The sequence below is a fragment of the Kitasatospora sp. NPDC096204 genome (assembly GCF_044763205.1).
Classification (GTDB): domain Bacteria; phylum Actinomycetota; class Actinomycetes; order Streptomycetales; family Streptomycetaceae; genus Kitasatospora.
Genome location: NZ_JBIWFT010000048.1, coordinates 1 through 57148, shown reverse-complemented (window position 1 = coordinate 57148; position 57148 = coordinate 1). Strand labels below are relative to the sequence as shown.

The window sequence follows — 57148 nt, the reverse complement described above, 5'->3', positions numbered from 1 at the left end:
GGAGGTCGGCCGCTCCGGGTCGGCGCCGCGCCCGGCGCGTGAAGAGCCGCGGATCCTGGGCTACCGGCGGCCCTCGCCCTCACGGCGACTGCGCCGGATGCACCCGCAGGCCACCCAGAACGGGCAGGGGGCGACCGCACGGGAGACGGCCGCGTCCGGCCCGACCGAGACGGGCCTGCCGGGCGCCGCCAGCCGGGCGGGCGAACGTGCCGGTGCGGCGGAACTCGCGGCGCAGGGGCCGTCGTTCGGGGCCGGCCAGGAGGTCCTCGGCTTCACCGCGGTCGATGCCGTCACCGCCACCGGCCCTGCCGCCGGGACCTCGTGGACCGACCCTCCGCTCGGCATCCTGATCGGTGGCAGCCCCGGACCGGCCGAGGCCCTCGGCCGCCCGGAGGAACGCGCGCCGGTGCGGGTGGCGGCCCGGCCCATCCGGGTCGGCCGCGGCACCTGTCTGGTGGTGCTGCCCTCCTGGCGGCCCGCCATCGCCGTCTCGGTGCCGACCGAACAGCTGCTGTCCGCGACCGGGCTCGGCTCCGAGCAGCTGGTCGGCGCCCGGCTGACGGTGCTGATGAACCCCGCCGCGCTGCACGACCGGGAGCTGGAACTGCACGGGTGGGAACCCGCTCCGGCCGGCCCGGCCGGGCGGACCCGACGCGGCGGGCGCGCGTAGCCGCTCCGCCGGGCGCCGTTCGGGGCCGGGGCCGGGGCCGGCGCCGGGGCCGGCGGACCGATGGGCCCAGCGGGCCGACGGTCTCATGGTGCGGCGGTTCAGCGGGCCTGACCGGTGGCCGGAGCGTTCGGGACGTACCCGAGGTCGACGGGCACCGGCGGCCGCCCGTCCACGGCCCAGCCCGTACGGACAGCGTCCAGCAGTTCCGGCAGCGCGGGCGGCCAGAGCGCGTCGGCGTTCTCGTCGGCGAGGTCCGCCGGGGTCCACCAGCGCCAGTCCAGGATCCGGTCGACGGCGTGCACCTCGCTGACGTCGCCGACCGGGCCGCGGTGCGGTCCGCCGGTGAGGTAGATGTGCTCGTGCTGGCGGACCGGAGTGCCGTGCCAGGTGAAGTCGTGCTCCCAGGTGCAGAGCAGCGGGCCGGGTTCGAGATCGCTCCAGCCCGTCTCCTCCCACAACTCGCGCCGGGCGCCCTCCCACGGCGTCTCGCCCGGCTCCAGTCCACCGCCCGGCATGGTCCAGTGCACGCCGACCTCGTCGTTGTCCGAACGGAGCAGGAAGACCGAGCCGTTCCCGTCCAGTACCACCGTGCGGGCGGCCTGCCTCGGCCTGCGTTTGCGGGATCGCAGCAGATTTCGCATCGGGTCACTCTCGCAGCGGCCGCACCGGGGCGTCGAGGGGATTCGGCACTCCGGTCGGGGTGCTCGGGCCGTCCGGTCCGTCGTGGCGGGCGCGGGATCAGCCCGCCGGCCGTACCCTGACGGCCATGCCCGTACCCGCGATCATCTTCCCCGCCGATCCGCTCAACCCGCGCCGGCCCGACCCGCACTTCGCCTGGGAGGCCAGGATGCTGCGGGAGTTGGGCGGCGAGCACCACCTGGTCGACCACGACGGGCTGCTCGCCGGGCGGGCCGACGAGGCCGTCCGGCAGGTGCCGCGGGACAGTGGACCGCTCTGGTACCGGGGTTGGATGCTGCCCTCCGCCCGGTACGCCGACTTCGCCGCCGCGCTCACCACCCGCGGCGGCAACCTGCTGACCAGCGCGCCCGGGTACGCGGCCGCCCACGAACTGCCCGGCTGGTACGGCGTGTTCGAGGGCGCGACGCCGGCCAGCGCGTGGATCCCGTCCGACGGAGCGGTGCCGCCCGGGCCGGCGGAGCTGGCGGAGGCCGCGGCCCGGCTCGGCGGGCACGGACCGGCGATCGTCAAGGACTACGTGAAGTCGCGCAAGCACGAGTGGCTCGAGGCCTGCTACGTGCCCGAGTTGGCCGACCTGACGGCGGTCGGCCGGGTGGTGGGGCGGTTCGTCGAGCTGCAGGGCGAGTTCCTGGCGGGCGGCGTGGTGCTGCGACGGTACGAGGAGTTCGAGGGCGCCGGCGTCCCGGTGGAGGGACCGGCCGGTACGGCCGACGCGGCCGCGAGGTGCGGGGTGGCCGACGCGGCCGACACCGTCGGCCCCACCGGACCGGAGCACGCGGACGGCGGCCCGCCGGAGAGCGGCGGGCGCGCCGTGGAGGCCCGGGTGTGGTGGCTGGACGGCCGGCCCGTCCTGGTCGGGCCGCACCCGGACGCCCCGCGCCGGGCCGTCGAACCCGATCTCACCGACGTCCCGGCGCTGGTCCGCAGACTCGGCTGCCGCTTCGTCACCACCGACCTCGCCAGCCGGGCGGACGGCTCCGGCTGGCGCGTGGTCGAGGTCGGGGACGGGCAGGTGAGCGAACTGCCGCGCGGGATCGATGTCTCGGGGCTGCTGGCCTCGCTGATCGCCGCCTGACGGACCTCGTGTGAAGGCCCGCCAGGCGGCGTGCGGGTAGGGCGGCGCGGCCCCGGTGCGGGCGGCCCCGGGTGCGGAACGGGACCCGGGGGCACTGCGGCCCCCGGAGCGCAGCGGCCCCGGTCCCGGGAGCGCAGCGCTCCCGGGGCGCAGTGGCCCTACCTGACGGCGACGGTCTCGACCACCGGGTGGCCGTCGGCGATGAACGCCTGCCAGAGCCGGGAGTAGGTGCCGCCCCGGGCGAGCAGTTCGGTGTGCGTGCCGTCCTCGACCACCCGGCCGTGGTCCAGCACGACCACCCGGTCGGCGCGCTCGGCGGTGGTCAAACGGTGGGCGATGACCAGGGTGGTCCGGCCGCCGCTGAGCCGGTCGGCGGCCTGGTTGACCGCCGCCTCGGTGGCCAGGTCGAGCGCCGCGGTGGCCTCGTCGAGCAGCAGGATGTCCGGGTCGACCAGCTCGGCCCGGGCCAGCGCGATCAGCTGGCGCTGGCCCGCCGAGAGGTTCCGCCCGCGACCGGCCACCTCGTGGTCGTAGCCGCCCGAGAGCCGGACGATCATGTCGTGGGCACCGACCGCCCGGGCCGCCGCCTCCACCTCGGCCGCCGAGGCGTCCGGCCGGCCGTAGGCGATGGCCTCGCGGACCGTGCCCGCGAACAGGTACGCCTCCTGCGGCACCACGCCCAGGCGGTGGCGGTACTGCGCCAGGTCGTAGCGGGTGAGGTCGACCCCGTCCACCCGGACGGTGCCCTCCGTCGCGTCGTAGAACCGGGCGACCAGCTTCACCAGCGTCGACTTGCCGGCGCCGGTCTCACCGACCAGCGCCACCGTCTGCCCGGCCGGGATGTGCAGGTCCACCCCGCTCAGCACGGTCGGGGCGCGGTCCGCGCCGCCGTTGTAGGCGAAGCCGACGCCCTCGAAGGAGATCTCGCCGCGCAGGCCCTTGGTCACCGGGACCGGGTCGGCCGCCTCGGCGGTGGCGGTCGGGGTGCGCAGCAGCTCGCGGATGCGGCCGAGGCCCACCGAGGCCTGCTGGTACCCGTCGAACACCTGGGACAGCTGGTTGACCGGCGCGAAGAACAGGTCGATGTAGAGCAGGTACGCGACCAGCGCACCGACCGTCAGGGTCCCCGCGTCGACCCGGGCCGCGCCGACGATCAGCACCAGCGCGGCGGCCACGCTGGAGAGGAACTGGACGAACGGGAAGTACAGCGAGATGTAGAGCTGGGCCCGGACCCGGGCCTCGCGGTAGGCGATGCCTCGGGCCACGAAGCGGTCGGTGTTGGTGTCCAGGCGGCGGAAGGCCTGGACGATCCGCATGCCGGCCACGTTCTCCTGGAGGTCGGCGTTGACCGTGCTGATCAGGTCGCGGGACCGCTCGTACTGGTCCTTGGACTTCTTGCGGAACACCAGGGTGGCGATCACCAGCAGCGGCAGGACGGCGAAGACCACCAGAGCCAGGCCGGCGTCGATGATCAACAGGGCGGCGAAGATCCCGGCGAAGGTCAGCAGGCTGACCACGGCGGTGACCATGCCGGTCTGGAGGAAGGAGGTCAGCGAGTCCAGGTCGGTGGTCATCCGGGTCATGATCCGGCCGGTCAGCTCGCGCTCGTAGTAGTCCAGGCCGAGCCGGTTGAGGTGGGCGAAGATCTTGAGCCGGAGTGTGTAGAGGACGCGCTCGCCGGTGCGGCCACTGACCCGGTTCTCGGCGCCCTGCACCACCCAGTCCAGGAGGACCACGACGAGTGCGGCGAGCGCGGCCACCGCGACGCCGGACATCAGGCCCTTGCGGACGCCCTCGTCGATGCCGTGCCGGATCAGCACCGGCAGCACCAGTCCGGCCGCCGCGTCCAGGGCGACCAGCAGCAGGGCGATGAGCAGCGGGACGCGGAAGGGGCGCAGCAGGCGGCGCAGGGTGAAGTCGGGATCCCCGGCCTCGGCCTCGGCGCGGGGGACGGCCGGGGTGTCGGAGGCGGGCGGGAGGGCGGCGACCTTCTCCAGCAGGTCGGGGTCGGCGGTCCGGGCGGCCTTGGCCAGGGCCGGGGTGGGGAGCGCCGGGGTGAGGCGGGCGGGGGTCTCGGGAGCGGGGGTCGCGGAGGTGGGCCGAGGCCCGGTTCCGGAGGCGCCACCAGTGGGAGCGCCGTCGGTGGCCGGCTGACCGGCCGACTGACCGGCCGGCTGCCCCGGGGCTTCGTCGGGCGCCCGATCGGGTGTCTGCTCGGGTTCCTGTTCGAGGGTGGAATCGGAGGTGGAATCGGGCGTGGACTCGGGCATGGACTCGGGCATGGACTCGGGCATGGACCGCCGGGTGTCGCGACCGGCCTCGGGGTCGGTGATCAGGGCCCGGTACTGGGGACATCGGGCCTCGAGTTCCTCGTGCGTTCCGAGGTCCAGCAGCCGGCCGCGTTCCAGCACGGCGATCCGGTCCGCGAGCTGGAGGGTCGAACGGCGGTGGGCGATCAGCAGCGTGGTGCGGCCGGTCATCACCGAGCGCAGCGCGTCGTGGATCTCCGCCTCGATCTGCGGGTCCACCGCCGAGGTGGCGTCGTCCAGCAGCAGGATCCGGGGGTCGGTGAGGATCGCCCGGGCCAGTGCGATGCGCTGGCGCTGGCCGCCGGAGAGGGTCAGCCCCTGCTCGCCGACCTTGGTGTCGTAGCCGTCCGGCAGCGCGCGGACGAACTCGTCGGCCTGGGCGGCGCGGGCGGCGGCGACCACCTGCTCGTCCGTGGCGTCCGGGCGGCCGTAGGCGATGTTCGTGCGGACCGACTCGGAGAAGAGGAAGCTCTCCTCGGGGACGATGCCGACCGTCGCGCGGACCGAGTCCAGGGTGAGGTCGCGCAGGTCGTGGCCGTACAGGCGGACGGTGCCGGCGGCCGGGTCGTAGAAGCGGGGCACCAGTTGGGCCACCGTCGACTTGCCGGAACCGGAGGCGCCGACCAGCGCGAGGGTCTCGCCGGGGGCCAGCTTCAGGCTGAGGCCGTGCAGGACGGGAGAGGGGTGATCGGGGTCGTAGCGGAACTCGACCTGGTCGAACTCCAGGGCGACGTCGGGGGTCCGCGCACCGACGGTGGGGGTGCCGGAGGTGGCTCCGGCGGCGGTGCCGTGCGGGATCTCGCCGTGCGCGAGGTCCAGGGTGCGGGCGTCCGGGCGCTCCTGGACCAGCGGGCGCTCGTCGATCAGCTGCAGGACACGCTCGACACCGGCCCGGGCCTGCTGGCCGACGGTGATGACCATGGTCAGCATCCGCACCGGACCGGTCATCTGGGCGACATAGGTGGAGAAGGCGACGAAGGTGCCGAGCGTGACGCTCCCGTTCACGGCCAGCCAGCCGCCGAAGGCCAGGACGCCGACCTGGGCGAGCGCCGGGATCGCCTGCATCGCCGGGTTGTAGCGGGCGTTCAGCCGGATCGAACGGAGCCGGGCCGCGAAGAGGTTGCGGGAGGCCGCCTCCAGCTTGTCGAGCTCCTGCGCCTCCTGGCCGAAGCCCTTGACCACGCGGACGCCGCCGATCGCGCCGTCCACCACACCGGCGACGGCGGCCGCCTCCTGCTGGGCGGCCCAGGTGGAGGGGAAGAGGCGCTTGCGACTGAGTACCGAGACCCACCACAGTGCCGGGCCCATGACCAGGGCGATCAGGGTGAGCGGCGGGGACAGCCAGAGCATCACGGCCAGCGACATGACGAACATCAGCAGGTAGCCGGTCATCATCGGCAGCATCGAGAGCAGGCCGTTGACCAGTTGGAGGTCCGAGGTCGCGCGCCCGACCACCTGGCCGGTGTCCAACCGGTCCTGGCGGTGGCCGTCGAGCCGGCCGAGCGAGCGGAACAGGTCGCTGCGCAGGTCGTGCTGGACGTCGACCGCGAGCTGGCCGCCGTAGTAGCGGCGGACCTGGGTGCAGCCGAAGACCACGAGGGCGGCGAGCAGCAGCACCACCGCCCAGGGAGCCAGCGATCTGGTGTGGGCGACTATGACGTCGTCGATGATCAGCTTGGTGACCAGCGGCACCAGCGCGGTGACGGCCATGCCGAGGAGCGAGGCGCCGAAGGCGAGCAGCAGGCTGCGGCGGGAGCGCCAGCTGTAGCCGATCAGACGGCGCAGCCAGCCTGCCGACTCGGCGCCCTCGGCGGGCGTGGTGCTCCCGGCGGGCGCGGCGTTCTCGGTGCGCTCGGTCTTCTCGGTGCGCTCGGTGTTCTCGGTGTTCTCGGTGGACCCGGTGTTCTCGGCGCCGGCCTGCGGGCCGTCGACGGGGACCTCCGGGGTCGAGCCGGGGGCTGGGGGGCCGCTCGGGGATTGCTCCGCCGTGGATCCGTGAGTCTCAGGCATATTTAGAGATGCTAACCATTTCGTCGGGTGGCCGCCATGACGTTTCCGGCCCGGATGGGTTCGCGGCGGGCCGGGGCAGCCCGGATCGTCCGGTCCGGCGGACTGGCCAACAGCCCGCGGCCTGCGGTGATTCCCGATCGAACACCCGCCCGGCCCGCTCTCTCCCGGCCGCCTCCAGCATCGCCGACGTCCTTCGCGGCGCCCAGCGGCCAGGGGTGGGTGGACGCCGTCCTTTGGGACTAGGCCTCGGGACGGGCAGCCGTCGAGGCCCTCGCCGGCGAAACCTCTACTCCCCGACCATTCTCCGCCGAACCCTTCACCGCCCGGCCGTCCCCCTCCTGGCCGCCACCCGAAGGGCGCGGAGGCGCGGGCACGGAGGCGCGGGCACGACCGGGCGGGGCGCAGCCGGACCGGGGGCGGCCCGGGCGGGGGTGTTCCCTGGGGCGCGGGGCTCAGGTCCCCGCGGGCCCTGCAGCCTCCGTGGTCGCCGTGGCTGTCGCGGCGGCGGCCGACCCGTCAGCGGTGACGGCGGCCGACTCCGCCGCCGCCGCGAACGCGCCGTGGGCGAGGGTGTGGAGCAGGGCCGCCATGCCGTCGCGCTGGAGGGCGGTGCGCTCGCCCTGGTCGGGGTTGGAGCCGAGGCTGTGCGGGGTCGAGTTGATCAGGCCGAAGACGGCGTGCACGGCGGCCCGCGCCACCGGCTCGGCGACAGGGTCGGCCAGCGGCGGGTACGCCTGCCGGACCACCTCCACCCACAGCTCGACGTAGCCGCGCTGGAGCCGGCGGACGGTACGCCGGTCCTCCTCCTTGAGGTTCAGCAGCTCGCGGTCGTGGAGGGTGATCAGGTCGCGGTCGTCCAGGGCGAAGTCGACGTGGCCGCCGATCAGCGCGTCCAGCGTGGCGGCCGGGCCTTCGCCGCGGCCGGCCCGCCGGCGCCCCTCGTCCAGCAGGCGCTCGCTGATGCCGATCAGCAGGTCCGCGAGCATCGCGTCCTTGCCGGCGAAGTGGCGGTAGAGCCCGGGGCCGCTGATTCCGACCGCCTTGCCGATCTCGTCCACGCCCACGCCGAGGAAGCCCCGCGCGGCGAACAGCCTCGCGGCCTCCCGGCGGATCTGGTCACGGCGGCTGAGCGCGGAGGCGGCGGGGACGTTCGGCATACCGCCCATCGTAGACAGTCGGGTTATCGGCCGTTAACCTGGCTGCGCAAGTTAACGTTAATTAACGTGGCGATCACAGGCGGACCGCACCCGGCTGCCCACCTGGTGCCGAGGGCAAGGGAGCTCTTGGGAATGGTCATCTCAACCGCCGGCACAACCGCCGGCGTCCGGCTCAGCGCAGCGACCGGCACGGCGGCGACACCCGGTGCCGCGCCATCCGCGGCTGCCGCACCGGCGCCCCGGCTCGGCAGCTCCGCCGACCCGGGTTCCGAGGCCTACCGCGCCAACACCGAGGCGCACCGGGCCCTGGTCGCCGAGCTGCGCGCGAAGCTCGACGCGGCCGCCCTGGGCGGCGGTGCCAAGGCCCGCGCCCGGCACACCGCCCGCGGCAAGCTGCTGCCCCGCGACCGGGTGGACACCCTGCTCGACCCGGCCTCCCCCTTCCTGGAGCTGGCCCCGCTGGCCGCCGACGGGATGTACGACGGCGCGGCGCCCGCAGCCGGCGTGATCGCCGGCATCGGCCGGGTGGCCGGGCGCGAGGTGGTGGTGGTCGCCAACGACGCCACCGTCAAGGGCGGCACCTACTACCCGATGACGGTGAAGAAGCACCTGCGCGCCCAGGAGGTCGCGCTGGAGAACCGGCTGCCCTGCGTCTACCTGGTGGACTCCGGCGGCGCCTTCCTCCCGATGCAGGACGAGGTCTTCCCGGACCGCGACCACTTCGGCCGGATCTTCTACAACCAGGCCAGGCTCTCCGCCGCGGGCATCCCGCAGATCGCCGCCGTGCTCGGCTCGTGCACGGCCGGCGGCGCGTACGTCCCGGCGATGAGCGACCAGGCCGTGATCGTCCGCAACCAAGGCACGATCTTCCTGGGCGGCCCGCCGCTGGTGAAGGCCGCCACCGGCGAGGTGGTCACCGCCGAGGAACTGGGCGGTGGTGAGCTGCACTCCCGCACCTCGGGCGTGACGGACCACCTGGCCGAGGACGACGCCCATGCCCTCTCCATCGTCCGCACGATCGTCGCCGGGCTCGGCCCGCGCGAGGCCAAGCCGTGGCCGCTGACCCCGGTCGAGCCGCCGGCCGTCGACCCGGCGGGCCTGTACGGGGCCGTGCCGGTCGACCCGCGCACGCCCTACGACGTGCGCGAGGTGATCGCCCGTCTGGTGGACGGCAGCCGGTTCGCCGAGTTCAAGGCCGAGTACGGCTCGACCCTGGTCACCGGCTTCGCCCGGATCCACGGCCACCCGGTCGGCATCGTCGCCAACAACGGCGTGCTGTTCTCCGAGTCGGCCCTCAAGGGCGCCCACTTCATCGAGTTGTGCGACCAGCGCGGCATCCCCCTCCTCTTCCTCCAGAACATCACCGGGTTCATGGTCGGCCGGCAGTACGAGGCGGGTGGCATCGCCAAGCACGGCGCCAAGATGGTCAACGCCGTCGCCTGCACCCGTGTCCCGAAGCTGACCGTGGTGATCGGCGGCTCGTACGGAGCCGGCAACTACTCGATGTGCGGCCGGGCCTACTCACCTCGCTTCCTGTGGATGTGGCCGGGCGCCAAGATCTCCGTGATGGGCGGCGAGCAGGCGGCCTCCGTCCTCGCCACCGTCCGCCGCGACCAGCTGGAGGCGCACGGCGAGCAGTGGCCGACCGAGGCGGAGGAGGAGTTCAAGCGGCCCGTCCGCGAGCAGTACGAGCGCCAGGGCAACGCCTACTACGCCACCGCCCGGCTCTGGGACGACGGTGTGATCGACCCGATGGACACCCGCACCGTCGTCGGACTCGCGCTCACCGCCTGCGCCAACGCCCCGCTGGCGCCGCCCGCTCCGTACGGCGTCTTCCGCATGTGATCCGTCCTCGTGTCACCCCTGCGTCCGTGACGCCTCCCTTGCGGGTGTGACTCCCCGCGGCGCCGGCCCACCCGGGCCGGCGCCCCGACCACCCGACCGCCACCTCCTTCGTACGGCTCCCCTCGACCCGGAGGAACGCCTCCCATGTTCGACACAGTTCTGGTCGCCAACCGCGGCGAGATCGCCCTCCGGGTGATCCGCACCCTGCGGCGGCTCGGCGTCCGCTCGGTCGCCGTGTTCAGCGACGCGGACGCCGACGCGCCGCACGTCCGCGAGGCCGACGTCGCGGTCCGGCTCGGCCCGGCCGACCGCAGCGACAGCTCGGCGACCGAGACCTACCTGCGGACCGACCAGATCCTCGCCGCCGCCCGCCGCACCGGCGCCCAGGCCGTCCACCCCGGCTACGGCTTCCTCGCCGAGAACCCCGGCTTCGCCCGCGCCTGCGCCGACGCGGGCCTTGTCTTCATCGGACCACCTCCCGGCGCGGTCGAGCTGATGGGCGACAAGATCAACGCCAAGGAGGCCGTCCGGGCCGCCGGCGTACCGGTGGTCCCCGGCAGCCAGGCCACCGCGCCCACCGACGGGGAACTCGTCGCCGCCGCCGACGAGATCGGCTACCCGGTGCTGCTCAAGCCGTCCGCAGGCGGTGGCGGCAAGGGCATGCGCCTGGTGCGGGACAGCGCCGACCTGCCCACCGAGATCGCCGCTGCCCGCCGGGTCGCCCGCACCGCCTTCGGCGACGACACCCTGCTACTGGAGCGCTGGGTCGACCGGCCGCGCCACATCGAGGTGCAGGTGCTCGCCGACGCCCACGGCACCACCGTCCACCTCGGCGAGCGCGAGTGCAGCCTCCAGCGCCGCCACCAGAAACTGATCGAAGAGGCTCCCTCCGTTCTCCTCAATGCCGAGACCCGTGCCGCGATGGGCGCCGCGGCCGTCCGCGCCGCGGAGTCCTGCGGCTACACCGGCGCCGGCACCGTGGAGTTCATCGTCCCCGGCATCGACCCGGACGCCCCCGCCTCCGCCGCCGAGGGGGTGCGGGACTTCTTCTTCATGGAGATGAACACCCGTCTCCAGGTGGAACACCCCGTCACCGAGCTCGCCGTCGCGGTCGGCGCGGACGCCGACCGGCTCGACCTGGTCGAGTGGCAGGTGCGCGTCGCCGCCGGCGAAGCACTCACCTTCACCCAGTCCGACATCTCCTTCCTGGGCCACGCCATCGAGGCCCGCATCTGCGCCGAGGACCCGGAACGGGACTTCCTGCCCACCGGCGGCCGCATCCTCACCCTGGACGAGCCCCGGGGCGAGGGCATCCGCGTCGACTCCGGGGTGGCCCCCGGAACCGTCGTCACCAGCGCCTACGACCCCATGCTCGCCAAGGTCATCGCGTACGGGCCCGACCGCCCGACCGCGCTGCGCCGGCTCCGCGCGGCACTGGCCGACACCCGCATCCTGGGCGTCACCACCAACACCGGCTTCCTGCGCCGACTGCTCGCACACCCCGAGGTCGCCGCCGGCCGGCTGGACACCGGCCTGGTGGAGCGGACGGCCCAGGAGCAGCCGGCCCTGCTCACCGCGCCGTACTCCCCCGCGAACGCGGCCACCCCGGACGCGCCCGCGGCGGACGAACCGCCGTCGCCCGCTCACCTCCTCTACTACGCGGCCGCGCTGGCACGGCACCTGGAACTCACTCCGCCCGCCGATCCCGACGGCTGGACCGACCCGTTCTCCCTTCCCTCCGGCTGGCGCCTGGGCGGCACCCCCGCCTGGACCACCCACCGACTCCGTACCCCCGGCCAGGATCCGGTGTCGGTGCGCATCCGTTCGATCACTGCGGGCAACGTAGCCGATGCCACTGACAATTCCGGTGGGTCCGCCCGCGAACTGGAGCTCCGGCTCGACGAGGGCCCCACGCACCGCGCCCGCGCGGCCCTGGCCGGCGACCGGCTGCACCTGACCGTCGACGGCCTCCGGACCACGTTCTCGCTGGCCACCGACGCCACCCTCGGGCTCGCCGCCGGACCGGTGACCTGGCTCGGCGTCGAGGGCGACGCCTGGCCGCTGCACGCCTACGACCCGGTCGTCGAGAGCGCCGCCGGGGCCGGCGCGCACCACGGCGCCCTGACCGCCCCGATGCCCGGCACCGTCACCGTCGTCAAGACCACGATGGGCGAGACGGTCCGCAAGGGACAGCCCCTGCTCGTGCTGGAGGCCATGAAGATGGAACACGTGATCGCCGCACCGCACGACGGCGTGGTGGCCGAACTGCGGGCTTCCGCCGGCGCCACCGTCGCGATGGAGGACCTGCTGGTCGTGGTCACCCCGGCCGAGGACGCGGTCGGCGAGGACGGCCCCGCCGTACCGGCCGCCGCGCCCGCCGAGCCCGTGGAGGTCCGGTCGTGACGACCCCCGCCCGCGAGCCCGACGCCCTCGACCTGGGCCTGCCCGACCCGGTCCGCGCCCCCGGCCTGCCCGAGGAGGTCCGGATCCACGAGGTCGGGCCGCGCGACGGCCTGCAGAACGAGAAGTCCCTGGTGCCGGTCGAGGTCAAGGCCGAGTTCATCGCCCGGCTCGCGGCCGCCGGGCTGCGGACCGTCGAGGCCACCAGCTTCGTTCACCCGAAATGGGTGCCGCAGCTGGCCGACGCCGAGGAGCTGGTCCCCCTGCTCGCCGGCCTGCCGGAGCGTCACCCCGGCCTGCGGCTGCCGGTGCTGGTGCCCAACGAGCGCGGTCTGGACCGCGCGCTCGCCCACCACACCACCGACGTCGCGGTGTTCGCCAGCGCCACCGAGACCTTCGCCCGCCGCAACCTCAACCGCTCGGCGGACGAGGCCATGGAGATGTTCCGCCCGGTCGTGGCCCGGGCCACCGAGGCCGGGGTCACGGTCCGCGGCTACCTCTCGATGTGCTTCGGCGACCCGTGGGAGGGCCCCGTCCCGGTCGAGCAGGTGGTCCGCTACGGCGTGCAGCTGCTGGAGCTGGGCTGCGCGGAGCTGAGCCTCGGCGACACCATCGGGGTGGCCACCCCGGGCCAGGTCACCGCCCTGCTGGCGGGCTTCGCGCGGGCCGGAGTCCCGGTCGAGCGGCTCGCCGTGCACTTCCACGACACCTACGGCCAGGCACTCAGCAACACCCTGGCGGCGCTGCGCGAGGGCGTCACCACGGTGGACGCCTCGGCGGGCGGCCTGGGCGGCTGCCCGTACGCGAAGAGCGCCACCGGCAACCTGGCCACCGAGGACCTGGTCTGGATGCTGCACGGGCTCGGCGTCCGGACCGGCGTCGACCTGCGCTCCCTCGTCGCGACCAGCGGCTGGATGGCCGAGCGCCTCGGCCGCCCGAGCCCGTCCCGCACCGTCCAGGCGCTGCTCGGCTCCTCCGGGGGCTGACCCGCCCGCTCCCTCCCCGGCGCCGGCCGGCCGCCCGCACCGTCCGGCCGGCGCCGCGCACCACCCCGCACCGCTTGAGACCAACACCTCAGTCACACCGTGCTTCCGTCATACCGTCCGACGGACGCCGGTCATCCCGCTCACGTCCGCGGCCGACCCGGCCGGGCGCCAGGAGGATCACCATGCTCGACCACAGGCTCAGCAGCGAGTACGAGGAACTGCGGCGCACCGTCGCCGAGTTCGCCCAGGACGTGGTGGCGCCGAAGATCGGCGGGTTCTACGAGCGGGAGGAGTTCCCGTACGAGATCGTCCGCGAGATGGGGCGGATGGGGCTCTTCGGCCTGCCCTTCCCGGAGGAGTACGGCGGCATGGGCGGCGACTACTTCGCCCTCGGCCTCGCCCTGGAGGAACTCGCCCGCGTCGACTCCTCGGTGGCGATCACCCTGGAGGCCGCCGTCTCGCTCGGCGCGATGCCGATCTACCGGTTCGGCACCGAGGAGCAGAAGCGCGAGTGGCTGCCCCGGCTGACCTCGGGCGAACTCCTCGGCGCCTTCGGCCTCACCGAGCCGGAGGGCGGTTCGGACGCGGGGGCCACCCGGACCACGGCGCGGTACGACGAGGCCACCGACGAGTGGGTCATCAACGGGACCAAGTGCTTCATCACCAACTCCGGCACCGACATCACCGGCCTCGTCACCGTCACCGCGCTCACCGAACCGATCGCTCGTTCGAGTGAAGAAGGCGAATTCCGCTCGCCTGTGCGGGAGATCTCCTCCATCATCGTGCCCACCGGGACCCCCGGCTTCCAGGTCTCGAAGAAGTACTCGAAGGTCGGGTGGAACGCATCCGACACCCGCGAACTGTCCTTTACCGACTGCCGCGTTCCCGCGGCCAACCTGCTGGGCGAGCGTGGCCGAGGCTACGCCCAGTTCCTGCGGATCCTCGACGAGGGCCGCATCGCGATCGCGGCCCTGGCCACCGGCCTGGCCCAGGGCTGCGTCGACGAGTCCGTGAAGTACGCCGGCGAGCGCCGGGCCTTCGGCCGGCCGATCGGCGCCAACCAGGCCATCCAGTTCAAGCTTGCCGACATGGAGCTGCGCGCCCACACCTCCCGCCTGGCCTGGCGGGACGCCGCTTCCCGGCTGCTGCACGGCGAACCGTTCAAGAAGGAGGCCGCGATCGCGAAGCTGTACTCGTCCGAGGCCGCCGTCGACAACGCCCGTGAGGCGACCCAGATCCACGGCGGGTACGGCTTCATGAACGAATTCCCGGTCGCCCGGTTCTGGCGCGACTGCAAGATCCTGGAGATCGGGGAGGGCACGTCCGAAGTCCAGCGCATGCTCATCGCCCGGGAGCTCGGCATCGGTTCGTGACGACCACGTCCTGATGGTCGCCTCCTGAGCCGCGCCGCGTCACACCCACCGGGCCGGCACACCAGTCAACGCGCTGCTCCCCGATGAGAGTTGGGGACCAGCGAGACCAGGAGGCATCAGGAGGAGACCTCACGGAGGCTTCGGGAGAAGCCATGGGCACAAGGCCTCAGGGGATCACGATCACCGGACGGTTGGCCCGCCGCGCCAGCCGCCCGGAGACCGAGCCGAAGATCTTGCCGAGCAGGCCGTGCGTCGTGCCGACGACGATCGCGTCGGCGGCGTACTCACGGCCGACCTCCTCGATCTCGTGGCAGATGTCCCCTCCGCGCTCGACCAGGATCCACGGCACGCCGGTGAGGAAGTCCGCGCAGGCGAGCTCCAGACCCAGGACCTCCGTCCGGTGGTCGGGGAGGTCGACGAAGACGGGCGGCTCGCAGCCTGCCCAGACCGTGGCGGGCAGGCGGTTGGCGACGTGCACGATCACCAGGCCGCACTGCGAGCGGCGCGCCATGCCGACGGCGTAGGCGAGGGCGCGTTCGCTCGACAGCGAGCCGTCGAAACCGACCACCACGCCGTGCTGGAACACCGGGTCGAGGGACGGCGCCGGGGCGTCCTGCCCGGTCGGCTCGGCGTGCCCGCCCAGCGGGCCGGTCGCGCCGGAGGCCGTTTCCGGGCGCTCGGCGCCCGGGCCCAGGCGGCCCGTCACCGGAGCCCCCGCGGGGTCGGCCGGGTGCTCGCCACGCCGCTGGCGGGGCCCTGGGCGGTCGCGCCGGGCCAGGCTGCCCCGACGGGCGAGGCCGCGCAGAGCGCGAGCGAAGCCCGGAGCGCCGTCGCGGCCGTCGCGGCCAGGGTCGGGGCCAGGGTCGGGGCCGGAGCCGGGCTCTCCTGGCGCCGCAGACTGTGCCGCGTCGGCCGCCCGGGCCACGCGGGCCGTTCCGGCTGCCTCGGCGCCTTCGGCGGCGTCGGGCCGCTCGCATGCCGTCCGTACGCCCGGGACACTCTCCAAAGCCTCTGCACGGGCCTCGGCCCGCCCGCCGGCATCGCTGTCGGCAGTGCCGTCGGCGTGGTCGCTCCGGTCGCTGCGATCGCTGTCGTCACCGCGGTCGCCGCCGGGGCCTTCACCACGGTGCTCGCGCCGGTGTTCACGGTGGTCGTCACTGCACCGGCCGGCAGGAACCTCGGCCCGCCCGTCGGAGCGATCGGAACGATCGGAGGCAGGACCGCCTTCCGGGCCCGCACTGCGGGACGTGTCCGGTTCAACCGGTCGGGGAGGCTCAAAACCAGCCATGGCTCACGGCTCTTCGATGGAGAGGGGCCGACAGGAGAGGAGAACAACGCTGCCCGGGCAGCAGGCCCGCCCACGGGATGACGTCGGTCTGCGCCGCGCAGCACCGTATGTGACCTGTTCCTTTCAGAGTACGACGGGCCTGGGGCCCCGCCCAGCGAGGAAGCCACCGAGCGACGTTGTTCCCGCGAAAGGGGGATGCGCCCGCCCTGGCGGTGCGCCCCGTCCACGGGCGATCGCGCCCCCTCCGGAAAGGAGGTTCCCAGGAGCTTGACGGACCGGACCGGACGGCGCAACAGCCCCACGGGACACCGTGACCGGACTGTCATGGATCGGCGACGATCCGTTGCCACCGGTCGCGAACCGTGACGTCCGACCTGCCCCAACAGGCCCACCCGCCATGTGCGCCACCGCCCGCCACGGAGGTGCGGAGGCCGTTTCAGCCACTCCGTACGGCTTCGGGACGCCGTCTGGCATTTGCCACGTGCATAGGCACGGCCGCTGGCACCATGCTTGGCATGCCCCTGCTCCTGTTCGACCTCGACAACACCCTGCTGCCTCGGGACGCCGCCTACCGGGCCTGGGCAGAGGACTTCCTGTCCGAACACGGCCTCCCCCCGGGCGACCTCGACTGGTTCGTCACCCTCGACGGGGGCGGTTACGTTCCGCGCAGCACCGTACTGTCGGCGGTTCGGCGCCGCTACGGGCTGGACGTCACCGCCGACTTCCTGATTGCCCACTATCGACGCGGCATCAACTCCCACATCCACTGCCCACCCCGGCACATCGAGGCACTGCGGGCCGCCCGGGCGGCCGGGTGGACGCTCGGGATCGTCAGCAACGGCGGCACCCGGCCGCAGTTGGAGAAGATCCGGCGGACCGGGCTGGGCCCGCTGGTCGACGGCTGGGTCATCTCGGAGGAGGCCGACTGCGTCAAACCGGACCCGCTGATCTTCGAGATGGCCGCCCAGCGGTGCGGCATCGCCCCCACCGGTGACTGGGCCGAGCACACCTGGATGATCGGGGACCACGCGCCCGCCGACATCGCCGGCGCCGAACTGACCGGGCTGCGCAGCGTCTGGCTGCACCACGGTCGGCCGTGGGCGGAGAGCGGCTACCGGCCGACGCTGAAGGCGGCCGGCCTGCCGGAGGCCGTCGGCCAGGTCCTCGCCGCACGGAACGCGCCCTCGCCCCGGCCGGACGTCCACTCCGACCGGCGGCTCCGGAAGGCCGCGGCGGGAGTGCCGGTGCGCGCGACGGCGTCGGTCGGCGCGCGGTCCGGCGCACGTTCCCCGCTGGCCGCCCCGGAGGGCCCGAGCACATCCGTTCCCGCAACAACCGGGACCCTCGGCGAACCCGTCTCCGCGGGCCGACCCGGTGTCCGAAACCGATCCGGCGGGTTTGCCGTGATCGCCGAAGCCGGCCCCGGCTCCGGGGCGGGCTCCGGAACGAGGGCGGGCGGCGGCCCCGGTCCGGCCCCGGGCGGCCTCCGCCCCGCACCCACAACGGCAGCCGCGCCGGCCACCGCCCCGGCCGTCGTGGCGACCACGGTCGTGGCCGCGGCCACGACCGCTCCCCCTGCCGCCATGGCGGCCGGCCAGTAGCGCCCCTGTCCCACCCCCTCCACACCCCTACCGGCGCCCACCGCCCGCCGCTCACCGCGGTCCGGCTCCGGGCAGACCTACTGCACCGCGAGCACTCCGGCCCCGTGCCGCCGCCACCCCACGCGGCCACCGACCCCCAGCCACCACCCGCCGGCAGTCAGCCGTCCGCCCGCCCCACCGGCATCGACTCCCCGCCGGCCCCCGCTACCCCACCGCCCCCACCGCCCCCACCGACGTACGGGTCCACCAACAGGTACGGGCCACCTCGACGAAACCGAGCTTGCGGTAGAGCGGTTCGCCGAGCGAGGTGGCGACCAGAGTGGCCGGACGGTCCGGGTGCGCATGGGCCAGGGCGGTCTGGAGAACGGCGCGGGCCGCCCCCCGGCCGCGCCGGTCGGGCAGCGTGGCGACCCAGTACACGCCGGTGGCCCGGCCGTCGTCGTAGGTGAGGCAGGTGCCCGCCACCGCGCCGTCGACGCGACCCAGCCAGCCCCGCCAGCCGGGCACGTCCAGCAGCCGTTCCGGGAGTGCTTCGCCCCGGACCCAGGGCTGTCGGGCGGGCAGCGGGAAGCCTTCCACGATCGTCCGCTCGACCATGGCGAAGCTGTCGCCCTCCCGCGCCTCATCGACCGTCAGGACGCCGCCCCCGTGCGCCTCCGAGACCGCGGGCAGGGCGGTGGTCGCGCCCTCGACCGGCCCCGGGCCCCGGACCATCACCGGCATGATCGGCATCCTCGTGGCCCCGAGGCCGGAGAGGTCGAGCCCGCCGTACGGGTCCTCCACGGTGCAGCGTATGGTCGACCACTCGGCCATCAGGTCCGCCAACTCCTGTTCCAGGACGGCCGGTTCCTCGTAGGGGCGGGTCACCACGATGCGGTGCGCGTCGTCCGGGGTCCGGGCGCACCGGACGGCGGTCAGCCCCGGGCGGGTGCGGGACCGCCAGCCGTGGACGCGGGCTTGGGCGAGCCAGAAGGCGGCGGCATTGTCGTTGGCCCGTTCGAGCCGGCTGCTGGTGTTCACGGCAGGACCGTAACGCGGCGGTCCGGTTCCCGGTTCTGCCGTACCGGGCTTGGCCGGATGAAGCCTGGGAGGCGCACGACTTCTCCCCGTGCGCCCCCTCGTGCACCGCCGATTTTCGGTCAATTTCGCGTCGCTCCCTCCCGCTTGGGCAAATCCGCAGCCCAGACCTGCCGACCGGGCGCACCGGACCCGGACGCCCCAGGAAGCGCCCCGCGACAACCAGCCACCGTTGCCCCGGCCCTCTTCCCAGAAAGGTCGACGGGTGCCACGCTTCGTGATCGAATGCATCACGCCAAATTGCCATGTCGACATAGCGTCGGATGGTGAACTTGTCACAACGGCAATGGTCCACCCGATAGATTTCGATCTTGGCGAGCAGTGCCGCACCACCCACACCACACCACCGAGGGGGCTTGAGCGCCTTGAGCAGGGTGAGCAGGAGCGACGCGGGTCCTGACAGCGGCCAGGCGGCAGCCGGCGGCGCGGGTCGGTCCGCGAGAAGCACCGGCACCGCCGCGATCGCCACCACCCGCACCTCCGGCACCCCGGGCGCCGCCTCGCACTCCTCGTACTCCGCGGTGCCCTCCCCCGGGGCGGGCGCGGGCGTCGGCCCCGGTGCGCCCCCGACCGCCTCCGACCACGGCACGGCGACGCCCTACGGCGGCCAGTCCCCCTACGGAGGCCAGCCGGCCTACGGCGGGCACCCGACCTTCGGCGGACAGCCCTTCGGCGGACAGTCCGTCAGTCGAGGCGCCGTCAACCCCGGGCAGCCCTACGGCGGCGAGCACCCGGGCCATTCCAGCCACCCCGGGCACCCGGGGCACGCCACCCATCCCGGCCACCCCGGTCATTCCGGCCACCCGGGCTACGGCGGACACCTCGCCCACCCCGGTCATTCCGGCCACCCCGGCTACGGCGGCGCCCCGGGCCCGAACGGCTCCCCCGCCTCCGGGCCGGGCGGCGGCCCGCTCGGCGGCCTCGCGCTCGGCTCCGGCACGGTCCACGGCCACGGCCCGCTGGGCCACGGCGGGCCCGGCGCGAACGGCTCCCCGACCCCGGTGACGTCCTCCGCACCGCGCAAGCTGTCCGGCCGGCGCCGCCGGGAGACCGTCGCGGTGCTGATCTTCGGCGGCGCCCCGATCTTCGAGAGCTCCATCCCGCTCTCCGTGTTCGGCGTGGACCGCCAGGACGCCGGGGTGCCCCGCTACCGCCTGCTGGTCTGCGCCGGGGAGGACGGCCCGCTGGCCACCACCGGCGGCCTGACCCTCTCCGCGCCGTACGGCCTGGAGGCGCTCGCCCGGGCCGGCACGATCGTCGTACCGGCCTGGCGCTCGATCTCCCAGCCCCCGCCGGTCGAGGCGATCACCGCCCTGCGCAAGGCCCACCACGAGGGCGCCCGGATCATCGGGCTCTGCACCGGCGCCTTCGTCCTGGCCGCCGCCGGCCTGCTCGACGGCCGCCCGGCGACCACCCACTGGATGTACGCGCCGACGCTCGCCAAGCGCTACCCGCGGGTCCACGTCGACCCGCGCGAGCTGTTCGTCGACGACGGCGACGTGCTCACCTCGGCCGGCACCGCCGCTGGCATCGACCTGTGCCTGCACGTGGTGCGCAGCGACCACGGCGCCGAGGCGGCCAACGCGCTGGCCCGCCGCCTGGTGGTACCGAGCCGCCGCGGCGGCGGAGGACAGGCCCAGTACATCGATCAGTCTTTACCGGAGGAGATCGGCAACGACCCGCTGGCCGAGGTGGTCACCTGGGCGCTGGAGAACCTCAACCAGCAGTTCGACGTCGAGGTGCTGGCGGCTCGCGCGTACATGAGCCGGCGCACCTTCGACCGGCGGTTCCGCACGCTCACCGGCAGCGCGCCGCTGCAGTGGCTGATCACCCAGCGGGTGCTCCAGGCCCAGCGGCTGCTGGAGACCTCGGAACTGTCGGTGGACGACGTCGCGCGCCGTTGCGGGTTCCGTTCGCCGGTGGCGCTGCGCGGGCACTTCCGCCGCCAGCTCGGGGTCTCCCCGGCCGCGTACCGGACCAGCTACCGGGCCCGCCGTCCCGGCCAGCAGCCGCCCGCACCGAACGGTGCGCTCGGCGACCTGCGGCTGCCCGGAGCACTGCCGCACCCGGCGGGCGCGGTCGCGCCGGCGGGCGGGCCGATGTTCGGCGGGGCGCACGGCGTGCCGTCGGCACAGCCGTTCCCGACCGGTCCGGGGGTGCCGGCGCCGGTCGGCCCGCACGGGCAGCCGGTGCCGCACGGCCAGCACGGACAGCACGGTCAGCAGGTCGGACACGGCCAGCCGGGAGGACACGGACAGCCCGGCGGGTTCGGTCCGGGGCAGGTCGGGACGCCGACCGGCCAGGCCTTCCACGCCCGCGCCGGTCAGCCGTACCCGCACCAGCAGGCCGCGCAGCAGCCGCACCCCGGGCAGCAGGGTGCGACCGGGCGCGGTCCGCTGCGGCAGCCGGTGGTTCCGCCGCAGGCCGGGCCGGGGGCGGGGACCGGACGTCCGCCGCGCACCGCCGAGCACGCGGCGGCGGAGGACGGTCTCCCCCAGCCGGGGGTGCGCGGCCAGGGCCAGGGGCACCGGAGCGCGGCCGAGCGGCCCTCGGACGAACCGGGTGCGGCCGGGCGCGGTCACGGCGCGGCCACCGGACGGATGCCGGCCCCGGCCGGGCAGCCGGTCGCCGGCCAGGGTGACCTCCGCGGTCGTCAGGCCCGGGCTCCGCAGGTCCGCGGTCAGGTCGGCCGACCCGCGGCCGAGGGCGCCCGGGCGGCGCGCGAGGTCCGGACCGGGCGGGACGGCCACGCCGTCCGGACCGGCCGGGAGGGCGAGCACCCGGACGGGCTCGGCGCGCACGACGGGCCGGAGGAGCACCAGGCCGAGGCACCCCGCTCGGCTCCACCGGTCCCCGCGGCGCGTGATCGCGCCGTAGGGTGAGTTGTGTGAATGACCGTTTGGTATGGATCGACTGTGAAATGACCGGCCTCGACCTCGACCAGGACGCCCTGGTCGAGGTCGCGGTGCTGGTGACGGACTCCGAGCTGAACATCCTCGGCGAGGGCGTGGACGTCATCATCCGGCCGCCGGCGGAGGCGCTGGCGAACATGCCCGAGGTGGTGCGCGAGATGCACACCGCGTCCGGGCTGCTGGAGGAGCTGGAGCAGGGCGTGACCCTGGCCGAGGCCGAGGCGCGGGTGCTCGCCTACGTGCGCGAGCACGTGCCGGAGGCCGGGAAGACCCCGCTGTGCGGCAACTCGGTGGCCACCGACCGCGGCTTCCTGGCCCGGGACATGCCCGCCCTGGAGAAGCACCTGCACTACCGGATCGTGGACGTCTCCTCGATCAAGGAGCTGGCCCGCCGCTGGTACCCGAAGGCGTACTACAACAGCCCGCAGAAGGGCGGGAACCACCGGGCGCTCGCCGACATCCGGGAGAGCATCGACGAACTGCGGTACTACCGCGAGGCGGTGTTCGTCCCGCAGCCCGGCCCGGACGCCGACACCGCGCGGGCGATCGCCGGGAAGTACCAGACCCCGGCGAGCTGAGCCCCGGGCCGCCCGGCGGGGGTTCCGGCGGCAGCGCCCCGAAACTGCCCGGCGGCAGTGCCCGGACGTACCCGTCGGAACCCCGTCGGAATCCCGTCGGAACCCCTGCCGGAGGACCGGAGAGGGTGCCCGCGTTCGCCGGGACGAAACCCTGGCGCGAGCACCCTCTCGGATCCTGTAGAGTTCTTCCTGTCGGAACGGGAACGCGAGAGCGGGAACGGACCGGACAGATGGTGGGTGTAGCTCAGTTGGTAGAGCACCTGGTTGTGGTCCAGGTGGCCGCGGGTTCGAGTCCCGTCACTCACCCCAGAGCCTGAGGGGCCGATCTCTTCAAGAGATCGGCCCCTCAGGCGTTTTCGCGCTCCCTCAGCTGTGCACGGCCTCAGTTGCCCGCCCTCCCAGCCGGATGTGCGCTCCCTCACACGCACCCGGCCGGTCGGCTTCGGGTCGACCCCTGCCACCGGAAGCTACTGGCTAGTAACATCAATGCCATGACCACACCCATGATCGGCAAGATGCTCGACGACACCGTGCCGATGGCGCACACCCTCAAGCTGGAGTACCTGGAGACCACCCCGGAGCGCGCCGTCCTCCGGCTCCCGGACCAGCCCGCGTACCACAACCACGTCGGCGGCCCGCACGCCGGCGCGATGTTCACGCTCGCCGAGTCCGCCAGTGGCTGCATCGTGCTCGCCGCCTTCGGCGACCAGCTGTCCCGGGCCGTGCCGCTCGCCGTCAACGCCGAGATCGCGTACAAGAAGCTCGCCATGGGCGACGTCACCGCCACCGCCGTGCTCGGCCGCCCGGCCGCCGAGGTCGTCGCCGAGCTGGACGCCGGCGGCCGCCCCGAGTTCCCGGTCACCGTCGAGATCACCCGCGCCGACGGCGCCGTCACCGGCGTGATGACGGTCACCTGGACCCTGCGCCCCAACTCCTGACCGCCGCGCGGTCGGTGGCCCCGGGAACGCCGGCCCCGGGGCCACCCGTGCGATGACTGTCCGTGACGGCGGGCGTGACCTCACCGCCCACCGGCTCGTTCTCGATTCACGTGCGAGCCAATCACGCGACCAAGCCCCAGGAACCCGCCCCCGGCGGCGTCGCCGGTGCCCGCCGCGGGATCGCCCGGTGGCTGCCCCGCCCCCGCGCCGTCGCGACCGCCGGGGCCCTGCTCGCGCAACTCTGGGGCTTCGGCGCCTCCGCGTACGCGGCCACCGTCGACCCGCTGCCGGACCCGGCCCGGTCCGCCGTCCGCCGCGCACCGCACGCCGCACCGGAACTCGACCGGCCGGCGCTCGACGGCCCCGCCCTCGACGGGCAGTCAGCCGAACGCCCCGTCGGGTCCGGCCCCTCGGCGGGCGCGCTGCCGGACCACTCCCCCGGGCCCACCGGGAGGCCGACCGGCGACGGCCCGGTCGAGGACCTCACCGGAATCACCGGAGCCACCGGGGCGGTCGGCGCCACCCTCCAGGAACGCATCCGGGCCGGCGGCCTGCCCCTACCCGGCCAGCGGGCGGCCGTCCCCGACGCCTTCGCGCTCGCCTCCGGCCTGCTCGACACCGACGCCGCCCGGGCCCGGCCCGACGGCCCCCGCGTCTCCCGCGAGGGCGGAGCCGCCGACCTGTCCGACCCGACCCGACGCCGCACCGACGCGGCCCTCCCCGCCCTTCCCGGGCAGCGCGAGGCCACGGCCGAGCCGCTGTTCCAGGAGGCGGTGGCCACCGCCGCCGACCGGACCGGCCCCACCGCCGAGCCGGACCGGACGGCGGACCTCACGGCTCCCACCGCACCGGGCCGCGGCGGCCCACCCGAGACGACGGCCGCCGTCGACACCGCCACGGCCGCCACCTCCGGCCACGGCTCCGCCACCGCGACCGCCGTCCTCGCCCCCATCGCCGCCGGACTGCTGCTCACCGGAGCGGCCATGTGCAAGCACCGCGGACTGCCCAGCGGACACTGAGCGCTCCCGGGCCCGCCGAGCGGCGGCGTCGCGACCCCGGGGACGATCGGCAGGGCAACCCTCGGGCGTTTCTCTTCGATGGACTGAGCCGTCGATCGGGCGTGGCTGTCCGGTCGGTGGTCAGCGATGCGCTGTGGGACCGGATCGAGCCGTTGATGCCGGCCGATCCGGTCCGTCGGCGGCGACGGGCGGAGCATCGCCGCCCGCCGGAAGCGATCGGGTGGAAGTACCGCACGTGCTCGCCGCGGCGGGGCCTGCCGGAGGAGTCGGGGTCGTTCCGGACCGCGCGCAAGCGGCTGCTGCGCTGGGCGGTCGACGGCACGGGGCGTCGGATCTTCGCGGCCGTGTCGGCCGAGCGGACGCCGACGACGACAGGCTGGACCGCCTCGGTGGACTCACCGCGTGCGGCCCACTGGTACGCCTCAGGTGCCCGCAAAGGGTGACGGCGGACGGGGCGGAGTCCGGCATCGGTCAAAAGGACAGGCCTTGGGCCCTAGGACGCTTCCAGGTCCAGGACCAGCAGCGGGAGTTCACGACCCGGGATCGAGCCGGACGGAACGCTGCCGATCCGGGTGGCGCCCATCGCCAGGTAGAACGGCTCGGCGTTCGGGTCGGAGTCGATGGTGAGCCGGCGCAGGCCGAGCGCCACGGCCAGGCCCCGAGCCCGCTCGAACAGCGCGCGGCCGACGCCACGGCCGATCCACTCGGGCTCGACGAAGAGCTGGTCCAGCGACCCGGTCGGCGGCGCGCCGGACAGCGAGACGAACCCCAGCACCTGCCCGTCGTCCTCGGCCACCACCGTGGCCGACCGCTCGATCACGTCGACGTCCACGGTCAGTTCCGACCGGCAGGCCGCCATGAAGGCCTCGTCGTAGCCCCAGTACGCCTTGGCCCGCAGCGCGATGCCGGTGAGCAGCGCGGCATCCTCCGGCCTGGCCGGTCTGAGCTCCATGACGCCCCCTCGGGTCGACGGCCGGACGGCAGCGCCATTGTCGGCCGCGATTCCGTCGTCCGCCAACGGTTTTACGGCGGACCGCCCGGCCGGCGGGCGGGGGGCGAGGGCGGACGAGGGCGGACGAGGGACCTCGCGAACCCCCGAGAGGCATGACGGCAGACGGCTCGCCCGGTGGAGCACCCGATGGGAAGCCCGGGTCGGCGTTTCCGGCCTGGGCGCCCCGCGGCCGGAGCGACGTCGGCCGCGGTCACCGGCAGGAAGGCCGGTACGGACGGGTGCCGGGAGCGGCGAACTCCGGCACCCGCCCACACCGGGCCCCGACCCCGGCCACACGAACACGGCGAGAACGGAACTCGGCGCCACCCCGGCGGGCCGTCAGCGGAACACACCCGGCGGCGGCTCCGGGGACGGGGCCGCCGTGGCGTCCGTCGCCGGGGTGGCGCCGGCCGCGAAGTCGGTGAGGGCGCGGCCGTGTTCGACGCGGGCATGGGCAGAGTCGGAGGCGGCGCGGCGGGTGAGGTCGGCGATCGGCAGCGGGGTGTGGGCGGCGGCCAGGATCAGGTTGCCGAAGCGCTTGCCGCGCAGCACGGCGGGGTCGGCGATCAGGCAGAGTTCGGGGAAGACCGCGGCGAGGGTGGCGACCTGGGAGCGGGCGAAGGGCAGGGCGCCGCCGTCGGCGATGTTGGCGGTGTACCAGCCGCCGGGGGCGAGGGCCCGGGCGGCGAGAGTGGTGAACTCGACGGTGGTGCAGTGGGCGGGGGTGCGGGCGCCGGAGAAGACGTCGGTGATCACCAGGTCGACGCTGCCCTCGGGGGTGCGTTCCAGGACGCTGCGGGCGTCCGCGCCGCGCACCTTGATCTGCCAGCCGCGCTCCAGGGGGAGTTCGGTGCGGACGAGTTCGGTGAGCGCGGTGTCGATCTCGGCGACCTGCTGGCGGGAGCGCGGCCGGGTCGCGGCGGTGTAGCGGGCGAGGGTGAGGGCGCCGCCGCCGAGGTGCAGCACGGTGAGCGGGCGGCCGGGCGGGGCGACCAGGTCGATCAGGTGGCCGAGCCGGCGCTGGTACTCGAAGCCGAGGTGGGTGGGGTCGGCGAGGTCGACCAGCGACTGCGGGGCGCCGTCGATCAGCAGCGACCAGGCGGCGGGGCGGTCGCGGTCGGGGCGCAGCTCGGCGAGACCTGAGCCGACGGGACGGCTGAGCGGGCCCTGGGCGTGGGTGCGCCCGCCCGGTCCGGTGGTGGCCGCCGGTTCACTGCCGCGGGCGGCTCTGTTGGTTCGTCCCATGCCGGCCATTATCGCCGCCGGAGTGGAACACCCACAGGTCAGGGGCGTGCCGCGGGGACCCGGCCGGAGGTCGGCGGGCCCGGCGGGATCCGCGCGACGCACCCGCTGGAAAGGGCCGTGACCGCCGGAACGGGCCGGGGCCGCTAGAACGGGCCGAGGCCGCCCGCGGTGAGTGTGCAGGCGGCCTCGCAGAGGGCGGAGCGCAGTACCCAGGCGTCGGTGGGGCGCGCGGTGCGGACGGCGCCGGAGGGTGGGATCACCCAGCGCGGGTCGGTGCCGGCGGGCACCAGCGCGCCCGCGGTACAGGAGCTGCCGGGCAGGTGCCAGGTCTCCCAGGTGCCGGCCGGGACGAGGAAGGAGACGGTGCTGCCGTTGCGGCTCTGCAGGACGGCTCCGCAGGCGCGGCGCAGTCTCAGGATGTCGACGGCCTCCAGGCCGTGCCGCAGGGCGACGGTCACGGTGTCGCAGGAGGTGACGAGGACGCCCTCGTCGGGGGCGGTGCGTTCGCGCCGGTGGCCACCGCGGGGGTTGCGGCCGCCCTCGACCGGTGCCCGGCCGGACATCCGGTCGTCGGCGGGTTCGGGGAGGAGGGCGGGGGACGCGCCGGCCAGTACTCCCCCGCGGACGGGTCGGCACTGCGGCAGTCCGGTGGCCATCATGGGCTCTCCTGTACCTCGTCGGGTCCTGAAGCGCAGCCGTTGGGAGGACCGCCGGGCTGGGACGGGCCGGGCGGCGGCATGGGCTTCTTCCTCGTACCAGGACAACGCGGTGGGCGCACCGCGGGCCACGGGGCGCATTACAGCAAGCCATGGCATTTCATGGCGGATATCCCGCAACATCGCCCTCTTTGACCTGGTTTGACGGCAGATGTCCTGCAAACCGAATGTGGCCGCTCGGTGACTCCGAGTACTCTCGGCGCCATGGCAGCCACCCCACCGGCCGAGCCGAACCGACCGACCCCCAACACCGTGATGCGTGCGCTGCGCGGCGACCGTTCACCCGGCGAGTTCGCCACGGCCGTCCGCAGGGCGGCCCGCGAGATCGGCGAGCACGTGTCCTGCGACGCCCGCTATGTCGGCCGGGTCGAGTCCGGTGAGATCCGCTGCCCCAACTACGCCTACGAGCGGGTGTTCCGGCACATGTGGCCGGACCGCACGCTCGCCGACCTCGGCTTCGCCTCCCGGACCTCCGTCCGCCGCCGCCCGGCGGACCGACCCGGCGGGCGGAGCGAACCGCCTCCGCTCCACCAGACGTTCCCGCCCCCGCCCGCCCCGCGCTCACCCCTCTCCACTCAACTCCCGTACGCTGCCTCGCCGTACGCGGATCCAGCCGCTCCGGAAGGGCCCTCGTGGCCGCGCCTCGGGACGGCGCCCCGGGGGCCCGATGGATCGCCCAATCTCGACGAGGAGAACGACGACGTGCGTCGCCGTACGTTCCTGGCCGGCGGCACCACCGCGCTGGCCTCCGTGATCGGCATCGACCGACCGGCCGCGGCCGCCGGCCTGCCGGCCGGTGCCGCCGGCGCCGCCGGTGCGCTCACCGGTCAAGGCGCCCTTCCCGGTGCGGAGTTCGCCGCACCGTCACTGTTCGGCGGCGAACCGCTGGTGCCCGGCCGGCCCGGGCCGGTGGCGACGATGCGCCGGGTCGGCGCCGCCGAGGTGCTCGGCGTCGAACAGGCCGTCCGGGAGATCCGGCTGGCCGACGACGCGCACGGCGCCGACGCCCTGTACGAGCTCGCCGGGCAGTCGCTGCGCAACGCGTACGTGCTGCTCAACGAGTGCGAGTACACCGAGGAGACGGAGCGCCGCCTGCAGGCAGGGGCGGGCGAACTCGCCATCTCCGTCGGCTGGTTGGCCCATGACTCGAACCGGCTCGCGGACGCCCGCTCGTTCTACTCCGAGGCGCTCGCCACCGCCCGGATGGCCGGGGACTCCGCCCTGGAGGCGCACGTCTTCTGCAACAGCGCCTTCCTGGCCCGGGACGCGGGCCGGCCGCGCGAGGCGCTGCGCGCCGCCCAGGCCGGGCAGGCCGCCGCCCGAAACCTGGGCTCCGAACGGCTGCTCGCCCTGCTGACCATGCGCGAGGCCGGCGCCTGGGCGCTGCTCCAGGACCGCGGCTCCTGCGAGCGAGCGCTGGGCCGGGCGTACGCGCTGTTCGACCGGGGCCCCGCCGAGCGGGACCCGGAGTGGATGTCCTTCTTCGGCGAGGCCGAGATCGCCGGCCTCCAGTCGCAGTGCTGGTCGGCGCTCGGCGACTGGGACCGGGCCAGCGAGCAGGCGGGGCTGGCGATAACGCTCCAGAAGCCGCACTTCGTCCGCAACCGGGTGCTGTACACCGCCGAGCTGGCCCACGACCGGCTCGGCCGCGGGGACCTGGTGGGCGCGGCGCACCACGGCTCGGCCGCCGTCGCACTGTTCGGCGCCGTCCGCTCGGCCCGGATCCGGAGCATGCTCGCGGACACCGCCGGACGACTGCGCCCGCACGTCGCCGTGCCCGAGGTGCGCGGCTTCCTGACCGACTACGACCGGGCGGCGGCCGCCTAAGGCACGGCCCGCAGGCCCGGGGCGGGGCGCCGGGGTCGGTGGACGGCCCGGAGCCGCCCGAGGCGCGGGACGCCGGGGTCAGTGCCCGGCGGTCAGCCCGTCCAGGTGGGACAGGTCGTTCCAGACCTCCACCGCCGGAGCGCCGTACTCCCAGGACAGCACGCAGAGCGCGGCCGTACCGAGCTTGAACCGCTGGGCGTACTCGGGCGGCAGGCCCAGCCAGCGGGCGGCCAGGATGCGCAGCAGGTGGCCGTGCGCGAACAGGACGACGTCCCGGTCGGCGCAGTGCATCACGGTGGTGTCCGGGTCCGGGACGCCGTGCTCCTCGTTGAGGCCGGCGAGGAAGGAGTCCACCCGGGCGGCCACCTCGGAGAGCTTCTCGCCGCCGGGCACCCCGTCGCGCCAGATCAGCCAGCCGGGCTGGTCGGTGGCCCGGATGTCCGCGCCGGTGCGGCCCTCGTACGCGCCGTAGTCCCACTCCATCAGCTCCGGGCGCTCCACCGCGCGGTCGCCGAAGCCGGCCAGCTCGCAGGTCTCCTTGGCCCGGCCGAGCGGGCTGGTGTAGACGAGCGCGTCCGGCAGGCCGTTCCAGGGGGCCTTGGCGAGGCGGGCGCCGAGGGCCCGGGCCATCGCGCGGCCCGCCTCGGTCAGCGGGATGTCGGTACGGCCGGTGTGACGGCCGGTGGCGGACCACTCGGTCTCGCCGTGGCGGACCAGCACGATGCGGCAGGGCATGGGGGGCTCCTAGCGAAAGGGCGGTGGCGACAACGGTCGGTCTCACCGTTGAGCACCGGGCTCCATGATCCCCCACCCGGGCGGCGGCCACGATCGCGGGGCCCGTCCCGCCGCCCCGGGCCGCACGCCGTCGAACGGGGCTCCGGACGTCAGGCGGGTCGTCCAACGGCCGGTCCGCACCGCGTTGTCGGACCCGGATGCGACACTGGGCCGCACCATGAACGTCTCGACGAACGTCCCGCCCCGCGGGCCCGCTGAGCCGCTCGCCCGGCGGCTCGCGGAGCTGCGCGGACCGGCCCCGCAGCGCACTCTGAACGCCCGCTCCCTCGCCGCGCTCGCCGCCAATCCGGGTTGCCACCGCCGGGCCGTGCTCGACGCGGCCGGGGTGGACAAGTCGGCACTGGCGGCCCGGCTCGGCCGCCCCGCCCCCTTCGGCCAGTCGCCCTTCGCCATCGCCCGCGGCGTGATCTTCGAGTCCCGGCTGAAGGCCGACGGCTACGCCCCGCTGCTGGAGCCGCTCCGCCACCACCTGGGCGTCCCGGTGGACGGCCACGCCCCGCTCCTGGTGCCGGACCTGCTGCACCGCTCCGGCCCGGCCGTACGCGCCGACCGGACGGCGCAGGCCCTGGCCCGGGCCGCCGCCGACCCGGAGGCCTGGACACTGCTGGACCACCCGATGCTGCGGCTGGAGGTGGCCGGCAGCACCGCCTACCTGGAGCCGGACGCGCTGGTGGTGCACGGCGGGCGGTGCACCGTGGTCGAGATCAAGTCCTTCCCGGTGCTGGACGGCAGCGCGGACCCGGCCAAGGTCGGCGCCGCCGCCCGGCAGGCCGCCGTGTACGTGCTGGCGCTCCAGCACGCCGCCGCCGCGGCGGCCGGGCAGCCGCTCGACGAGGACCCGTACACCGAGCAGCGGCTGCCGGGCAGCCCGCGCACCAGCGTGCTGCTGGTCTGCCCGAAGGACTTCGGCAACCGGCCGACCGCGGTTGCCGTGGACGTCCGCCGCGAACTGGCCACCACCCGGCGCCAGCTGAGCCGGATGACCGGCATCGGCCGGCTGCTGGAGGTACTGCCGCCGGACGCCGACTTCGACCTGGCCGCCGACGAGGACGGCGCGCCGGCCCGGAGCACCGGGCAGCTCGCCGCCTCGGTCGAGGCGGTGCCCGCCGCGTACAGCCCGGACTGCCTCTCCACCTGCGAGCTCGGCTTCCACTGCCGCGCCCAGGCCCGCTGCGGTGACCGGGTCGAGCAGCTCGGCCGGGGCGTGCGCGGCGAGCTGGGCAGCATCCGTACGGTCGCCGGGGCACTGGCCGCCGCCGACACCAAGAGCGGGGACCTGGACGGCGCGGACGACGCCGCCGAGCGCCTCGCCTACGCGGCCGCCCTGCGCGCCGAGGCGCTGGAAACGGCGGCGCTGAGCACGGCGGCACCGGGGGCCACGGCGCCGGGGACCACGGCGCCGGGGGCCGCCTCATGAGCCTGCTGACCACCCTCGCCCGGCTGGAGGCCGTCCGCAGCGGCCGGGCCGAGCCGCTGGCCACCGTTCGGCACCGGCACCTGTCCGACCGCCCGATGGTGCTGGTCCCGTTGACCGCCGCCGGCGAGTCCGGCGCGCCGCTCGCGGTGATGCTCGGCACCGACCGGGACGCGCCCCGGCTGCACCTGGTGCCGCAGCCGCTCAACCGCACCCTGCGCTTCGACTTCCTGGCCGAGCTGGCCGCCGACCTGCTGCCCTACCTGGAGTCCTTCGCCGAGGACGTCGAGCAGATCGAGGGCTCCGAGAAGGATCCGGAGACCGGCGAGAAGACCCAGGTGTTCCGCGAGTTGTGCGCGGACGCCCCGCAGCTGATCGTGCCGAACGGCGCCGGGGTGCACCACCTCGCCCTGATCGGCCGCTCGACCCGTTTCCGCCGCACCGCCGAGGACGCGGAGCCCGGCCCGTACCCGGCGCCGGTCCGGGTGCCGCTGCTCGGCCGCTGGCTGACCCACCTCACCGACCGCGCCCAGGTGCCCGGTTCGTCCCTGCTGCTGCCGATGACGGGGCTGCTGGCCCGGCACTGGGCGACCGGCCAGAGCCACCTGGAGGACCAGCACCTGGCGGCCCGGCTCGCCTGGCACCGCCCGCCGCCGGGGCTGACCGGCGCGCAGGCCGCCGAGCTGGCCGAGTCCGCCCGGGACGACCGGGGGCAGCTGCTGCACCCGCCGGCCGGCCCGGCCACCGACCCCCGCTTCGACGAGTTCGTGCTGGCCCCGGCGATCGCCCGCTACGACTCCGCCGTGGCCGCCCTCCAGCACGGCACCGAGCAGCGCGACGAGGCCGCCGCCGCCCGTGCCCGGACGGCCGTACGGGGCGCGGTGACGGCACTGGAGGAAGCGCTGGCGACGATCCTGCTGCCCACCTGGCACGACGTCTGGCACGGCCTGGACCTGCTGCGCACCCTGCCGCCGGCCGGGCACCTGGCGGAGCGCTGGACCGGCGACCGCTGGTCCTACACCGGCCACCGGGACCGGCTGGCGGCCGGCGAGCCGCCGCAGCCCCGGCAGGACGACGCCGTCACCGCCGCCCGCAAGCTCGCCCAGCGCGAGCGCGAGCAGGCCAGGCTCGACGTCCAGGAGGCACTGGACGACCCGCTGGCGATGGCCGAGCACCGGCTGGCGGGCGAGGCGTTCAGCGGTGTGGTGACGGAGGTGGTGCCGGACTGGGACACCACCGGCCGCTCGCCCAAGCCGCGCCCGCTGGTCACCCTGCGCACCGTCGACCGCCCGCACGCGGACCTCGGCCGGGAGGTGCACCGGGTGTGGGGGTCCCCCCGGCCGGAGGCCGGCGCGGGACCGTCCGCGCAGAAGGCGGAGATCGTCGCGGTGGACGCCGCCGAGGGCACCCTCACCCTGCGGGTGCTCTCCGGCATGGGCCGCCGGAAGGACCCCGAGCCGGGCAGCCTGCCCGAGCCCGGCGAGTCGGTCACCTTCACCCTGTTCGAGCTGACGGTGCGCCAGTCCGCGCCGCTGCCCGAGCCGGACGACACCCCGTGGACCCACGGCGGCCCGCCCGGTGCCGCGCCCGTACCCGCCCCGTCCGTCTCCGAGGAGTGGGAGTGAGCAGTCCGATGATCCCCGAGCAGGCCCCGGGTGCGGCCGCCGACGCCGCGGTGGCGCGGATCCTGGCCGCCACCGTCCACCCGCCGGCCGGTGCCCCGCGCGGCGTGGTGGTGGACTCCCCGCCCGGCGCGGGGAAGTCGACGCTCGTGGTGCGCGCCGCGCGCGAGCTGGTCGGGGCCGGCGAGCGGCTGATGATCGTCGCCCAGACCAACGGCCAGGTGGACGACCTGGTCGGCCGACTGGCCGGGAAGGCACCGGAGCTGACGATCGGCCGGCTGCACGCCGCGGACTCCCGGCCCGGCCCGGAGGTGTTGAAGCACGCCAACGTCACACCCTCCGACAAGGTCGCCGAGCTGGTCGAGCACGACGTGGTGATCTCCACCGCGGCCAAGTGGCAGTGGGTGCGCGCCGAGGCCCCGTGGCGGCACGCGATCGTCGACGAGGCGTACCAGATGCGCTCGGACGCCCTGCTCGCGGTGGCCCGGCTGTTCGAGCGGGCACTGTTCGTCGGCGACCCGGGCCAGCTGGACCCGTTCACCGTGGTCGGCACCGAGCAGTGGGCCGGGCTGTCGTACGACCCGTCCGGCAGCGCGGTGGTCACCATGCTGGCGCACAACCCGGAGATCGAACCGCACCGGCTGCCGGTCTCCTGGCGGCTGCCCGCCAGCGCCGCGCCGCTGATCTCGCGGGCCTTCTACCCGTACACGCCGTTCCGCTCCGGCACCGGCCCGGACGACCGCCGGCTGACCGCCGCCGTGCGCCCGGACGGCTCGGCGCTGGACGCGGTGATCGACCGGGCCGCCGAGCACGGCTGGGCGCTGCTGGAACTGCCCGCCCGGCACACCGTACGGACCGACCCGCAGGCCGTGGCGGCCGTCGCGGCCACCGTCCGCCGGCTGCTGGAGCGCGGGCTGACCACCCACTCGGAGCAGGGCGAGGGCCCGCTCACCGCGGACCGGATCGCCGTCGGCACCGCCCACCGGGACCAGGCGGCGGCGGTGCGCGCGGCGCTGCTCAAGGCGGGCGTACCGGTGGACGGCGCGGACGGGCCGGCCGTCACGGTGGACACCGCCAACCGCCTCCAGGGCCGCGAGTACGACGTGACCGTGGTGCTGCACCCGCTCTCCGGACGGCCCGACGCGACCGCCTTCCACCTGGAGACCGGCCGGCTCTGCGTGCTCGCCTCCCGGCACCGGCACGCCTGCATCGTGGTGGCCCGGGCCGGGATCGCCGAGCTGCTGGACGAGCACCCCGCGACGGAGCCGGTGCAGCTGGGCGTCCCGGTGGCCTTCCCGGACGGCTGGGAGGCCAACCACCAGGTGCTGCACCACCTGAGCGGCCACCGGGTGCACCTGCGGTAGGCCGGGTGCGCCCGCGGTGGAAGGTCAGTCCTCGGTCTCGCAGACGGCGAACGCCTGGACGGCCGAGTGGTCGGTCTGCGCGATCCACCCGGTCGCGTCCCGGGACGGACCGTTGTGGGTCACGGTGTCGTCGGTCCCGGCCGGGAGCACGTACCCGCCGCCGGTCAGGTGGGTACCGCTCGGGCAGGTCGCCTTCGACGGGGCGCCCGGGGCGCTCGTCGGGCCCTGCGCCACCACCGCCGTCTCGGCGGCGACGGCGGGCGCCGCGGCGGCCGCGCCGAGAACGGGAGCGGCCAGGAGGATGCCGGCGGAGAGAATCGTTCGGCTGCGCATGGGGGATTCTCCGGGTGGTGCGGATGACGGGGACACCGGGACAACCGGTTCGCCCGTGGCTGGGATGCGTGGCACCCGGGGCACGCGCCCGGCGCGTGCCGGGGAATAGCGCTCGCGTGCGCACCGTTCCGCTACCGGCCGTCGCCGCGAGACAATGGACGGCGGCCACGACCGGGCGGCGCGGCCCGGAGCAGATTCCCACCACCCCCACCCGAGACCCGGAGGTGTCCGTCCATGCCCGACTCCCCAGAGTCGACCGAGCCCACCAGGCGCCTGCGTCCGGTGCAGCTGCTGTTCGAGCCGCAGTCCGCCGAACCCGAGCCGGAACGATTCTTCGACCTGGAGTCGATCGAGGACCCGGCGGAGCTGCTGCGCCGTTCCACGGAACTGGCCCTGGCCTTCCGGGCGGCCGCCGAGCGGGCCACGGACTTCCAGGCGGTCGCCGCCGCGCAGCTCGCCGACCCGCGCCGCTTCGACGCGCTCTCCGACGCCGAGGTCGCCCAGCGGGCGGACTGGACCCCGGACTACGCCGCCAAGATGATCGAGTACGGCCGCACCCTGCTCCAGCCGCGCCGGCACGAGGACTGAGCCCCGCCCGACGGCCGGCCGGACGCCGGCGCCTTGGGCACAGACCTCTGGCATATGCGCGGCGGGGAAGGGTACGCCGTCCCCCGCCGCGCTGTCCGGCGAACCGCGCTTTCCGCCCCGCCCGGGGCGTGCGCCCCGCAGGCTGCTCTCCGTGGAGATCTGGACACAGCAGTCGGTGACGCAGCAGTCGGCGATGTACCCGTCGGTGATGCACCCCTCGGTGGAGTGCGTCGGCGCGGCCGGGGAGGCCTGGCTGGCCTCCGCCAGCGAGTACCCGCGCAGCATGCGCGCCCTGTGGGAGAGCCGCCCCTGGGCGCCATCGGTGCTGCCCTGCGGGCGCGCCTTCGACGTGATCAGCATGCCCGCGCTGTTCGGCCGCCGGGTGCTGGACGAGCTGTGGGCCTCCGGGCCGGGCTGTGGGCCGGTGGCCGTCCACCGGGGGCGACTGCTGCTGTTCGTCCAGCCGGGCGCGGCGCCCAGGCTGCGCCGGCTGCTGGCCTGGGAGGAGTGGGCCCGGGACGTGCCTCCGCTGCTGTGCCACGGCAGGGGCGACGCGGTGACCGTGCCGCCGCTGCAGCGGATGGTGAACAGCCCGGACTCCCCCGGACAGGGCGCCGGCCGGTGGATCGTCGCACCGGAGCGGCGCGATCCCCGGCTGCCCGGCGCCGCGGTGGTGCTCTGGGCCTGCGTCCGGGCGGCGCGTGAGCCGGGCGCGGCGGTTCCCGCCGGGTCGGCCGTCGTGACCGGGGGGTGAACACGGGGCGACCGGTATTCGATTTTGGCTCGGCCGCACGGCGCTGCTAGAGTCTTCTCTGTCAGCAGGCGCCGCTAGCTCAGTTGGTTAGAGCAGCTGACTCTTAATCAGCGGGTCCGGGGTTCGAGTCCCTGGCGGCGCACAGACAGCCGGAAGGCCCTTCGCGAGAGCGAAGGGCCTTCCGGCGTTTCCGCGTCCCCTGGATCGAGGAGCCAGGAGCGCGAGACCCCGACCGGGCCGCCCGCCGGAGCGGACGGCCCGACCCGGGCTCAGCGGCCGCGCAGCGCCCGGTAGCGGGCGACCAGCTCGGCGGTGGAGCTGTCCAGCTGCTCGGCGCCCTCGCCGGTGAGCAGCACCGGCTCGATCCGCTTGGCGAGCACCTTGCCCAGCTCGACGCCCCACTGGTCGAAGGAGTCGATGTTCCAGACCGCGCCCTGGACGAACACCTTGTGCTCGTAGAGCGCGACCAGCTGGCCGAGCACCGACGGGGTCAGCTCGCCGGCCAGGATGGTGGTGGTCGGGTGGTTGCCCTTGAAGGTCTTGTGCGGGACGAGCTCGGCGGGCACGCCCTCGGCCACGACCTCCTCCGGGGTCTTGCCGAAGGCCAGCGCCTGGGTCTGGGCGAAGAAGTTGGCCAGCAGCAGGTCGTGCTGGGCGACCAGGCCGGGGAGCAGGTCGGCGACCGGCTTGGCGAAGCCGATGAAGTCGGCCGGGATGACCTTGGTGCCCTGGTGCAGCAGCTGGTAGTAGGCGTGCTGGCCGTTGGTGCCGGGGGTGCCCCAGACCACCGGGCCGGTCTGCCAGTCCACCGGGGTGCCGTCGCGGGTCACCGACTTGCCGTTGGACTCCATGTCCAGCTGCTGCAGGTAGGCGGTGAACTTGGACAGGTAGTGCGAGTAGGGCAGCACCGCGTGCGCCTGGGCGTCGAAGAACGCGCCGTACCAGACGCCGAGCAGGCCGAGCAGCAGCGGGACGTTCTGCTCCGGCGGGGCGGTGCGGAAGTGTTCGTCGACCAGGTGGAAGCCGTCCAGCATCTCGCGGAAGGCGTCCGGGCCGATGGCGATCATCAGCGAGAGGCCGATGGCCGAGTCGTAGGAGTAGCGGCCGCCCACCCAGTCCCAGAACTCGAACATGTTGGCGGTGTCGATGCCGAAGTCCTGCACGCCCTGGGCGTTGGTGGACAGCGCGACGAAGTGCTTGGCCACCGCGTCGGTGTCGGCGCGCAGCCCGGTGAGCAGCCAGTCGCGGGCGGAGACCGCGTTGGTGATGGTCTCGATGGTGGTGAAGGTCTTCGAGGCGACGATGAACAGCGTCTCGGCCGGGTCGAGGTCGCGGACCGCCTCGTGCAGGTCGGCGCCGTCCACGTTGGAGACGAAGCGGACGTCGAGGTCGCGCTTGGCGTACGAGCGGAGCACCTCGTAGGCCATCGCCGGGCCGAGGTCGGAGCCGCCGATGCCGATGTTGACGACGGTGCGGATCGGCTTGCCGGTGTGGCCCTTCCACTCGCCGCTGCGGACCCGGTCGGCGAAGGCGGCCATCTTGTCGAGCACCGCGTGCACCGCGGGCACCACGTTCTCGCCGTCGACCTCGATCACGGCGCCGCGCGGGGCGCGCAGCGCGGTGTGCAGGACCGCGCGGTGCTCGGTGTTGTTGATCTTCTCGCCGCGGAACATGGCGTCCCGCAGCTCGGCGACGCCGGTGGCGGCGGCCAGCTCGCGCAGCAGCTCCAGCGTCTCGTCGGTGACCAGCTGCTTGGCGTAGTCCACGTGCAGGTCGCCGACCCGGAGGGTGTAGCGGCGGCCGCGCTCGGGGTCGGCGGCGAACAGCTGACGCAGGTGGGTGTCGCCCAGTTCGGCCCGGTGCTTGGCCAGGGCGGCCCACTGCGGGGTGCGGTCCAGCGGGGTGCGGGCGTCGGCGCGGGTCTCCGACATCGGTGGGTCCTCGATTCATCTGGGTGCAGAAACCGGCAGGGCCAGGCGTGAGGGTTCGCCGAGGTCGTGCGGGTACTGGTGGTGCGCCGACTCCGTTGACGGCCTGCCCGGGTTCAGCCTATGCAACCCCGGGGGCGGTCGCGCACATTCCGCCCCGCGGGCGCGGACGGTGCGTCCGTGGGGCGTGGACGGTGCGCTCCGGGGCGATTGGACGCCCCGTCACTTCCGTTCGGAACGCAGGTCGAGTCCGCGCAGCACCTGGTCGACCAGCTCCGGGTCCGCGCCGGGCTCGCTGCGGGCGGCGAGCATCTCGCGGCGGGAGGCGGCGATCATCTCCTGTTCGACGTCCCGGGCGGCCCGCCACTGGGCCATCCGCAGCCTGGCCTCGGCGGCCTCCTCCTCGGCGTAGTTCTCCGGGCAGAGCCGGGCCAGCCGGTCGTGCTGACGGTCCCGCAGGCGGTCGGCGACCTCGGCGGGCAGCCGGTCCTGCTCCTCCATCTCGCCGAGCCGACTGAGCCCGGCCTTGGCGGCCCGCCACCAGAGCTGGCGCACGGCCTGCTCGTGCTTGTCCTGGTCGATGTCCAGCTCGAACCGCTTGGCCAGCCAGGGCAGGGTCAGGCCCTGCACCAGCAGGGTGAAGAGCACCACGCTGAAGGCGATGAAGACCAGTCGGCCGCGCTCGGGGAAGTCCTCGCCGGAGTGCAGGGTGAGCGGGATGGCGAGCGCCAGGGCGACGGTGGCCACGCCGCGCATGCCGGACCACCAGAGGATCACGCTCTCCTTCCAGCTGAACGGCGTGTCCTCGTCGTCGCCGGAGCGCAGCTTCTTCGACAGCCAGCCGGCCGGCAGCAGCCAGAGCAGCCGGACCAGGACGACCACGGCGATGACCACGGCCGCGTCGCCGATGAAGCCGGTCCAGCCGCGGCCGGCCTCCTTGAGCACGGTGGCCAGCTCCAGGCCGATCAGGCCGAAGGCGACGCCGGTGATCAGGATCTCGACCACCTCCCAGAAGGCGTTGCCGACCAGCCGGTAGGAGACGGCGTCCGCGTCGGAGGCCCGCTCGGCGAGGTAGAGCGCGCAGACCACGACCGCGAGCACGCCGGAGCCGTGGATCTCCTCGGCCAGGGTGTACGCGGCGAAGGGCACCAGCAGGTTGAGCGCGACCTGCTGGGTCGGGTCGTCCAGCCGTTCGGCGAGCTTGGTGTTGACCCAGCCGAGCGCGACGCCGACCACCACGGCCAGCACCGCGGACAGCACGAAGCGCAGCACCGCGTCGCCGGCCGAGAAGTCGCCGCTGACCATGGCCTCGATGGACAGCGAGTAGACGACGATCGCGGTGACGTCGTTGAACAGCCCCTCGCTCTCCAGGATCGCCACCAGGCGGCGGGGCAGCCCGACGCTGCCGGCCACCGCGACGGCGGCGACCGGGTCGGGCGGGGAGACCAGCGCGCCGACCGCGATCGCGGCGGCCAGCGGCAGGGTGGGCAGCAGCCAGTGCACGGTGCCGGCCACGGCGACCGTGGTGACCACCACCAGGGCGACCGCCAGCAGCAGGATCGAGCGGGCGTTGGCCTTGAAGTAGCGCACCGAGGAGCGCCGGGCCACCGCGAAGATCAGCGGCGGCAGGACCAGCGGCAGGATCAGCTCGGGCTCGATGGTGACGTCCGGGATCTGCGGGACGAGCGCCATGACGATGCCGAGGAGGGTCATCAGCACCGGTTGTGGCACTCCGGTCTTCCGTCCGAGCGGCATGGTCACCACGGAGGCGAGCAGCACCAGGAAGAACAGGGGCAGCTGGCCCACGGGGAGGTTCCTCTCGACGACGGACGGCTGAGCGCCGTCCAGGATAAATCTGACAATGCGCCCAATGCTGTCGACACGCTGAACAGGGGTTTGACCTCAAGTGCACTTCAGGTCGGAGGATCGTCGGCATCGGAACGATCGAGAAGAGGGGTGGGCGCAGGATGAAGGCGGTCACCGTGACGGGGAGCGGCGGTCCGGAGGTCCTGCGGGTCGCCGAGGTGCCCGACCCGGAGCCCGGGCCGGGCAAGGTGCCGGGCTTCCGGGCGCCGGGCTGCCAGGCCGACCGTGAGCGCGCCGGCCCCCGCTCCGGCCCGATTGTGAGTTTCGGCTGCTGACCAGGTAATGTTCTCCACGTCAGCAGGCGCCGCTAGCTCAGTTGGTTAGAGCAGCTGACTCTTAATCAGCGGGTCCGGGGTTCGAGTCCCTGGCGGCGCACAGACAGCCGGAAGGCCCTTCGCGAGAGCGAAGGGCCTTCCGGCGTTTCCGCGTCCCCCAGCGTTGTCCCGAGCGCGCCCGCCGTTTCCGCGTCTTCCCGCGCGTTCCGCGTCCGCCCGCGCGCCGGATGGCAGGAAAGGTGGGAAACAGGTCATTGCTGCCACCGTCACCCGTTGGGAGGCTGGTCGCATGAGAGCGCGCAACGTGGTCATCGTCCTCTTCGAGGGCGTGCAGAGCCTCGACGTGACCGGCCCCCTGGAGGTGTTCGCGGGTGCGGGCAAGGCCTCCGGGCAGCCGGACGCGTACCGGGTGACCACCGCCTCCCCCGGCGGCGGCCCGGTGCGCAGCCACAGCGGACTGCGGCTGCTGCCGGACGCGGACCTGGCCGGGGTCGGACCGGTGCACACCCTGCTGGTTCCCGGCGGGGAGGGCACCAAGCTCGCCGACCCGGCACTGGTGGCCCGGATCCGGGAGCTGGCCGGCCGGGCCGAACGGGTGGTTTCGGTGTGCACCGGCGCCTTCCTGCTCGCCGAGGCCGGACTGCTGGCCGGGCGCCGGGCGGCCACCCACTGGGCCTACGGCGAGGAGCTGGCCCGGCGGTTCCCGGACGTCGAGGTGGACCCGGACCCGATCCACATCCGGGACGGGAACGTCGCCACCTCGGCCGGGGTCACCGCCGGGATCGACCTGGCGCTGGCCCTGGTGGAGGAGGACCTGGGGCGCGAGACGGCCCTGCTGGTCGCCCGCCACCTGGTGGTCTTCCTGCGCCGGCCGGGCAACCAGGCCCAGTTCAGCACCCAGCTGGCCGCCCAGGTGGCGGCCCGGCAGCCGCTGCGCGAGGTGCAGCGGTGGATCGCCGAGCACCCGGAGGGCGACCTCTCGGTGGAGGCCCTGGCCGGCCGCTCGGCGCTGTCGCCGCGGCACTTCGCCCGGGCCTTCGCCGCCGAGGTGGGGGTGACCCCGGGCCGGTACGTGGACGGGGTCCGGCTGGAGGCCGCCCGGCGGCTGCTGGAGGACACCGACGACGGCGTCGAGGAGATCGCGCGCTCCTGCGGCTACGGCACCCCGGAGGCGATGCGGCGCGCCTTCGTCCGGGCCCTGGCCGCCCCGCCCGCCGAGTACCGACGCCGCTTCCGCCCCGAACCGACCGGAGGTCACTGATGCGCATCGCCATCCTGCTCTACCCCGACTTCACCACCCTGGACGCGGTCGGCCCGTACGAGGTACTGTCCCGGATCCCCGGCGCCGAGGTGGTGTTCACCGCCGCCGAACGGGGGCCGGTGCGCAACGACGTCGGCAGCCTGTCGATCACCGCGGAGGCCACCCTGGACGAGGTGGACTCGGCCGACCTGCTGCTGGTGCCCGGCGGGCCCGGCACCCAGGCGCAGCTCGCGAACGAGGAGCTGCTCGACTGGCTGCGCCGGGTGGACGCGACCACCACCTGGACCACCTCGGTCTGCTCGGGCTCGCTGCTGCTGGGCGCCGCCGGACTGCTGGAGGGCCGTCGGGCCACCTCTCACTGGGGCGTCCTGGACCGGCTGCCCACGTACGGGGCTGAGCCGACCGGGACCGAGCGGGTCGTCATCGACGGCAAGTACGCCATCGCCGCCGGCGTCTCGGCCGGGATCGACCTCGCGCTGACGCTGGCCGGCCTGATCAGCGGTGACACCACCGCGCAGGCGATCCAGCTGCTGATCGAGTACGACCCCCAGCCGCCGTACGAGTCGGGTTCCATGGCGAAGGCCTCCCCCGAGGTGGTCGAGGCGGTGCACCGGCTGATGGAGCGCTAACGCCGGGGCGGAAAGGCGTGGCGGCGGGCGGCGGCGACCACGGCGAGGACGGGGAGCATCAACGCGAGCACCGTCCAGGGCAGGGCTCCGGTGCCCAGTCCGCTCAGGACCAGCCCGCCGACCACGCCGCCGCCCGCCATCGCGGCGTTCCACAGGGTCACCAGGACGGCCTGGGCGGTGTCCGCCCGCTCCCCGCCCGCGTCGCCGAGGGCGGTCTGCAGCAGGGTCGGGGCGCCGCCCCAGCCCAGGCCCCAGCACAGCGCGGCGACGTACACCGGCGGCGCGTCGGCGGACCACCCCGCGAGGACGGCCGCCGCCAGCGCGACCAGCAGCGTGCCGAGGATCGTCAGCCGCCGCAGCCGGCGGTGGATGTGGGCGCCGGTCAGCCAGACGCTCGCCAGCGAGCCCAGCCCGAAGACCAGCAGCACGGTGCCGGTGGCGCCGCCGAGGCCGGCCCGGTCCAGGAAGGGCGCGACGTAGGTGTACAGGATGGTGTGGGCGAGCACGTAGAGCACCGTCACGGTGAGCACCGGCCGTACGCCGGGCACGGTGAGCGCCTGCCGGACCGGCGTCCGCCCGCCGGCCGGCTGCCCTGGCTGCTCCGGCAGCAGCGCCGCGATCCAGCCGATCACGCCGACCGCCAGTGCCGTCATGGCCAGGAAGGGCACCCACCAGGCGAACGCCTGCCCGAGGAAGGTGCCGACCGGCACTCCCAGCGACAGCGCCACCGGCACGCCCGCCATCGCGACCGCCATGGCCCGGCCCTGCTGTTCGACCGGCACCAGCCGGCGCGCGTACCCCGCCAGCAGGGCCCAGGCCAGGCCGGCCGCGACGCCCGCGAGGAAGCGGGCGGCCAGCGTGAGCGGGTAGCTGGTGGAGACCGCGGTGACGGTGTTGGCCACCGCGAAGCCCGCCATCGCGGTGAGCAGCAGCCGCTTGCGGCCCCAGCCGGCGGTGGCCGCGCTGAGCGGGATCGCGGTGACGGCGGAGCCGATCGCGTAGACGGTGACGGTCTGCCCGGCCGCGGACTCGCCGACTCCGAGCGCCGCGCTCATCCCGGGCAGCACGCCGGCCGGAAGGTTCTCGGTGAGGCCGGTGATGAAGACGGCGGTGGCCAGTGCGAGCAGGGCGGGGAGCGGAAAGGGCTTGTGGGGTACCGGGGTTGTGAGCTGTGTGGTCGCCATGGGGACCATGCTTGGACCTCACACCGGTGTCAGGTTCAAGCACGGCCCCGCGGGCGGTCGGGCCGGCGGCCCGTCGGATCGGCCACTCAGCGGTTCGACGGCTCAGCGGCTCAACGGCTCAGCGGCTCAACGGATCGACGACTCAGCGGCCGAAGTACCCGTTGAAGTTCTTGGAGAACTCCTGGCCGCCGAACCGGTCCCAGTTGATCGACCAGGTCATCAGTCCGCGCAGGTTCGGCTGGGCGCCCGAACGCGGCACGTAGGTACCGCAGTCGGCCAGCCTGGTGAGGCAGTCGAGCGCCTTGTTCACCTCGGCCGGGGCGACGTAGCCGTTGCCCGCGTTGGTGGTGGCCGGCATGCCGATGGCCACCTTGGAGGCGGGCAGCGCCGGGAACACGTTGTTCGCGTTGCCGGCCACCGGGAAGCCCTTGAGCAGCATGTCGGTCATCGCGACGTGGAAGTCGGCGCCGCCCATCGAGTGGTACTGGTTGTCCAGGCCCATGATGGAGCCGGAGTTGTAGTCCTGGACGTGCAGCAGGGTGAGGTCGTCGCGCAGCGCGTGGATGACCGGCAGGTACGCCCCGGCGCGCGGGTCCTGGCCGCCCCAGGGGCCGGATCCGTAGTACTGGTAGCCGAGTTGGACGAAGAAGGTCTCCGGCGCCATGGTCAGCACGAAGCCCGGGCCGTACTTGGCCTTGAGGGTCTTCAGCGCGGAGATCAGGTTGACGATGACCGGGGTGGTCGGGTTCCTGAAGTCGGTGTCACCGGTGTTGAGGGAGAGCGAGTGCCCCTCGAAGTCGATGTCCAGGCCGTCCAGGCCCCACTTGTCGATGATCGCCGAGACCGAGCTGACGAAGGTGTCCCGGGCGGCGGCGGTGGTCAGCTGGACCTGGCCGTTCTGGCCGCCGATCGAGATCAGCACCTTCTTGCCCTGGGCCCGCTTGGCGGCGATGGCGGCCTTGAACTCGTCGTCCGACTCGACGGTCGGGCACTCGGTGGCCGGGCAGCGGTTGAAGCGGATGTCGCCGGAGGTGACGGAGGTGGGCTCACCGAAGGACAGGTCGATGAAGTCCCAGGAGTTCGGGACGTCGGCCATCCGGGTGTAGCCGGCGCCGTTGGCGAAGCTCGCGTGCAGGTAGCCGACCAGGGCGTGGCTGCCGGCGGGCGGGCTGGTGGGCGTGCCGGTCGGGGTGCCCGTCGGAGTCCCGGTCGGCGTCGCGGTCGGCGACGGGGTGCCGGTGGGCGTCGCGGTCGGCGAGGCGGTCGCGGTCGGCGAGCCGGTGGCGGTCGGCGTGGGCGTCGGGCTGGGCGCGCCCGGGCCGTCCAGCGAGATGTCGTCCGCGTAGTAGGTGCCCTGCCCGTACCAGCCGTGGGTGTACACGGTGGCGCTGGTCTGGCCGGCCCCGGTGGTGAAGCTGACGCTGAGCTTCTGGTACGAGCCGCCGGTGCCCGGCGTCCAGGTGCTCGGGCCGCCGCCGTCCACGCCCAGGTAGACGTACGAGCCGTTGACGAAGGCACTGAGCGTGTAGGTGGTGTTCGGGGCGACGGTGACGGTCTGGGCGCACTGGGCGGTGTCGCCGGCCGTGGCGGCCGCGGCGAGCGCGCGACTGCCGCCGTGCACCGGGCTGGTGACGACGCTGCCGGAGTTGCCGGTGCAGCTCCAGGGGCCGAGCGAGCCGGACTCGAAACCGCCGTTGACCAGGAACTCGCCGGCCGAGGCGGCGGGCGCCAGGCCCAGCGTGACGCCGACCAGGGCGGCCGCGGCGACGACGGAGGCGGTGCCGGCGGCGAGGGCCGCGCGGTGGCCCCTGGCCGGGGTCTTGGGCATGGGTGTTCTGCGCATGCGGGTGCTCCTGCGATGGCGCGGTCGTGGGGGACGTCCGAGGGCACGCCGGAGCACGCGCCAGTGGGGGGGGAACGGCCCGGCCTGGCACCCAAGTTGGACTAGACCACTGAAGTGGATTCGACAGGGTGGTGTCAATGGTCCAGACCGGTTCCCGGCTTCTCCGGTTGCCGGGGGTGACACCCCGTCGAAGGATGGAGGGGTGACCCCGCCCGGCTACCTCCGCTACCCCCACCTGCACGGCGGCCTGCTCACCTTCACCGCCGAGGACGACGTCTGGATCGCCCCGCTGGACGCCGACGGCACCGGCACCGGCCGGGCCTGGCGGGTCGGCTGCGACCGCACCCGGGTCAGCCACCCCCGCTTCTCCCCCGACGGCACCACCCTCGCCTGGACCAGCTGGTTCAGCCTGACCCCCGAGGTGTGGACCGCCCCGGTCGAGGGCGGCCAGGCGAGCCGGCTCAGCTTCTGGGGCAGCCAGGACACCCGGGTGCGCGGCTGGCTGCCGGACGGCGAGGTGCTGGCCGTCACCTCCTACCACGAGCCCTTCGGCCACTACACCTGGGCGCACGCCCTGCCGCCGGACGGCTCCCCCGGCCGCCGGATGCCCTGGGGGCCGGTCGGCGACGCCCAGATGAGCCGCGAACGGACCGTGCTGCTCACCGGCGCCGCCCCGCACGAGCCGGCCGCCTGGAAGCGCTACCGCGGCGGCGCCACCGGCCGGCTCTGGGTGGACGGCGAACGGATCCTGCCCGAGCACACCGGGCACCTCGCCGCGCCGATGCCGGTCACCGGGGCGCCCGGCAGCCGGATCGCCTTCCTCTCCGACCACGAGGGCATCGGCAACGTCTACTCCTGCCGCCCGGACGGGACCGACCTGCGCCGGCACACCGACCACGCCTCCTACTACGCCCGCGAGGCCGCCACCGACGGCACCCGGATCGTCTACCAGCACGCCGGCGACCTCTGGCTGCTGGACGGCCTGGACGCCCCCGCCCCGCAGCGGCTGCACGTCCCGCTCGGCGGCGCCCGGGCCGGCCGCCGCCCGTACCAGGTCAACACCGCCGGCCAGGTCAAGGACCTCGCCTGCGACCAGAGCGGCCGGGCCGGGGTGATCACCGTGCGCGGCAGCCAGTACTGGCTCACCCACAAGGACGGCCCGGCCCGCGCGCTCGCCGACACCCCCGGGGTGCGCACCCGGCTGCCGGTGGTGCTCGGGCACACCGGCGAGGCGGCCTGGATCACCGACGCCGAGGGAGCCGACGCGATCGAGGTGGTGCCGCTGCCCGGCCACGCCGAGCCGCCGGGCCACCGGGGGTCGGACCGGCACCGCCACCGGCTGCTCGCCGCCGGACGGATCGGCCGCGTCCTGGAGCTCACCGCCTCCCCCGACGGCAGCCGGCTCGCCGTCACCACCTCGGACGGGCGGCTGCTGCTGCTCTCCGCCGCCGACGGCGAGGTCCGCGAAGTGGCCGCCTCCGGCTACGGGCCGGTCTCCAGCGCCCGTTTCTCCCCCGACTCGCACTGGATCGCCTGGTCCGAGCCGGTCGCCGGGCGCTCACTGCGCCGCATCCGGCTCACCCGCGCCGACACGCCCGCGGGGACCACCGACGTCACCGACGGCCGGTTCGAGGACGAGCAGCCGGTGTTCACCCGGGACGGCCGCTACCTGGCCTTCCTGTCCTGGCGCGGCTTCGACCCGGTCCACGACGTGCACACCGGCGACCTCTCCTTCCCGGTGGGCTGCCGCCCGTACCTCGTGTCCCTCGCCGCCGACACCCCCTCACCGTTCGCCGCCCCGGCCGAGGACGGCGCCCCGCACGGCGACGGCGGCGGCGACGGCACCGTCCGGGTCGACCCGGAGGGCATCGGCGAGCGACTGCTCCAGTTCCCGGTGATCGCCTCCAAGTACTCGGCCACCGACGCGGTGCGCGGCGGCCTGGTCTGGCTGCGCTGGCCGATCTCCGGCACCCTCGGACAGACCTTCGCCAGCCCGGAGGACACCTCGGGACGCCCCTCGCTGGAGCACTTCGACCTCGCCCGGGGCACCCGCAGCACCCTGGTCGACAAGCTGGACGGCTACGCCGTCTCCGGGGACGGCGGCTCGATCGCGGTCTACTCGGCCGGGGCGCTGCGGGTGATCCCGGTCGCCGCCCCCGCCGCCGGCACCACCGTCGACCTGCGCCGGATCACCCACACCGTGCACCCGGCCGCCGAGTGGCGCCAGGCGTACCACGAGGCGGCCCGGATCGTCCGGGACCAGTTCTGGGACGAGCGGATGTCCGGCCTGGACTGGCCCGCACTGGTCGCCCAGTACGAGCCGCTGCTGGACCGGGTCTGCTCCCCGGACGACTTCGCCGACCTGCTGCGCGAACTCCTCGGCGAACTCGGCACCTCGCACGCCTACGTCACCCCGTCCCGACGCGCCGAGGGCCCCGTCCTCGCCCAGCAGCCGCTCGGCCTGCTCGGCGCCAACGCCCGCCACTCCCCCGACGGCCGCTGGCTGGTCCACCGGGTGCTGCCCGGCGAGACCTCCGACCCGCGCGCCCGCGCCCCGCTGGCCGCCCAGGGCGTCCGGGACGGCGACGAGGTCCTGGAGGTCGGCGGCCGCCCGGTGGACCGGGTGCGCGGACCGTTGCCGCTGCTGGCCGGCACCGGCGGCAGCACCCTGGAACTGACCCTGCGCGGCGGCGGCCCGGACGGCCCGGTGCGGCGGATCGTGGTCACCCCACTGACCGACGAGCGGCCCATCCGCTACCAGGACTGGGTGGCCAGACGGCGCTCCCTGGTCCGGGAGTACAGCGACGGGCGGTGCGGCTACCTGCACATCCCCGACCTCGGCGGCTCCGGCTGGGCGCAGTTCAACCGGGACCTGCGGCGCGAGCTGGACAAGCCCGCACTGGTCCTGGACGTACGCGGCAACGCCGGCGGCAACGTCTCCGAACTGGTGCTGGAGAAGCTCTCCCGGCACGTCCTGGCCTGGGACTTCAGCCGGGGCCGCCGCCCGGTGCGCTGGCCCCGGCACGCGCCGCGCGGACCACTGGTGGCGCTGGCCGACGAGGCCACCAGCTCGGACGGCGACGTGATCATCGCGGCGATCAAGCTGCTCGGTCTCGGCCCGGTGATCGGCAGCCGCACCTGGGGCGGAGTGGTCGGGATGAGCGGGCGGCACACCCTCGGCGACGGCACCCAGATCTCGGTGCCGAAGAACGCCTCCTGGTTCGGCGGCGGGCTCGGCTGGTCGGTGGAGAACCGGGGCGTCGAGCCGGACGTGCACGTGCTGCGCACCCCGCACGACTGGGCGCGGGGGCGCCACCCGGAACTGGTCGCCGCCGTCCAGCTGGCCCTGGAGCTGCTGGAGGACGTGCCCGCCGCGGCGCCCCCGCCGGAGTCCACGCCCCGGCCGGACCTGCGGCGCCCGCCGCTGCCGCCCCGTACGGGCTGAGCCCGGGTTCGGCCCCCGGCTCAGTCCCAGGGATCGCCCTCGGAGGTCATGTTCTCGGCGGCGCGCCGGTCGGCCTCCTCTTGGGCGAGCTTCTCCTGCTGGTCCCGGGCGCGCTCGACGTCGTTGGTGTAGGCGTCGGCGGCCTCGTCGTGGGCGAGGGCGGCGCGCTGGGCGGCCTCCTGCCCGGCGGACTCGTGCTGCGGCCGGTGGAACAACCTCTCGAAGATGCCCATGACTCCTCCAACAGGGATGGACGGAAGGTCCGATGACCGGGCTACCCCACTCTCACACCGGGTGCCCACGGGCGCACCTTGAGCCTTTGGTCCCTGGTGGACGCGCCCAAGGGCCGTAGCCGGGGGCCTCCGGACGGGCGCAGATTGGGGCCGTCGGCGAAAATCGACGCCACCCTCTGGAGCCCGCTGTGACCGTCGTACACCCCGGAAGCCACGCCCGGCGCACCGCCGAGGACCCGCACGACGGACCGCGCCGGCGGGTCGGTCCGCTGGCCGCCCTGGACGGCCGGCTGCCCGGCACCCACGACCTGCTGCTGATGCAGTGCCCCAGCTCGCTGCGGCCCGTCGCCGGCGGGGAGCTGCCGGACTGGGCGCGGGCCGTGCTGCGGGCGCACCCCTGGGTCACGGTCGGCCGGGCGCCCGCCGTGGTCGGCAACCCGGTCGACCTGCCGCACCCCCAGCGCTGCACCCGGGACCCGGAGGCGGCGCCCGAGCTGTGGTTCCCGGTGACCGTGCGCGGCCCGCGCCCCGGACAGCGGATGGACGCGCTGGCCCCGTGGGCGGCGGTGGCCAGGACGCTGCGGCCCGAGCAGCTCGCCGAACGGCGCGAGCGGCTGGCCCCCGAGCGGCTGGCCGGCATCCCTGCCCTGGCCCTGCTGCCGGAGGTCGGCCGGCTGGTGGCGGACCACCGGCTTCCCTGGGGGCCGATCGGCGCGGTCGGCTACGAGCTGGGCAGCGGGGTGCCGGTGGCCGGGCCGCTCAGCCCGCTGCGGCTGGTGCTGCGCTCCCCGCAGCCGATCAGCCGGCGCGACGCCCTGCAGCTGCGTCGGGCGCTGACCAAGCTGCCGGTGCCCGTGCAGGCCGAGCTGGAGACCCGGCACGGCGCGGTCCAGCTGGCCGAGTACGCCTCCGGCGCCCACAGGCTCACCCTGCTGACCTCCGACGGGCCCCGGGAGGTCCACGACCCCTGGTTCCCCCGGGGGCCGTTCGCCTGAGCGCCCGGACCGGCGGGGCGCGCGGGTCCGGTCACGGCAATCTCGGAGTTGGCGGCCCGGCCCGGCACTCGTGAGGATGGAGCGCCGTCCGTCCCGCCCAGCCAAGGGAGCGCACCGTGCCGCACATCGCCATCGACAACGGACTGCCGGGGATCAGCGGCCTGCTGACACTGCGTCCGGACACCGCCGCCCCACTGGGGATGCTGGCCGACGCGCTGCTGCGGGCCCCGGCCCCGATGAGCCGGGGCGAGCGCGAGCTGGTCGCCGCGTACGTCTCCCACCTCAACGGCACCCGCTTCTGCGAGGGGGCCCACAGCGCCTTCGCCGCGGCGCAGTTGGAGGGCGGCGAGGATCTGGTGAAGGCGGCCCTGACCGACCTCTCGTCCGCGCCGCTCCCGGAGCGGATGCGGGCCCTGCTGCGGATCGCGGCGCAGGTGCAGGCGCAGGCCGCGCCGGTCTCGCCGGAGGCGGTGGCGGCCGCCCGCGCGGCCGGCGCCGGTGACACCGAGATCCACGACACCGTGCTGATCGCCGCCGCGTTCTGCATGTACAACCGGTACGTCGACTGTCTGGCCACCGACCTCCCCGCGGACCCGGGCTACTACGCCGAGGGGGCGAAGCGGATCGTCGACTCCGGCTACAGTCACGGGAACTGAGCCACGGGGAGCCCGACGGATCGGGCGGCGCCGTCCTCGGACGGCGCCGCCCGGGCGCGTCGCGACACGGCACGACGGAAGAAGCGGCCGACCGCCCGCACCGCCAGGATGTCAGCCGTCGAGCACCGGGTCCCCTGCCGAATCGAGGCTCCGCCATGAGTACTTTCGCGTCGGGCCGGCCGAGCGCACCGGCCGATCCCACCCCGCGCCAACTCGCCTCCCGCACCTCACTGTTCGTCACCGGGGACTTCCCCCGGCGGCGCTGGCTCACCCTGCTGCTCAGTGCCGCCGGCGGACTGCTGCTGGCGTACGCCTGGAACGCGAAGCTGGTCGACGACGAGATCGGCTTCAGCAGCGCCGACGCCCTGCTCGGACACGACGCCCACGGCACGCCGATCACCGGAGTGCTCTCCGGCATCCTGTTCGCCTTCGTCTCCGGACTGGCCGGCTCGTTCACGGCCTGCAACATCGCGGCCTTCGGCGCGGTCGGCCCGCTGGTCGGGCAGACGCCCTCGCTGCGCGGCAGGCTGCTGCACGTCGCCCGGCCCCTGGGGTGGATCTTCGCGGGCATGGCGCCGGTCTCCGCCGCCTACGGGGCGCTGGTCGGCCTCGTCGGCACGCACATGCCGCAGTTCTCGACGGCCGCGGCCAAGGGCCTGACACCCCGGTCCATCCAGTCGATGGTGACCTTCGGCCTGATCGGGCTCGTGATGATCGTGCTCGGCCTGGCCGCCGTCGGCCTGGTCAGGGACCCGCTGGCCGGCCTCTCCCGCCGCTTCCCGAACGCACCGCTGGTGCTCGTCGGCGTGCTGATCGGCGGCTTCCTGGTGGGCCGGCCGTACCCGCTCTTCCGCGACCTGTTCCGGCACGCCGCCGACAGCCACAACCCGGTCTACGGCGCCGGCGCGTTCCTGCTGCAGTCGGTCGGCAACATCGCGGTCATGGCGCTGCTGTTCGTGCTGCTCACCTACACGGCGGGCGGTCGGCTGCAGCGCCGGCTGGCGGCCGTGCCCGCCCGGATCAGCGTGCTGACCGCGGCGGCCTTCCTGGTCGCCGGGGTCTTCACCGTCGTGTACTGGGACGTGCGGATCCTGGGCCGGCTCGGCTACATCTGGTTCCCGCCCTCCCCCTGGTCCTGAGGCCGGCGGCCGGACCGCCGCGGGCCCCGACCGCCGGTGAGCGGTCGGGGCCGGCGGCGCCGGGAGCGGTCAGCCGGTGACGCTCGGCGCGCCCGTCTCCAGGTGGCCGGTGAACCGCTGGGACCAGCTGCTGTCGGCGTCCACCGTGACGGTGAAGTCGTACCAGCCGTTGCTGTACGCCACCGCGTTGAAGAAGTCGCTGACGCTGCCGCCTGCCGGGACCTGGTACGTCCAGGGGCCGTCCGTCCGGTAGTTGTTCGAGGCGATGGTGAAGGTCATCGGCGTGCTGCCGGAGTTGGCGAGCTTGAACCAGAGCGCGAGCCTGCCCGTCCCCGGCTCGACCGCGTACGAGGCGGTGACGGCCGCGTTCCTGCCCGCCTTGGTGAGGTCGCCGGCGAAGCGGCGCAGGAAGCGGTTCGGGCCGACGACGGTCAGGTCGTACTTGCCGTTGCCGAAGCCGTTGGTGCCGCAGTTGAAGAAGTCGGTGACGGGACTGCCGGAGTCGACTGTGTACTGCCAGGGGCCGCCGCTGCGGTAGGCGTTGGCGTAGGCCGCGAAGTGCGAGGCGCGGGCGGCGCCCTCGTTGGACATCTTCACCCAGACGTGCATGACACCGCTGGCGTCGGCGTCCCAGTGGTCCAGGTTGGCGTTCGGCTGGTACGGCAGGGCGCGCGCCGGGCGGGTGCCGGACTCCTGCACCGGCAGCTGGTTGTTCACCGGGGCCGGGTTGGGCAGCGGGCCGCAGGCGGACAGGCCGATGGTCTGCGAGGTGTCGGGCAGCGCGGGCAGGCCGTACACCGGGTTGGCGAAGTCGAACACGCTGGTCAGGTCGCCGCAGACGCGGCGGCGCCAGTCGCTGATGTTCGGGCAGGTGGCGGGCTTGCCGAGGGCGGCCGTCCAGACCTCCAGGAAGCGCAGCACCGAGGTGTGGTCGAAGGTCTCGGAGTTGACCCAGCCGCCGCGGGTCCAGGGCGAGACGGCGATCAGCGGGACGCGGAAGCCGAGGCCGATGTTGGTGCCGTTGTAGAACTCGCCGGGGGTGCCGGCCGGGGCGGCCGGCGGCGGGACGTGGTCGAAGAAGCCGTCGTTCTCGTCGTAGTTGAGGAACAGGACGGTCGAGTCGAAGACGTCCGGGTCCGCGTTGAGCGCGTCGATCACCATGTGGACGAAGTGCGCGCCGTCGGCCGGGGTGGCGTAGGGGTGCTCGGAGGAGGCCTGGTCGGCGACGATCCAGGAGACCTGCGGGAGGGTGCCGGCCAGCACGTCGGCCTTGATCGCGGCGGCGATGTCGTCCGGGGTCCGCCCGGTGGCCTTGGGCACCGAGCCCATGCCCTTGACGGCCAGCGGGCTGCCGGCCGGGGCGCCCGTGAAGTTGCCGAAGTACGCCAGGGCGTTGTCGCCGTAGTTGTCGGCGGCGTTCTGGTAGACCTTCCAGCTGACGCCGGCGTTCTCCAGCGCCTCGGCGTAGGTCTGCCAGCGCAGGCCCTTCTCGTCGCCGCCGTCGTAGGCCGGGCCGCCCGCGGCGCCGGCCGGGTCGATCTGGCCGGACCAGTGGTAGGTGCGGTTGGGGCCGGTCGCGCTCAGTACGGAGCAGTGGTAGGCGTCGCAGATGGTCCAGTTCTCGGCCAGCGCGTAGTGGAACGGGATGTCCTGGCGGGTGAGGAAGCCGAGCGTGCGGACGTTGCCCTTGGCGGCGACCCAGGAGTCCATCTTGCCGCCGTTCCACGCCTTGTGCTGGTCGGACCAGCCGTGGCTGAGGTCCCCGTTGCACTGGGCCAGGCGCTCGGGGTCGGCGCCGCCGGCCGGCTTGGTCTGGCTGAACTGCCACGGGTACTGGCGGCCGAACAGGCCGTTCGGCTGGTTGAAGACGCTGTAGCCGCCGGAGATCTGGATGGCGCTGCGGTCGGCGAAGCCGCGCACGCCGCGCAGCATGCCGAAGTAGTGGTCGAAGCTGCGGTTCTCCTGCATCAGGATCACCACGTGCCGGGCGTCGGCGATGGTGCCGGTCGTGCTCGGCGCGGTGGTGGCGGCGGTCGCGGCCGTGCCGCTCGGGGCGGCCCCCGCGGCGCCGGTGCCGGTGCCGGCCACGGCGAGGCCCGCCGCGGCGGCACCGGACAGCGTGACGAACTTCCTTCGACTCAACTCGGCCATCAGCCCGGCCCGTCCCTTCGCTGGCGATGTTGTGTACACAAGTCATGGCTCACTCGATCGCGCAGCAGTCTCCACCGCGCGCGAGGCGGCCCACCAGATGCGCGCGCCAGGGTTGGCGGACTGTTCGTCCGGGTGTCACCGGGCGACGCCCGGCTGAACGGGCGGAGGAGACCGGACACACGCCGGAGGGTTCAGCGGTCCTTGACCTCGATCCCCAGCGCGTGGGCGAACTGCGGCGCCAGTTCCAGCAGTTGGGTGGAGCTGATGACCGCACCGCGCAGCCCCTGATGGCCGTCGACCAGGCCGAGCCGGACGGCCCCGCGCAGGTCGGTCCGGCTCAGCGTCGCGCCGCGCAGCCGGACCTCCTCCAGCGTGGAGCCGGGGAAGGACACGCCCGTCAGCTTCGCCTCGCCGAAGTCCACGTCGCGCAGCAGGCAGTCCTCGAAGACGACGTCCCGCAGGACGGCCGAGCGCAGGTTGACCGCCTCCAGCTTGCAGCCGCGGAACACCACCCGGCGCAGCGCCGAGCCGTACCCGGCGACCCCGGCGAGCACCCCGCCGACGAAGGCGCTGTCCTGCCACTCGGAGTCGCTCAGGTCGCAGGCGACCCAGCGGCCGGCCTGCACCCACACCTCGTTGAACCGCGCCTGGCGCAGCTTGACCCCGCTGAGCGCGACACCGGTGAAGGCGCACTCCAGGAAGGCCGCCCCGGCGCCCGACTCGTCGGTGTGCTCGCCGCCGTCGAAGTGCGCGGTGTCGTAGCGCTCGTCGCTGCGCAGCGGCCCGCCGTGCGGGCGCAGCAGCTCGGCGTACGGGAGGTCGGCGAGCCGGTCGGGGACGGAACGGGGCATGGCGGTGGCTCCTGACGGTCGGAGTCGGAGGGGTCTCGCCCGCATGCTCGCACGCGGCACCGACAGCCCCCGGCGGCGCACCGACGCGGCGGTGCCCCGGACCGGCCGCGTCGGCGCGGCCGGCCCGGGGCTCACTGCCCTGGCCGTGGCAAGGCTCCGGATCAGCCGCGCACCCAGAGCGAGTTGACCCGGGTGCGCTCGGCACTGTTCGGGTAGGGGTTGGTGCAGGAGGTGCCGGGGCCGCCGCCCGACATCAGCTCGCTGCACGGGCCGGAGTAGTGGTCCGGCAGGCCGAGCACGTGGCCGGTCTCGTGCGCCACCACGCGCACCGAGCTGTACTGCTGGTTCTGCGCGTAGTCGAGGAAGACGTAACCGCGCCCGTGGCCGTCGGTGCTGGCGTAGGAGCCGCGACTGTCGTTGCCCTCGTAGTAGCGGAAGTCGGCGGCCGAACCGGAGCGCAGCTGGACGTTGGCGACCGAACCGTTCCAGATCTGCGCGGCCTGGGATATCTGGTTGCGGAAGGACGGGGCGGAGCTGGCGTCGTAGGTGACGGTGACGGTCGCGAGGCCCGGGTTGGCGGCCTGCTTGGCCTTGGCGGAGGCCATCACGGCCTGGAAGAAGGCCTGGTTGTCCGCCGCCTCCGCGGCCGAACCGGCGTACGTCGTGGCCGTGTAGCCCTGCACGGCCGGGGCGGCCGGTGCCGCGGCGGCGGCGGTGGTGGGCAGGACGGCGAGGCCGGCCGCGAGGGCGAGGCCGAGGGTGGCGGACAGCACGGATCGCTTCATGTGGGGGCTCCGATTCCTGGGGTGACGTGGCCGGTTGGGGGCCGGCCACGGGGAACACCTGGTCAACGGGTGGTGTCCCCAGAGCTTCGGGCAACCCGGTGCGTGCGCGGATGATGCCAACCCGCGATAACACGATCCAATACCCCGGCCGCGGAACGGAATTGAGTCGTCTTTTCCTCGCCTTGACTCATTCGTGCCCCTGGCATTCCGTTCCGGCGGCGACTAGGCTCCCGTGCGGGGAAGTACCCGGAACGGTGGGCCGCCCGATTCCGGCCGGGCGGCCCACCGCGCCGAACCCGCCTGCCGGGCGGGTCAGTCGCGCGCCGCCAGGCCGTTCGACCAGAGGTAGTCGACCTGGCTGCGCTCGTTGCCGTCGGGGTACGGATTGGTGCAGGACGGGCCGGGGCCGCCGCCCGACATCAGCTCGCTGCACGGGCCGGAGTAGTCGTCGGGCAGCCCGAGCACGTGACCGGTCTCGTGTGCCACCACGCGCAGCGAGCTGTACTGCTGGTTCTGCTGGTAGTCGAGGAAGACGTAGCCGTGGCCGTGCCCGTCGGTGCTGGCGTACGAGCCGCGGCTGTCGCTCCCCTCGTAGTACGAGAAGTCGCCGTTGCCGCCGGTCTCCTGGAGCCGCACGTTGCGCTCCGAGCCGTTCCAGATCTGCGCGGCCTGGGATATCTGACTCGTGAAGGAGGGCGCGTTCGCGGTGTCGTAGGTGACGGTGACGGTCAGCAGCCACGGGTCGGCGGCCTGCCGGGCCTTGGCCGAGGCCATCACGGCCCGGAAGAAGGCCTGGTTGTCCGCGGTCTCCGCGGCCGGACCGGCGGACGTCGAGGGGGTGTAGCCCTGGGCGGCCGGCCCGGCCTGGGTCGCCGAGGCGGCGGTGGTGGGCAGGACGGCGAGGCCGGCCGCGAGGGCGAGGCCCAGTGCGGCGGACAGCACGGATCGCTTCATGTGGGGGCTCCGGTTTCGCGGTGCGCCGGCTCGCCGGGGCCGGTGGGGGCCGGGCCCGGGACGGCGCACGGTGGGGGCCGCCCCGACGGTGTGGCCGGGGCGGGTTGCTGCCCACCGAGCTTCGACCCGCCCGGTGCCGTCACGGATGATGCCAACCGGCGATAGCACCGCCGCATGGCCGCCCGGCTCGCCGCGCGCCGGGCCGGTCGACCGGCCGGTCGGTCCGCCGACCGGCCCTTCGGCATGCCTTGAATACCTGTCATGTCCTTGGCGATATGGTGCGACGGCGTCTATGCTCCGGACGTGGAGCTCGACGTGAGACACCTCCGGGTGCTGTGCGCGATCGCCGACAGCGGCAGCCTCCGCAAGGCCGCGCTCCAGCTCGGCATGACCCAGCCCTCCCTCACCACCCAGCTGCACCGCATCGAACGGGCCATCGGCGGCACCCTGTTCACCCGCGAGCAGACCGGCAGCCGGCCCACCGCTCTCGGCCACTCGGTGCTCTCCCGGGCCCGGCCGGTGATCACGGAGATGGCCGCCCTGGTGGCCGCCGCCCGCCAGGAGGCCCGGGACTCGGCCGGGCCCGGCCGGCAGCGGCGGCTGCGGATCGGCAGCGTCGGCAGCCGGGCGGTCGCGGCCTGGCTGCGCCGGGTGCACGAGCGGCTGCCGGACACCGACACCACCATCCACGTGGACGTCTCGGCCGGCGCGCTGCTGCGGATGGTCGCCGCCGACCAGCTGGACGTGGCCTTCGTGCACGAGTGCGAGGGCTTCCCGCTGCGGGTGCCGCCGGACGCCGAGCACCGGGTGCTGATGGCCAGGGAGCCGCAGTTCGTCGCGCTCGCCGCCGGACACCCGGCCGCCGCCCGGCCGGTCGTCCACCTGGCCGACCTCGCCGAGGACACCTGGATGGTCGACCCGACCGCCGACCACGAGTACGCGGCGATGCGCCGGGTGTTCAGCGAGGCCGGGCTCAACCCCCGGGTCGTCCAGGTGCGGGACAACGCCACCGCCGCCGAGCTGGTCGCCTCCGGCGAGGCCGTCCGCCCGTGCCAGCCGACCTCGTTACCCGGGCCCGGCACGGTGGTCCGCCCGGTGCACGGGGACCCGCTGGCCGTCCGGCTGCTGTTCACCTGGCGTCCGCGGGTGCTCAGCCCGCCCGCCCTGGACGCGCTGTACGGCGAACTGCGGGCCGCCTACCTGGATCTGGCCAAGGTCAACCCGGCCTACCTGGACTGGCTGGCGGAGCACGAGCCGCTGCTGCTGGAACGGGTCGGCTAGCCCCGTCCTTCGCACATAACGAGTTCGGATGATGTGGTGATGCGACCGGTACCTCGGTGGGGTGCCGGTCGTTGAGCCTGGCGTGC

At 74.5% G+C, this 57148-nt stretch carries 43 protein-coding genes, 3 tRNA genes and 2 pseudogenes (1 of these 48 cut by a window edge); 29 read left to right on the top strand and 19 right to left on the bottom strand.

Translation table 11 applies throughout. The features are described from left to right. Nucleotides 1-670, top strand: partial view of a hypothetical protein gene (locus ACIQ87_RS35625; RefSeq protein WP_402415271.1) — the 3' portion only. Its footprint begins 638 nt before the window's first position; only the last 670 of its 1308 coding nucleotides appear in the window; the start codon falls outside the window, past its left edge; it ends in the stop codon at nt 668-670. A gap of 98 nt (nt 671-768) precedes the next feature. On the opposite strand, the gene ACIQ87_RS35620 is transcribed toward ACIQ87_RS35625, so the two are convergent. Next, the gene (locus ACIQ87_RS35620) at nt 769-1311 is read right to left on the bottom strand and encodes an NUDIX hydrolase (protein WP_402415268.1); all 543 of its coding nucleotides are present in this window, start codon (nt 1309-1311) and stop codon (nt 769-771) included. A gap of 125 nt (nt 1312-1436) precedes the next feature. Here ACIQ87_RS35620 and ACIQ87_RS35615 point away from each other — a divergent pair, with 125 nt between their 5' ends. Beyond that, nucleotides 1437-2444 carry an ATP-grasp domain-containing protein gene (locus ACIQ87_RS35615; RefSeq protein ID WP_402415265.1) on the top strand — a complete coding sequence of 336 codons (1008 nt, stop codon included), beginning with the start codon at nt 1437-1439 and terminating at the stop codon, nt 2442-2444. Between the two features lie 158 nt (nt 2445-2602). Here the strand turns inward: ACIQ87_RS35615 and ACIQ87_RS35610 are convergent, their stop codons facing one another. Beyond that, on the bottom strand, nt 2603-6763 hold the full coding sequence (locus tag ACIQ87_RS35610) for an ABC transporter transmembrane domain-containing protein (protein WP_402415262.1): 4161 nt from the start codon (nt 6761-6763) through the stop codon (nt 2603-2605). 452 nt (nt 6764-7215) lie between these two features. After that, nucleotides 7216-7920 carry a TetR/AcrR family transcriptional regulator gene (locus tag ACIQ87_RS35605; RefSeq protein WP_402415259.1) on the bottom strand — a complete coding sequence of 235 codons (705 nt, stop codon included), beginning with the start codon at nt 7918-7920 and terminating at the stop codon, nt 7216-7218. Between the two features lie 132 nt (nt 7921-8052). On the opposite strand from ACIQ87_RS35605, the gene ACIQ87_RS35600 reads away from it, so the two are divergent. The 4 genes from ACIQ87_RS35600 (at nt 8053) to ACIQ87_RS35585 (ending at nt 14524) form a co-directional block, all read left to right on the top strand. Continuing rightward, nucleotides 8053-9765: a carboxyl transferase domain-containing protein gene (locus ACIQ87_RS35600; RefSeq protein WP_402415257.1), complete on the top strand. Its 1713-nt coding sequence runs from the start codon at nt 8053-8055 to the stop codon at nt 9763-9765. A gap of 144 nt (nt 9766-9909) precedes the next feature. After that, nucleotides 9910-12168 carry a biotin carboxylase N-terminal domain-containing protein gene (locus ACIQ87_RS35595; RefSeq protein WP_402415254.1) on the top strand — a complete coding sequence of 753 codons (2259 nt, stop codon included), beginning with the start codon at nt 9910-9912 and terminating at the stop codon, nt 12166-12168. Beyond that, nucleotides 12165-13151, top strand: a complete 987-nt coding sequence (locus tag ACIQ87_RS35590; protein WP_402415252.1) for a hydroxymethylglutaryl-CoA lyase — start codon at nt 12165-12167, stop codon at nt 13149-13151. The genes ACIQ87_RS35595 and ACIQ87_RS35590 overlap by 4 nt, the downstream gene beginning before the upstream one ends. 182 nt (nt 13152-13333) lie before the next feature. Then, nucleotides 13334-14524, top strand: coding sequence for an acyl-CoA dehydrogenase family protein (locus tag ACIQ87_RS35585; protein WP_392881310.1), 1191 nt, complete (start codon nt 13334-13336; stop codon nt 14522-14524). 166 nt (nt 14525-14690) lie between these two features. Here the strand turns inward: ACIQ87_RS35585 and ACIQ87_RS35580 are convergent, their stop codons facing one another. Next, nucleotides 14691-15167, bottom strand: a complete 477-nt coding sequence (locus ACIQ87_RS35580; protein WP_402415288.1) for a universal stress protein — start codon at nt 15165-15167, stop codon at nt 14691-14693. A 1160-nt stretch (nt 15168-16327) separates the two neighbouring features. Here ACIQ87_RS35580 and ACIQ87_RS35575 point away from each other — a divergent pair. Further along, complete coding sequence (locus tag ACIQ87_RS35575; RefSeq protein WP_402415248.1) at nt 16328-17413, top strand: HAD family hydrolase; 1086 nt, start codon at nt 16328-16330, stop codon at nt 17411-17413. Between the two features lie 204 nt (nt 17414-17617). Here the strand turns inward: ACIQ87_RS35575 and ACIQ87_RS35570 are convergent, their stop codons facing one another. Continuing rightward, entirely contained in the window at nt 17618-18433 is an 816-nt protein-coding gene (locus tag ACIQ87_RS35570) for a GNAT family N-acetyltransferase (RefSeq protein ID WP_402415245.1), read from the bottom strand. Nucleotides 18434-19491: 1058 nt separating this feature from the next. Here ACIQ87_RS35570 and ACIQ87_RS35565 point away from each other — a divergent pair. The 6 genes and pseudogenes from ACIQ87_RS35565 to ACIQ87_RS35540 form a co-directional block, all read left to right on the top strand. Further along, nucleotides 19492-20497 (top strand): annotated as a pseudogene (locus ACIQ87_RS35565) (helix-turn-helix domain-containing protein); the annotation flags it as partial. A gap of 880 nt (nt 20498-21377) precedes the next feature. Further along, the gene (orn, locus tag ACIQ87_RS35560; protein ID WP_402415242.1) at nt 21378-21980 is read left to right on the top strand and encodes an oligoribonuclease; all 603 of its coding nucleotides are present in this window, start codon (nt 21378-21380) and stop codon (nt 21978-21980) included. Between the two features lie 233 nt (nt 21981-22213). Next, nucleotides 22214-22289 (top strand) — tRNA-His (locus ACIQ87_RS35555). Between the two features lie 182 nt (nt 22290-22471). Continuing rightward, on the top strand, nt 22472-22918 hold the full coding sequence (locus tag ACIQ87_RS35550; protein ID WP_402415239.1) for a DUF4442 domain-containing protein: 447 nt from the start codon (nt 22472-22474) through the stop codon (nt 22916-22918). A gap of 110 nt (nt 22919-23028) precedes the next feature. Further along, on the top strand, nt 23029-23937 hold the full coding sequence (locus ACIQ87_RS35545; RefSeq protein WP_402415238.1) for a hypothetical protein: 909 nt from the start codon (nt 23029-23031) through the stop codon (nt 23935-23937). 101 nt (nt 23938-24038) lie between these two features. Continuing rightward, nucleotides 24039-24374: pseudogene (locus ACIQ87_RS35540) on the top strand (transposase); the annotation flags it as partial. 56 nt (nt 24375-24430) lie between these two features. Here ACIQ87_RS35540 and ACIQ87_RS35535 read toward each other — a convergent pair. From ACIQ87_RS35535 to ACIQ87_RS35525, 3 genes are all read right to left on the bottom strand, one after another. Continuing rightward, on the bottom strand, nt 24431-24889 hold the full coding sequence (locus tag ACIQ87_RS35535; protein WP_402415235.1) for a GNAT family N-acetyltransferase: 459 nt from the start codon (nt 24887-24889) through the stop codon (nt 24431-24433). A 378-nt stretch (nt 24890-25267) separates the two neighbouring features. Next, the gene (locus tag ACIQ87_RS35530; RefSeq protein WP_402415232.1) at nt 25268-26173 is read right to left on the bottom strand and encodes a spermidine synthase; all 906 of its coding nucleotides are present in this window, start codon (nt 26171-26173) and stop codon (nt 25268-25270) included. A 143-nt stretch (nt 26174-26316) separates the two neighbouring features. Next, a complete protein-coding gene (locus ACIQ87_RS35525; RefSeq protein WP_402415231.1) occupies nt 26317-26832 on the bottom strand; it encodes a hypothetical protein in 516 nt (171 codons plus the stop codon). A gap of 261 nt (nt 26833-27093) precedes the next feature. On the opposite strand from ACIQ87_RS35525, the gene ACIQ87_RS35520 reads away from it, so the two are divergent. Beyond that, nucleotides 27094-28716: a tetratricopeptide repeat protein gene (locus ACIQ87_RS35520; RefSeq protein WP_402415228.1), complete on the top strand. Its 1623-nt coding sequence runs from the start codon at nt 27094-27096 to the stop codon at nt 28714-28716. A 78-nt stretch (nt 28717-28794) separates the two neighbouring features. Here ACIQ87_RS35520 and ACIQ87_RS35515 read toward each other — a convergent pair whose 3' ends face one another. Then, nucleotides 28795-29451: a histidine phosphatase family protein gene (locus tag ACIQ87_RS35515; RefSeq protein WP_402415226.1), complete on the bottom strand. Its 657-nt coding sequence runs from the start codon at nt 29449-29451 to the stop codon at nt 28795-28797. A gap of 217 nt (nt 29452-29668) precedes the next feature. On the opposite strand from ACIQ87_RS35515, the gene ACIQ87_RS35510 reads away from it, so the two are divergent. From ACIQ87_RS35510 to ACIQ87_RS35500, 3 genes are read left to right on the top strand one after another with little or no spacing between them, the layout of a single operon-like run. Then, on the top strand, nt 29669-30928 hold the full coding sequence (locus tag ACIQ87_RS35510; RefSeq protein WP_402415224.1) for a hypothetical protein: 1260 nt from the start codon (nt 29669-29671) through the stop codon (nt 30926-30928). Next, nucleotides 30925-32550: a hypothetical protein gene (locus ACIQ87_RS35505; RefSeq protein WP_402415221.1), complete on the top strand. Its 1626-nt coding sequence runs from the start codon at nt 30925-30927 to the stop codon at nt 32548-32550. The genes ACIQ87_RS35510 and ACIQ87_RS35505 overlap by 4 nt, the downstream gene beginning before the upstream one ends. An 8-nt stretch (nt 32551-32558) precedes the next feature. Further along, on the top strand, nt 32559-33911 hold the full coding sequence (locus ACIQ87_RS35500; RefSeq protein WP_402415285.1) for an AAA domain-containing protein: 1353 nt from the start codon (nt 32559-32561) through the stop codon (nt 33909-33911). Between the two features lie 24 nt (nt 33912-33935). Here the strand turns inward: ACIQ87_RS35500 and ACIQ87_RS35495 are convergent, their stop codons facing one another. Next, nucleotides 33936-34244 (bottom strand): hypothetical protein, encoded by a 309-nt coding sequence (locus ACIQ87_RS35495; RefSeq protein WP_402415219.1) that lies wholly within the window; start codon nt 34242-34244, stop codon nt 33936-33938. A 234-nt stretch (nt 34245-34478) separates the two neighbouring features. Here ACIQ87_RS35495 and ACIQ87_RS35490 point away from each other — a divergent pair, with 234 nt between their 5' ends. The 3 genes from ACIQ87_RS35490 (at nt 34479) to ACIQ87_RS35480 (ending at nt 35728) form a co-directional block, all read left to right on the top strand. Continuing rightward, nucleotides 34479-34832, top strand: a complete 354-nt coding sequence (locus tag ACIQ87_RS35490; RefSeq protein ID WP_402415216.1) for a hypothetical protein — start codon at nt 34479-34481, stop codon at nt 34830-34832. A 193-nt stretch (nt 34833-35025) separates the two neighbouring features. Beyond that, a complete protein-coding gene (locus tag ACIQ87_RS35485) occupies nt 35026-35586 on the top strand; it encodes a bifunctional DNA primase/polymerase (RefSeq protein WP_402415283.1) in 561 nt (186 codons plus the stop codon). A 68-nt stretch (nt 35587-35654) separates the two neighbouring features. Further along, nucleotides 35655-35728: transfer RNA gene (locus ACIQ87_RS35480), tRNA-Lys, on the top strand. Between the two features lie 127 nt (nt 35729-35855). On the opposite strand, the gene pgi is transcribed toward ACIQ87_RS35480, so the two are convergent. Continuing rightward, nucleotides 35856-37517: a glucose-6-phosphate isomerase gene (gene pgi / locus ACIQ87_RS35475; RefSeq protein ID WP_402415213.1), complete on the bottom strand. Its 1662-nt coding sequence runs from the start codon at nt 37515-37517 to the stop codon at nt 35856-35858. A gap of 219 nt (nt 37518-37736) precedes the next feature. Further along, entirely contained in the window at nt 37737-39320 is a 1584-nt protein-coding gene (locus ACIQ87_RS35470) for a Na+/H+ antiporter (protein WP_402415212.1), read from the bottom strand. Between the two features lie 161 nt (nt 39321-39481). On the opposite strand from ACIQ87_RS35470, the gene ACIQ87_RS35465 reads away from it, so the two are divergent. The 4 genes from ACIQ87_RS35465 (at nt 39482) to ACIQ87_RS35450 (ending at nt 41545) form a co-directional block, all read left to right on the top strand. Beyond that, nucleotides 39482-39655 carry a hypothetical protein gene (locus ACIQ87_RS35465; protein WP_402415209.1) on the top strand — a complete coding sequence of 58 codons (174 nt, stop codon included), beginning with the start codon at nt 39482-39484 and terminating at the stop codon, nt 39653-39655. Nucleotides 39656-39681: 26 nt separating this feature from the next. Further along, a tRNA-Lys gene (locus tag ACIQ87_RS35460) sits at nt 39682-39755 on the top strand. Nucleotides 39756-39944: 189 nt separating this feature from the next. Then, a complete protein-coding gene (locus ACIQ87_RS35455) occupies nt 39945-40916 on the top strand; it encodes a GlxA family transcriptional regulator (RefSeq protein ID WP_402415206.1) in 972 nt (323 codons plus the stop codon). Beyond that, nucleotides 40916-41545, top strand: coding sequence for a DJ-1/PfpI family protein (locus ACIQ87_RS35450; RefSeq protein ID WP_402415203.1), 630 nt, complete (start codon nt 40916-40918; stop codon nt 41543-41545). The genes ACIQ87_RS35455 and ACIQ87_RS35450 overlap by 1 nt, the downstream gene beginning before the upstream one ends. On the opposite strand, the gene ACIQ87_RS35445 is transcribed toward ACIQ87_RS35450, so the two are convergent. Together ACIQ87_RS35445 and ACIQ87_RS35440 are read right to left on the bottom strand one after the other, a co-directional pair. Beyond that, the gene (locus ACIQ87_RS35445; RefSeq protein WP_402415200.1) at nt 41542-42729 is read right to left on the bottom strand and encodes an MFS transporter; all 1188 of its coding nucleotides are present in this window, start codon (nt 42727-42729) and stop codon (nt 41542-41544) included. The genes ACIQ87_RS35450 and ACIQ87_RS35445 overlap by 4 nt on opposite strands. A gap of 142 nt (nt 42730-42871) precedes the next feature. Next, the gene (locus ACIQ87_RS35440) at nt 42872-44572 is read right to left on the bottom strand and encodes a chitinase (protein ID WP_402415197.1); all 1701 of its coding nucleotides are present in this window, start codon (nt 44570-44572) and stop codon (nt 42872-42874) included. A 202-nt stretch (nt 44573-44774) separates the two neighbouring features. Between ACIQ87_RS35440 and ACIQ87_RS35435 the strand changes: the two genes are divergently transcribed. After that, nucleotides 44775-48017: a S41 family peptidase gene (locus ACIQ87_RS35435; protein WP_402415195.1), complete on the top strand. Its 3243-nt coding sequence runs from the start codon at nt 44775-44777 to the stop codon at nt 48015-48017. A 20-nt stretch (nt 48018-48037) separates the two neighbouring features. On the opposite strand, the gene ACIQ87_RS35430 is transcribed toward ACIQ87_RS35435, so the two are convergent. After that, nucleotides 48038-48250 carry a hypothetical protein gene (locus ACIQ87_RS35430; protein WP_402415192.1) on the bottom strand — a complete coding sequence of 71 codons (213 nt, stop codon included), beginning with the start codon at nt 48248-48250 and terminating at the stop codon, nt 48038-48040. Nucleotides 48251-48438: 188 nt separating this feature from the next. Here ACIQ87_RS35430 and ACIQ87_RS35425 point away from each other — a divergent pair, with 188 nt between their 5' ends. From ACIQ87_RS35425 to ACIQ87_RS35415, 3 genes are all read left to right on the top strand, one after another. Next, nucleotides 48439-49245: a phosphoribosyl-dephospho-CoA transferase MdcG domain-containing protein gene (locus ACIQ87_RS35425; RefSeq protein WP_402415190.1), complete on the top strand. Its 807-nt coding sequence runs from the start codon at nt 48439-48441 to the stop codon at nt 49243-49245. 116 nt (nt 49246-49361) lie between these two features. Then, entirely contained in the window at nt 49362-49901 is a 540-nt protein-coding gene (locus tag ACIQ87_RS35420) for a carboxymuconolactone decarboxylase family protein (RefSeq protein ID WP_402415187.1), read from the top strand. A gap of 155 nt (nt 49902-50056) precedes the next feature. Further along, nucleotides 50057-51040, top strand: a complete 984-nt coding sequence (locus ACIQ87_RS35415; protein ID WP_402415185.1) for a hypothetical protein — start codon at nt 50057-50059, stop codon at nt 51038-51040. 69 nt (nt 51041-51109) lie between these two features. Here the strand turns inward: ACIQ87_RS35415 and ACIQ87_RS35410 are convergent, their stop codons facing one another. The 4 genes from ACIQ87_RS35410 to snpA (ACIQ87_RS35395) form a co-directional block, all read right to left on the bottom strand. Continuing rightward, nucleotides 51110-53191 carry a phosphocholine-specific phospholipase C gene (locus tag ACIQ87_RS35410; RefSeq protein WP_402415183.1) on the bottom strand — a complete coding sequence of 694 codons (2082 nt, stop codon included), beginning with the start codon at nt 53189-53191 and terminating at the stop codon, nt 51110-51112. 191 nt (nt 53192-53382) lie between these two features. After that, on the bottom strand, nt 53383-54042 hold the full coding sequence (locus ACIQ87_RS35405) for a pentapeptide repeat-containing protein (RefSeq protein ID WP_392881238.1): 660 nt from the start codon (nt 54040-54042) through the stop codon (nt 53383-53385). 161 nt (nt 54043-54203) lie between these two features. Continuing rightward, nucleotides 54204-54827, bottom strand: a complete 624-nt coding sequence (snpA, locus tag ACIQ87_RS35400; RefSeq protein ID WP_402415180.1) for a snapalysin — start codon at nt 54825-54827, stop codon at nt 54204-54206. 312 nt (nt 54828-55139) lie between these two features. After that, nucleotides 55140-55781: a snapalysin gene (snpA, locus tag ACIQ87_RS35395; RefSeq protein ID WP_402415177.1), complete on the bottom strand. Its 642-nt coding sequence runs from the start codon at nt 55779-55781 to the stop codon at nt 55140-55142. A gap of 261 nt (nt 55782-56042) precedes the next feature. On the opposite strand from snpA (ACIQ87_RS35395), the gene ACIQ87_RS35390 reads away from it, so the two are divergent. Next, on the top strand, nt 56043-57062 hold the full coding sequence (locus ACIQ87_RS35390) for a LysR family transcriptional regulator (protein ID WP_402415174.1): 1020 nt from the start codon (nt 56043-56045) through the stop codon (nt 57060-57062). The last annotated feature ends 86 nt before the right edge of the window (nt 57063-57148 follow it).

What these genes read in the sequence shown, in the direction of transcription:
- ACIQ87_RS35485 (WP_402415283.1), top strand. Translation starts at nt 35,026, where the DNA reads ATGTACCCGTCGGTGATGCACCCCTCGGTGGAGTGCGTCGGCGCGGCC.
- ACIQ87_RS35465 (WP_402415209.1), top strand. Translation starts at nt 39,482, where the DNA reads ATGAAGGCGGTCACCGTGACGGGGAGCGGCGGTCCGGAGGTCCTGCGG.
- ACIQ87_RS35520 (WP_402415228.1), top strand. Translation starts at nt 27,094, where the DNA reads ATGGCAGCCACCCCACCGGCCGAGCCGAACCGACCGACCCCCAACACC.
- ACIQ87_RS35515 (WP_402415226.1), bottom strand. Translation starts at nt 29,451, where the DNA reads ATGCCCTGCCGCATCGTGCTGGTCCGCCACGGCGAGACCGAGTGGTCC.
- ACIQ87_RS35600 (WP_402415257.1), top strand. Translation starts at nt 8,053, where the DNA reads ATGGTCATCTCAACCGCCGGCACAACCGCCGGCGTCCGGCTCAGCGCA.
- ACIQ87_RS35415 (WP_402415185.1), top strand. Translation starts at nt 50,057, where the DNA reads ATGAGTACTTTCGCGTCGGGCCGGCCGAGCGCACCGGCCGATCCCACC.
- ACIQ87_RS35405 (WP_392881238.1), bottom strand. Translation starts at nt 54,042, where the DNA reads ATGCCCCGTTCCGTCCCCGACCGGCTCGCCGACCTCCCGTACGCCGAG.
- ACIQ87_RS35455 (WP_402415206.1), top strand. Translation starts at nt 39,945, where the DNA reads ATGAGAGCGCGCAACGTGGTCATCGTCCTCTTCGAGGGCGTGCAGAGC.
- ACIQ87_RS35550 (WP_402415239.1), top strand. Translation starts at nt 22,472, where the DNA reads ATGACCACACCCATGATCGGCAAGATGCTCGACGACACCGTGCCGATG.
- ACIQ87_RS35450 (WP_402415203.1), top strand. Translation starts at nt 40,916, where the DNA reads ATGCGCATCGCCATCCTGCTCTACCCCGACTTCACCACCCTGGACGCG.
- ACIQ87_RS35615 (WP_402415265.1), top strand. Translation starts at nt 1,437, where the DNA reads ATGCCCGTACCCGCGATCATCTTCCCCGCCGATCCGCTCAACCCGCGC.
- ACIQ87_RS35575 (WP_402415248.1), top strand. Translation starts at nt 16,328, where the DNA reads ATGCCCCTGCTCCTGTTCGACCTCGACAACACCCTGCTGCCTCGGGAC.
- ACIQ87_RS35535 (WP_402415235.1), bottom strand. Translation starts at nt 24,889, where the DNA reads ATGGAGCTCAGACCGGCCAGGCCGGAGGATGCCGCGCTGCTCACCGGC.
- ACIQ87_RS35440 (WP_402415197.1), bottom strand. Translation starts at nt 44,572, where the DNA reads ATGCGCAGAACACCCATGCCCAAGACCCCGGCCAGGGGCCACCGCGCG.
- ACIQ87_RS35525 (WP_402415231.1), bottom strand. Translation starts at nt 26,832, where the DNA reads ATGATGGCCACCGGACTGCCGCAGTGCCGACCCGTCCGCGGGGGAGTA.
- ACIQ87_RS35410 (WP_402415183.1), bottom strand. Translation starts at nt 53,191, where the DNA reads ATGGCCGAGTTGAGTCGAAGGAAGTTCGTCACGCTGTCCGGTGCCGCC.
- snpA (WP_402415180.1), bottom strand. Translation starts at nt 54,827, where the DNA reads ATGAAGCGATCCGTGCTGTCCGCCACCCTCGGCCTCGCCCTCGCGGCC.
- ACIQ87_RS35430 (WP_402415192.1), bottom strand. Translation starts at nt 48,250, where the DNA reads ATGGGCATCTTCGAGAGGTTGTTCCACCGGCCGCAGCACGAGTCCGCC.
- ACIQ87_RS35490 (WP_402415216.1), top strand. Translation starts at nt 34,479, where the DNA reads ATGCCCGACTCCCCAGAGTCGACCGAGCCCACCAGGCGCCTGCGTCCG.
- ACIQ87_RS35510 (WP_402415224.1), top strand. Translation starts at nt 29,669, where the DNA reads ATGAACGTCTCGACGAACGTCCCGCCCCGCGGGCCCGCTGAGCCGCTC.
- ACIQ87_RS35610 (WP_402415262.1), bottom strand. Translation starts at nt 6,763, where the DNA reads ATGCCTGAGACTCACGGATCCACGGCGGAGCAATCCCCGAGCGGCCCC.
- ACIQ87_RS35390 (WP_402415174.1), top strand. Translation starts at nt 56,043, where the DNA reads ATGTCCTTGGCGATATGGTGCGACGGCGTCTATGCTCCGGACGTGGAG.
- ACIQ87_RS35620 (WP_402415268.1), bottom strand. Translation starts at nt 1,311, where the DNA reads ATGCGAAATCTGCTGCGATCCCGCAAACGCAGGCCGAGGCAGGCCGCC.
- ACIQ87_RS35445 (WP_402415200.1), bottom strand. Translation starts at nt 42,729, where the DNA reads ATGGCGACCACACAGCTCACAACCCCGGTACCCCACAAGCCCTTTCCG.
- ACIQ87_RS35495 (WP_402415219.1), bottom strand. Translation starts at nt 34,244, where the DNA reads ATGCGCAGCCGAACGATTCTCTCCGCCGGCATCCTCCTGGCCGCTCCC.
- ACIQ87_RS35505 (WP_402415221.1), top strand. Translation starts at nt 30,925, where the DNA reads ATGAGCCTGCTGACCACCCTCGCCCGGCTGGAGGCCGTCCGCAGCGGC.
- ACIQ87_RS35500 (WP_402415285.1), top strand. Translation starts at nt 32,559, where the DNA reads ATGATCCCCGAGCAGGCCCCGGGTGCGGCCGCCGACGCCGCGGTGGCG.
- pgi (WP_402415213.1), bottom strand. Translation starts at nt 37,517, where the DNA reads ATGTCGGAGACCCGCGCCGACGCCCGCACCCCGCTGGACCGCACCCCG.
- snpA (WP_402415177.1), bottom strand. Translation starts at nt 55,781, where the DNA reads ATGAAGCGATCCGTGCTGTCCGCCGCACTGGGCCTCGCCCTCGCGGCC.
- ACIQ87_RS35530 (WP_402415232.1), bottom strand. Translation starts at nt 26,173, where the DNA reads ATGGGACGAACCAACAGAGCCGCCCGCGGCAGTGAACCGGCGGCCACC.
- ACIQ87_RS35585 (WP_392881310.1), top strand. Translation starts at nt 13,334, where the DNA reads ATGCTCGACCACAGGCTCAGCAGCGAGTACGAGGAACTGCGGCGCACC.
- ACIQ87_RS35595 (WP_402415254.1), top strand. Translation starts at nt 9,910, where the DNA reads ATGTTCGACACAGTTCTGGTCGCCAACCGCGGCGAGATCGCCCTCCGG.
- ACIQ87_RS35605 (WP_402415259.1), bottom strand. Translation starts at nt 7,920, where the DNA reads ATGCCGAACGTCCCCGCCGCCTCCGCGCTCAGCCGCCGTGACCAGATC.